47 protein-coding genes and 1 pseudogene are annotated in these 49,345 nt (G+C 43.4%); 5 read left to right on the top strand and 43 right to left on the bottom strand.

The window, feature by feature from the left end; translation table 11 throughout:
* Nucleotides 1-452: 452 nt before the first annotated feature.
* The gene (locus M2444_RS32585) at nt 453-1,574 is read right to left on the bottom strand and encodes an acyltransferase family protein (protein ID WP_280789047.1); all 1,122 of its coding nucleotides are present in this window, start codon (nt 1,572-1,574) and stop codon (nt 453-455) included.
* A gap of 27 nt (nt 1,575-1,601) precedes the next feature.
* Nucleotides 1,602-2,546 carry an NAD-dependent epimerase/dehydratase family protein gene (locus M2444_RS32580; RefSeq protein ID WP_094868824.1) on the bottom strand — a complete coding sequence of 315 codons (945 nt, stop codon included), beginning with the start codon at nt 2,544-2,546 and terminating at the stop codon, nt 1,602-1,604.
* Between the two features lie 155 nt (nt 2,547-2,701).
* Between M2444_RS32580 and M2444_RS32575 the strand changes: the two genes are divergently transcribed.
* On the top strand, nt 2,702-4,348 hold the full coding sequence (locus M2444_RS32575) for a glycosyl hydrolase family 28-related protein (protein WP_280789046.1): 1,647 nt from the start codon (nt 2,702-2,704) through the stop codon (nt 4,346-4,348).
* Nucleotides 4,349-4,352: 4 nt separating this feature from the next.
* On the opposite strand, the gene M2444_RS32570 is transcribed toward M2444_RS32575, so the two are convergent.
* From M2444_RS32570 to M2444_RS32475, 20 genes are all read right to left on the bottom strand, one after another.
* The gene (locus M2444_RS32570; RefSeq protein ID WP_280789045.1) at nt 4,353-5,519 is read right to left on the bottom strand and encodes an aminotransferase class I/II-fold pyridoxal phosphate-dependent enzyme; all 1,167 of its coding nucleotides are present in this window, start codon (nt 5,517-5,519) and stop codon (nt 4,353-4,355) included.
* A gap of 59 nt (nt 5,520-5,578) precedes the next feature.
* Nucleotides 5,579-6,688: a GNAT family N-acetyltransferase gene (locus tag M2444_RS32565; RefSeq protein WP_280789044.1), complete on the bottom strand. Its 1,110-nt coding sequence runs from the start codon at nt 6,686-6,688 to the stop codon at nt 5,579-5,581.
* 78 nt (nt 6,689-6,766) lie between these two features.
* Complete coding sequence (locus M2444_RS32560; protein WP_280789043.1) at nt 6,767-7,576, bottom strand: GNAT family N-acetyltransferase; 810 nt, start codon at nt 7,574-7,576, stop codon at nt 6,767-6,769.
* On the bottom strand, nt 7,573-8,199 hold the full coding sequence (locus M2444_RS32555) for a sugar transferase (RefSeq protein WP_143812086.1): 627 nt from the start codon (nt 8,197-8,199) through the stop codon (nt 7,573-7,575). The genes M2444_RS32560 and M2444_RS32555 overlap by 4 nt, the downstream gene beginning before the upstream one ends.
* A 24-nt stretch (nt 8,200-8,223) precedes the next feature.
* On the bottom strand, nt 8,224-9,342 hold the full coding sequence (locus tag M2444_RS32550) for an LCP family protein (protein WP_280789042.1): 1,119 nt from the start codon (nt 9,340-9,342) through the stop codon (nt 8,224-8,226).
* Nucleotides 9,343-9,345: 3 nt separating this feature from the next.
* Nucleotides 9,346-11,256, bottom strand: a complete 1,911-nt coding sequence (locus tag M2444_RS32545) for a polysaccharide biosynthesis protein (RefSeq protein WP_280789041.1) — start codon at nt 11,254-11,256, stop codon at nt 9,346-9,348.
* A 62-nt stretch (nt 11,257-11,318) separates the two neighbouring features.
* Nucleotides 11,319-12,500, bottom strand: coding sequence for a glycosyltransferase family 4 protein (locus M2444_RS32540; RefSeq protein WP_256990331.1), 1,182 nt, complete (start codon nt 12,498-12,500; stop codon nt 11,319-11,321).
* A 64-nt stretch (nt 12,501-12,564) separates the two neighbouring features.
* Nucleotides 12,565-13,836: an O-antigen ligase family protein gene (locus M2444_RS32535; RefSeq protein ID WP_094875258.1), complete on the bottom strand. Its 1,272-nt coding sequence runs from the start codon at nt 13,834-13,836 to the stop codon at nt 12,565-12,567.
* 32 nt (nt 13,837-13,868) lie between these two features.
* Nucleotides 13,869-15,104: an oligosaccharide flippase family protein gene (locus M2444_RS32530; RefSeq protein WP_094875260.1), complete on the bottom strand. Its 1,236-nt coding sequence runs from the start codon at nt 15,102-15,104 to the stop codon at nt 13,869-13,871.
* Nucleotides 15,105-15,110: 6 nt separating this feature from the next.
* Nucleotides 15,111-15,818 carry a CpsD/CapB family tyrosine-protein kinase gene (locus tag M2444_RS32525; protein ID WP_094868815.1) on the bottom strand — a complete coding sequence of 236 codons (708 nt, stop codon included), beginning with the start codon at nt 15,816-15,818 and terminating at the stop codon, nt 15,111-15,113.
* Nucleotides 15,766-16,524 carry a YveK family protein gene (locus M2444_RS32520; RefSeq protein WP_280789040.1) on the bottom strand — a complete coding sequence of 253 codons (759 nt, stop codon included), beginning with the start codon at nt 16,522-16,524 and terminating at the stop codon, nt 15,766-15,768. Before M2444_RS32520 ends, M2444_RS32525 begins: the two co-directional genes overlap by 53 nt.
* A gap of 342 nt (nt 16,525-16,866) precedes the next feature.
* Nucleotides 16,867-17,586 (bottom strand): SDR family NAD(P)-dependent oxidoreductase, encoded by a 720-nt coding sequence (locus tag M2444_RS32515; protein WP_094868919.1) that lies wholly within the window; start codon nt 17,584-17,586, stop codon nt 16,867-16,869.
* A 267-nt stretch (nt 17,587-17,853) separates the two neighbouring features.
* Nucleotides 17,854-18,669, bottom strand: coding sequence for an ABC transporter permease (locus M2444_RS32510; protein WP_094868813.1), 816 nt, complete (start codon nt 18,667-18,669; stop codon nt 17,854-17,856).
* Complete coding sequence (locus M2444_RS32505) at nt 18,666-19,697, bottom strand: ATP-binding cassette domain-containing protein (protein ID WP_094868812.1); 1,032 nt, start codon at nt 19,695-19,697, stop codon at nt 18,666-18,668. The genes M2444_RS32510 and M2444_RS32505 overlap by 4 nt, the downstream gene beginning before the upstream one ends.
* A 172-nt stretch (nt 19,698-19,869) precedes the next feature.
* Nucleotides 19,870-20,202, bottom strand: coding sequence for an ArsR/SmtB family transcription factor (locus tag M2444_RS32500; protein ID WP_042128608.1), 333 nt, complete (start codon nt 20,200-20,202; stop codon nt 19,870-19,872).
* Between the two features lies 1 nt (nt 20,203).
* A complete protein-coding gene (locus M2444_RS32495) occupies nt 20,204-20,626 on the bottom strand; it encodes an SRPBCC family protein (protein ID WP_094868811.1) in 423 nt (140 codons plus the stop codon).
* Nucleotides 20,627-20,787: 161 nt separating this feature from the next.
* Nucleotides 20,788-21,153 carry a cupin domain-containing protein gene (locus M2444_RS32490; RefSeq protein WP_094868918.1) on the bottom strand — a complete coding sequence of 122 codons (366 nt, stop codon included), beginning with the start codon at nt 21,151-21,153 and terminating at the stop codon, nt 20,788-20,790.
* A 29-nt stretch (nt 21,154-21,182) separates the two neighbouring features.
* On the bottom strand, nt 21,183-22,166 hold the full coding sequence (locus tag M2444_RS32485) for an ABC transporter substrate-binding protein (RefSeq protein WP_280789039.1): 984 nt from the start codon (nt 22,164-22,166) through the stop codon (nt 21,183-21,185).
* Between the two features lie 86 nt (nt 22,167-22,252).
* Nucleotides 22,253-23,080, bottom strand: a complete 828-nt coding sequence (locus tag M2444_RS32480; RefSeq protein ID WP_280789038.1) for a helix-turn-helix transcriptional regulator — start codon at nt 23,078-23,080, stop codon at nt 22,253-22,255.
* Nucleotides 23,081-23,408: 328 nt separating this feature from the next.
* Nucleotides 23,409-24,224 (bottom strand): MerR family transcriptional regulator, encoded by an 816-nt coding sequence (locus M2444_RS32475; RefSeq protein WP_094868808.1) that lies wholly within the window; start codon nt 24,222-24,224, stop codon nt 23,409-23,411.
* A gap of 114 nt (nt 24,225-24,338) precedes the next feature.
* Between M2444_RS32475 and M2444_RS32470 the strand changes: the two genes are divergently transcribed.
* Nucleotides 24,339-25,847 (top strand): MFS transporter, encoded by a 1,509-nt coding sequence (locus M2444_RS32470; RefSeq protein ID WP_280789037.1) that lies wholly within the window; start codon nt 24,339-24,341, stop codon nt 25,845-25,847.
* A gap of 95 nt (nt 25,848-25,942) precedes the next feature.
* Here the strand turns inward: M2444_RS32470 and M2444_RS32465 are convergent, their stop codons facing one another.
* From M2444_RS32465 to M2444_RS32400, 14 genes are all read right to left on the bottom strand, one after another.
* Nucleotides 25,943-26,563 (bottom strand): glycerol-3-phosphate acyltransferase, encoded by a 621-nt coding sequence (locus M2444_RS32465; protein ID WP_280789036.1) that lies wholly within the window; start codon nt 26,561-26,563, stop codon nt 25,943-25,945.
* Nucleotides 26,563-27,654 carry a glycosyltransferase family 2 protein gene (locus M2444_RS32460; protein WP_280789035.1) on the bottom strand — a complete coding sequence of 364 codons (1,092 nt, stop codon included), beginning with the start codon at nt 27,652-27,654 and terminating at the stop codon, nt 26,563-26,565. Before M2444_RS32460 ends, M2444_RS32465 begins: the two co-directional genes overlap by 1 nt.
* 65 nt (nt 27,655-27,719) lie before the next feature.
* Nucleotides 27,720-28,922 (bottom strand): MFS transporter, encoded by a 1,203-nt coding sequence (locus M2444_RS32455; RefSeq protein ID WP_280789034.1) that lies wholly within the window; start codon nt 28,920-28,922, stop codon nt 27,720-27,722.
* A 20-nt stretch (nt 28,923-28,942) separates the two neighbouring features.
* Nucleotides 28,943-29,971 (bottom strand): ROK family transcriptional regulator, encoded by a 1,029-nt coding sequence (locus M2444_RS32450; protein ID WP_280789033.1) that lies wholly within the window; start codon nt 29,969-29,971, stop codon nt 28,943-28,945.
* A 161-nt stretch (nt 29,972-30,132) separates the two neighbouring features.
* Nucleotides 30,133-30,648 carry a GNAT family N-acetyltransferase gene (locus M2444_RS32445; protein ID WP_280789049.1) on the bottom strand — a complete coding sequence of 172 codons (516 nt, stop codon included), beginning with the start codon at nt 30,646-30,648 and terminating at the stop codon, nt 30,133-30,135.
* Nucleotides 30,649-30,650: 2 nt separating this feature from the next.
* On the bottom strand, nt 30,651-31,853 hold the full coding sequence (locus M2444_RS32440; RefSeq protein ID WP_280789032.1) for a Gfo/Idh/MocA family protein: 1,203 nt from the start codon (nt 31,851-31,853) through the stop codon (nt 30,651-30,653).
* Complete coding sequence (locus M2444_RS32435) at nt 31,850-32,710, bottom strand: metallophosphoesterase family protein (protein WP_094874259.1); 861 nt, start codon at nt 32,708-32,710, stop codon at nt 31,850-31,852. Before M2444_RS32435 ends, M2444_RS32440 begins: the two co-directional genes overlap by 4 nt.
* A gap of 12 nt (nt 32,711-32,722) precedes the next feature.
* On the bottom strand, nt 32,723-33,631 hold the full coding sequence (locus M2444_RS32430; RefSeq protein ID WP_280789031.1) for a carbohydrate ABC transporter permease: 909 nt from the start codon (nt 33,629-33,631) through the stop codon (nt 32,723-32,725).
* Nucleotides 33,632-33,643: 12 nt separating this feature from the next.
* The gene (locus tag M2444_RS32425) at nt 33,644-34,534 is read right to left on the bottom strand and encodes a carbohydrate ABC transporter permease (protein ID WP_094874263.1); all 891 of its coding nucleotides are present in this window, start codon (nt 34,532-34,534) and stop codon (nt 33,644-33,646) included.
* 103 nt (nt 34,535-34,637) lie between these two features.
* Entirely contained in the window at nt 34,638-36,017 is a 1,380-nt protein-coding gene (locus tag M2444_RS32420; RefSeq protein WP_280789030.1) for an ABC transporter substrate-binding protein, read from the bottom strand.
* Between the two features lie 33 nt (nt 36,018-36,050).
* Entirely contained in the window at nt 36,051-36,941 is an 891-nt protein-coding gene (locus M2444_RS32415) for a DUF6923 family protein (protein WP_280789029.1), read from the bottom strand.
* 137 nt (nt 36,942-37,078) lie between these two features.
* Nucleotides 37,079-37,933, bottom strand: coding sequence for an AraC family transcriptional regulator (locus tag M2444_RS32410; protein ID WP_179281755.1), 855 nt, complete (start codon nt 37,931-37,933; stop codon nt 37,079-37,081).
* A 186-nt stretch (nt 37,934-38,119) separates the two neighbouring features.
* Nucleotides 38,120-39,901 carry a methyl-accepting chemotaxis protein gene (locus tag M2444_RS32405; protein WP_280789048.1) on the bottom strand — a complete coding sequence of 594 codons (1,782 nt, stop codon included), beginning with the start codon at nt 39,899-39,901 and terminating at the stop codon, nt 38,120-38,122.
* A 161-nt stretch (nt 39,902-40,062) separates the two neighbouring features.
* On the bottom strand, nt 40,063-42,174 hold the full coding sequence (locus tag M2444_RS32400; RefSeq protein ID WP_280789028.1) for a glycoside hydrolase family 52 protein: 2,112 nt from the start codon (nt 42,172-42,174) through the stop codon (nt 40,063-40,065).
* A gap of 173 nt (nt 42,175-42,347) precedes the next feature.
* Here M2444_RS32400 and M2444_RS32395 point away from each other — a divergent pair, with 173 nt between their 5' ends.
* Nucleotides 42,348-43,262, top strand: a complete 915-nt coding sequence (locus M2444_RS32395; RefSeq protein WP_094874252.1) for an AraC family transcriptional regulator — start codon at nt 42,348-42,350, stop codon at nt 43,260-43,262.
* A gap of 75 nt (nt 43,263-43,337) precedes the next feature.
* On the opposite strand, the gene M2444_RS32390 is transcribed toward M2444_RS32395, so the two are convergent.
* The 7 genes and pseudogenes from M2444_RS32390 to M2444_RS32360 form a co-directional block, all read right to left on the bottom strand.
* A complete protein-coding gene (locus M2444_RS32390; RefSeq protein ID WP_280789027.1) occupies nt 43,338-43,664 on the bottom strand; it encodes an ABC transporter permease family protein in 327 nt (108 codons plus the stop codon).
* A 29-nt stretch (nt 43,665-43,693) separates the two neighbouring features.
* The gene (locus tag M2444_RS32385; protein WP_280789026.1) at nt 43,694-43,894 is read right to left on the bottom strand and encodes a hypothetical protein; all 201 of its coding nucleotides are present in this window, start codon (nt 43,892-43,894) and stop codon (nt 43,694-43,696) included.
* A gap of 1 nt (nt 43,895) precedes the next feature.
* Complete coding sequence (locus tag M2444_RS32380; RefSeq protein ID WP_280789025.1) at nt 43,896-44,138, bottom strand: carbohydrate ABC transporter permease; 243 nt, start codon at nt 44,136-44,138, stop codon at nt 43,896-43,898.
* Between the two features lie 98 nt (nt 44,139-44,236).
* Nucleotides 44,237-45,448, bottom strand: coding sequence for a WG repeat-containing protein (locus M2444_RS32375; protein ID WP_280789024.1), 1,212 nt, complete (start codon nt 45,446-45,448; stop codon nt 44,237-44,239).
* 119 nt (nt 45,449-45,567) lie between these two features.
* On the bottom strand, nt 45,568-46,161 hold the full coding sequence (locus M2444_RS32370; protein ID WP_094878545.1) for a chloramphenicol phosphotransferase CPT family protein: 594 nt from the start codon (nt 46,159-46,161) through the stop codon (nt 45,568-45,570).
* A gap of 95 nt (nt 46,162-46,256) precedes the next feature.
* Nucleotides 46,257-46,370 (bottom strand): annotated as a pseudogene (locus M2444_RS32365) (glutathione peroxidase); the annotation flags it as partial.
* Between the two features lie 76 nt (nt 46,371-46,446).
* The gene (locus M2444_RS32360) at nt 46,447-47,634 is read right to left on the bottom strand and encodes an MFS transporter (protein ID WP_094878544.1); all 1,188 of its coding nucleotides are present in this window, start codon (nt 47,632-47,634) and stop codon (nt 46,447-46,449) included.
* Between the two features lie 181 nt (nt 47,635-47,815).
* Here M2444_RS32360 and M2444_RS32355 point away from each other — a divergent pair, with 181 nt between their 5' ends.
* Together M2444_RS32355 and M2444_RS32350 are read left to right on the top strand one after the other, a co-directional pair.
* A complete protein-coding gene (locus M2444_RS32355) occupies nt 47,816-48,682 on the top strand; it encodes a LysR family transcriptional regulator (protein WP_280789023.1) in 867 nt (288 codons plus the stop codon).
* A 143-nt stretch (nt 48,683-48,825) separates the two neighbouring features.
* Nucleotides 48,826-49,227: a VOC family protein gene (locus tag M2444_RS32350; RefSeq protein WP_094874246.1), complete on the top strand. Its 402-nt coding sequence runs from the start codon at nt 48,826-48,828 to the stop codon at nt 49,225-49,227.
* The last annotated feature ends 118 nt before the right edge of the window (nt 49,228-49,345 follow it).

The following is a 49,345-nucleotide window of genomic DNA, read 5'->3' as shown; positions in this document are numbered from 1 at the left end:
GTACAGCTTGTTACTTTTCATGAACCTCATCCCCTTCTCTATTAGTGTACCTTATTTCATCTTTAGGACTCCAATTCGATTAGGGGGCTTGAGAGCAACACACTATTAAACTGTAACTTTGCCGCGGTGGGCGTGACTTTCGCTGTTTAATTGTATTTTGTGCAACTATATGCGCTTTTTAGGTAGCTTATTGGGATATAGTTGCACTCTATACACTTAAAAGTGATCATTTACCTCCATATCGTGGAATTCTCGCAAAATAATTGTACAATATGCAATTAAACCGAAACTATGCAGCAAATGTTTGAGCGCAATTGTACTTTTTACAACTATTTACCTTTTTAATAAGGCTTGAAGGGAGGAACTAGTACGATGGAATGACCATTTACCCAGAGAATGTTAAAAGACCACTAATCAACTAAAAAAACGGAAGGGTAGTGGTAAATTTTCAGCTAATTCGAAGGGTTCCCAATACTCGTAGTTATCGGTGTATCCGACGATTTCGGTTTCTTCCTCTGATTGATTCCAATTCCGACTCGACCAAACACAAAGGCTCCGCCTGGAATACGATTCGCTATATTCATGATGATCGCCGATCCAACCACACATCCGACAAATTGGAGCAGCACACTGAATAGTCCAAGGTTTTGCAACCCGAACGAAGAAGGAAGTTTGACGAATAAAGCCAACAACAACGGGTGAAGCAAATATATGCCGAAGGAGTACCTACTGCTCCACTCCAGCATACGCGGCACTTTTTTCAATGAAGAAGCCACTGTGAAGAGTAGTAGAATCATGCTCATGGCGAAAAGTAACATATCAATTCTTTTTGAACTATGTGCCGTAATCCAGCCTTGCCCATTCACGAATAGCACAAGCGCACCTGTTACAACTGGAAGCACGTAGACAGCTAAACGGAACTGTTTTAATTTTTCCCGGAACCAAGTCTCATTTCGCCCCAAGTAATAAGCCGCAGTAAAGTAGAAAATCCACCCCGGAGAGAAAACCCAATACAATTTATCCCAAATATATTGAGCAGCTACCGTATCTACGGGTTTGGTGAAATTAAAAAAGCCTAAGTAAGCCATATTTATAACGAATGACGCAATCAGTATAGAGCGTGGAGTGAATTTTTTGGCATGCCTTTGAAATAAGAGGAATAGGGCATAAAACTGAAAGATAATTAGGATAAAGTAGCCATGAAAATCGCCAAGTAACCAATGACGCCACAGGAAGTACCAAAAAGCCTGAAGAAGCGGAATCCCCTCACTGCTCGCCATATCCAATCCTTTTAACCCTGCGTACAAAGCTCCGAAAAAAAAGTAAGGAAGCAAAATATACTTGATCCGTTTCTCCCAAAATTTCGCGGGAATTCCGTCCGGGTATGCAAAAGACAATACGAATTGCGAGATAAATACGAATACCGGTGTGCCAAAGGTAAGCAGTAGACCCACTGAGGCTACCCAAGACGTGTTACCATCGTCATAGACTCGATATAAAGCATGCAACAGCGCTATACTTAAGCAGGCTATACTACGTAGAACAAACATTTCCGAATTTAATTTTCGTTCCATGGGGATGACCCCTTTCGATATTTGCGATTAATGGTCCACAGCACTGCCTACAGTCAATCGGGCTGTAACCGTCTTCTTGAGTCCCTGATGAAGGTCATGGTGAGGAGACCAGGACATCAGCTCCATTGCTTTACTGTTGTTTAAGTAGCTGTGAAGAATATCTCCCGGTCGAGCAAGCTCATAGGTTGTCTGGGATTCCCGACCTGTAATACCGCCTATCATTTCTACAATCGTATTAATGGAAGTCGCCACCCCGCAGCTAATATTTATGATCTGATTATCCGCATTCTCGTCTGTACAAGCCGCATTTACAAACGCCTGTGCAACATCCTCAACATAGACAAAATCCCTGGTCTGTTCTCCATCCCCATAAATCACAAGCTCCTTGCCTTGCTTTAAGCGATCCAGAAAAATCGAAACGACGCCAGCTTCACCATGCGAGCTTTGTCGAGGTCCATACACATTCGCAAGACGAAGAATGGTGTACTTCAGCCCATGCATGCTTGCAAACATCCGAATATAAGACTCAGGAACACTTTTTGATACCCCATAACAAGATTCAGGATTTAGGGGATGTTTCTCGTCAATGCTCAAATATTCAGGATTACCGTATACTGCGGCCGACGAGGCGTAGACGATCTTTTCAACCTGATGCACCTCACACATCCGCAGAACGTTTAGTGTGCCAACAATATTCACATTCGCATCAAACAATGGATTGCGCTGTGATTCTCTTACGTCAATCTGTGCCGCCAGATGAATAACCACATCCGGCTTCTCACGGATAAAGACTTCACCCAGTGTCTCGTCCCGAATGTCGTACGGGTATAAAAGTGCCGAAGGATTTCTATAGAATGAGCCGGAAGCTCCCGATAAATTATCTACAATTACAGTTTCGATCCCCTCTCTTATAAGCCGGTCAACAACATGTGACCCAATAAAACCAAGCCCCCCAGTTACTAATACCTTCAAATAAAAAACTCCTTTCGCCCTGTAAAGTGCTCTTTGTACCGTGCATCTGTAGAAAAGTTCACATAAAATACTTATGAAGAAACGATGTTGTCATCCTTTATGGACGACAATCATTACTCTTATATTTCCAATCAAAAAATAAAGGAGTGAAGTATATGGCAACTGCACCTATTCCAGATAATTCTGTAACAACGCCCGTTATTGCGGACGGCGCGGTCACTTCTATTAAATTAGATCCTGAAACTAACGGTTACGTGAATGTTCGATCCTATGGAGCTACAGGGAATGGTACCAAAGATGACACCGTCGCGATTCAAAATGCAATTAATGCTGGAAATGCCAAACGCAAGGTTGTTATTTTTCCGCCTGGTGTATATAAAGTCTCTTCCGGCCACATGCGTAACCCTTCAGTCCTCGACTGGTGGTGTCTTCGTATTCCAACCGGAACTAACCTGAGCTTTGAAGCCGGCTCAAAATTAGTGCTTGCCCCTAACCCACCCTCGGATACTCGTGTTCTTGTTATGTTAAATGCCTCAAACATCACGATATCCGGCAGCCTCGAAATAGACGGAAGTGCTTCGACTGTTAAAACAGCCGTCAACGATCAACTTCATGGCTTGTTCATTTCTTCTTCGCAAAATATAACGATCGAATCGGTGTACTCTCATGATTGCTATGGTGATAATATTTTCATTGGAGGGACTGAAGATATCCCATCCGTTAATGTGCATATCGGATATGCTTTCTGTGAAACGGCTGGTCGAAAGAACTTTGTAGTCCATTTTGTAGACCAGCTTCATGTCAACAGAGCGGTATTAAATAACAGTCGCGGTGGTGCACCTGGGTTTAATGGCGCCAATTCACTTGATGTGGAACCCGATATATTCAAGGGAACGCGTAGCTTTTATCAGCGATTTGACTCCTTGACGACTATTGGTTTCGGTAATGATATGACAACTGGGCTTTCAGATGAGATAACGAGACTCTGGACTCTCGACATCGGTTCACTAGATATGCGTGTAAGCGGATCAGTAAGTCCAGCATTGCTGTCCTATGGATTGACGCTAAAAATCAACCATTTGTCTATTCGCTCGACGGATCATAAAGCAAATTACGGTTTACAAACGATCTATTCACAATTTATTGATATCGCAAGCGCAAAGTTCGATGGAATCGGCGGCCCTGCGATCTACGCTGCGTTTAATGCTGCTGGAGGAAAACCAAGATTGCATATCGGCTCGTTAGGGATGTACGGCTCGGGCTCCACCTTAGCAAGCGGAGTCCGAATCGACGGAGGAGATCTTTATGTGGGGACGATAGATGCACAAGACTTAACGGGCAGTACCTTGCAATTATTCACAACAGAGTCTGACGCGATGGTTACTGTCGACAATATGATTGTCCGTAACAGCGGGACCAATCAAGTAGTGCTAGCGTCTTCTTATGGTGCAGCTAAGCCCTTCCTGCACCTGAACAATGTAGCAGTGTTTGATACCCGTTCTGTAAAGGTAAAACGCATTCTTGAATTCGAAACATTGGTTGCCATGCAGGGTACTTCTCTTGGTACCTTGTATAATCCGTATGCTTTAACTGAATGGTTCTCTACCTATGGCAACTTCAAACGTGCAGTCCGACTCGTTGGTGGAACATTACTTCCTGCAGTATTTATCGTGGAAGGATCGCCTGAGGGAACAATTACCGCTCCGATTGGCAGTCTGGCTATGCGAACAGATGGTGTAGCGAAAGCCACTTTTTATGTGAAGGAAAGCGGAACCGGTGCTAACGGATGGATGGCTAAGTAATTCTTCAGCGGTTCTGAATACAAGACTCTATCGCATCCATTACGCGTACCAGATCATCATCCGATAAAGAGCTACCGGAAGGTAGACATATACCTTTTGTGAACAATTGATCAGATACACTATGTTCCTCCATGTATGGATAATAGAAGGCGTTCTCGAATAGAGGTTGCAGATGTAGTGGTTTCCAAACAGGTCTAGCTTCTATATTGTTGAATTCCAGGCACTTTAAGAGTTGATTAGCGGAGAAGCCTGCGATCTCTTCATCAATCGTTAGCGCACTTAACCAGCGTGTACTGCGGCAATTTGGCGCTTCCGGCATGAAATGAAGACCCGGAATGGATCCCAATCGATCTGAGTACACTTGAGAAATATATCTACGTCGTTCGACTCTTTCCTCAAGTAGCTCCAATTGCCCTCGACCTATGGCTGCCAACAGGTTACTTAGCCGGTAGTTATAACCCATTTCGGAATGCTGATAGTGTGGAGCAGTGTCACGTGCTTGGGTAGACCAGAAACGGGCTTGCTCTAATGCATCGGTATCATCCGACACAAGCATACCTCCACCTGAGGTTGTGATAATTTTATTTCCGTTGAAAGAATAGATTCCGAAGCGGCCCCATGTACCACTAGCCTTTCCGTGATAAAAGGCACCTAGGGATTCCGCAGCATCTTCTATTAGAGTAATACCGTAACGATTCGCGATTTCTACAATGGGCTCCATGTCTGCGCTCTGTCCGTACAAATTGACAACAACGGCTGCTTTAGGCAGTATCCCTTTATCATTCAAATCCTGGCAGGCCCGCTGAAAAGCTAATGGACACATATTCCATGTCTCTGGTTCTGAGTCTACAAATACAGGTGTAGCCCCCAAATATAAAATAGGATTGGCACTAGCTACGAACGTGAGCGTAGAACAAATCACGTAATCTCCTTGAGAAACGCCAGCAAGACGGAGTGCCAGATGAATTGCCGCTGTTCCAGAGCTTAACGCAAGTGCCCCCTTTGAACCTGTATAGTCGGCCATCTCCTGCTCGAATGCATCAACTTGCGGTCCGATGGGAGCGATCCAGCCAGAGTGAATTGCATCCTCCAAATAAGCCTGTTCACGTCCGCTTACATGCGGTGGGGATAACAAGATTCGGGGTAGAATGCTTGATTGACGAATACTCATGCCTTGCTCCTTTCTCCATTTGGATGCTTTAATCCAAATGGAATACATATCTTATTGACTTACTTCAGAGCGTGGTCCATGATATTTTGATTCAAAAGAGATGGATGCCGGTAGAGCGGAAAGTAATTCCCTGCAACTCCAGTGTCACAGAGTGCTATCATTCGCTCATACACCTCGGGAAAAAAAATTCGCTTCCCTAAGTAATAGTCCAGTGGCTCTAGTTGCGTAGCGAATCTTAGCTTGAACTGAAACAGTTCGTCATTCCCCTTATATCCTCCACCAAGATGGAATTTTTCGTATCCATTCTCCAACCCCCACACAGCTGCTGCGTGGATGAGAAATTTGGTGGGTGACCACTGCAGATAAGCTCGATCCCAACCGCATAAGTGATAATGCATCCATGGTCGATCAAGGAGTACAATACTTGCCCCTATACTCCTCTCCCCATCCATCGCCTCGAACAGTGCTACCCGTCCGTCTGGTAAAAGGCTTGTATCTTCTATAAATTTTTGAGGGAAATAATAAAAGGGATCTGCTTGTAAATCATTTAACGTACCGTAATATAACTCGATGAAAGGCTCGATCCGATCCTTAAGATCCGACTTTCGAATGGTGAATGGAGCAGACTTTAATTTACGGATATTTCTTTTATGATTGCTGCCATAGTTCTGGATTAGCGCTGACTCTGAGCCAACTGTCAAATCCATGTAAGCTGTATTCCGATTGAGCTCTGTAGTAAGCCCTTTTTGGTATTCAGTGGCATTGCCTATGAAAGGATGGAATCTTACAAACTCGGTCATGATCTTTTTCTCTCTGCAGTAATCTGTGAACGTTTCACTGAATTGTCGGTACAACTCCGTTCGTTCCGCACCTAGTGGCACATTAGATATTGGCCCCCCGTATCCATAAGGTGTGCTGATGTCATACCATTCTCCTTCAAGTCCCAGCTGGATGACTGCGGGAAGATGGCTAATAGAGCGAAGTAAGTAAGGATAAATGATGAGCTTCTCACCCTGCTTAAAAACAAACAGCTCCGCCTGTTGATGATGATCATCCTCAAACAGCCGAAAAAAATCTGCAGAAAAATAGATATCCTTACTATTCATCTGATTCAAATAAGCATCCCACTCTTCAGAATGTGAGCTATTAAGCACAATGAAATCACTCATACGTCACCTCCTAAAAGTTATGTTAGCGTACGCTTCCTTGATGTCCTTCGACAAAAATTACTCCAGAAGCATTCGCTGCTAATCCAATATCTTGATCATGCGTATACTTTCAGTGCTTAAGCTTAACGCTGGGTCTCTCTCACGTAAGAATGCATCGGATGAAAGCAATAACAGCTTTCTCTCCCGGTCAAGGTCGAGTAACACATCGGTTAGTGGATATCCACCGTCCCACTCCCCACTCTGCAGTTGGATACGAAAATACTGCTCGCCGAGCCGACCCACAACTGAAGTCTTCTGCTTCGTTCTAATCCTAAATGAAGAAAATCCGTATTTTAGATGATGTGCCTCTGCCATTGGGTAATCATCAATAATGTAAGTCACTTCTTCAACATCTATATCCGCTCCAGCAGCAATAACATCTGCATTAGCCGTTAATGAACGTTCCAGATCCCTCACATACCAATAAGTACGTCCTTCTTCTACAAAGCCAAGGCGAAGGTACCAAGCATGAGCCTGTTCATTCCATGAGAACACATCCAGTACCAACTTCTTAATATCGTCACTCTTGGCTAATTTCTCGCCATAAGCCATGAGCATTCCGCCTATGCCGTCCTTGCGAAACGCCGCATCCACGTTTAAATTATTCAGAACCAATATTTGTTCCATTCTTCGCCATTCCGCGAATCCAATGAGCACTTCTCCAAGATAGGCTCCAATCAACAACGTGGCTGAATGGCCTCCACATTTACAAGCCGCTTGTAGATATGCTGGATAACCCGTACAAGCAAATATCGTTTGATTGTACACATGCTCCGGTAAATTGCTCTTCAAGAGCCGGCATGCATGATGTATATCGTCTTCATGCAGCGGTCTAAACTGCACACTCATGCCTGGCCCTCCTTTTTATTCAACCTGTACTCATCCAGAGGTAGGCTATGCCGACCTGGATTGGCTACAACATCATCTTGGCGAATCACCTTCAAGACGGTCTTACATAATATCAGCGCATCAAGTCTGAAACTTAAAGTCTCGACATAGGTGACATCATACGAAAGCCGGTCTTTCCACGACGAAGTATTGCGTCCTGACACCTGTGCTAATCCCGTAATTCCTGGTCTTACTGAGAAACGCAGCCTCTCCTGTTCGGAATAATAAGGGCTGTACCGCATCAGTAAGGGTCTTGGGCCAATCAGACTCATTTCTCCCTTCACAACATTCACCAGCTGTGGCAGTTCATCCAGACTTAGCTTCCGGATGATTCCGCCAAATTTGATATATCTTCGCTCATCTGGTAACGGCTGACCCTGCAAGTCATACAGTTCAGCCATGGTCCGAAATTTGTAGATGAAGAAGGGTTTCTCTCCCCGCCCTGGTCGTTGCTGCTTGAACAAGATTGGGCTTCCAAGCTTCATTCGAATCAACAACGCCACCACAGCCATGACTGGACTAAATACACATAACATAACGATCGCTCCCACAAGATCGAAGCCTCGTTTCATATGGCGATACATGTTAGTACTCCTCCCGCCTTTCTCTTAATCCGTAAAAAGACGTTCCTTAAGTGAGTTCACCTGTTTTAAATCGGCACTCCAGTAGTACACCTTAGTTCCGACTAGCGGATCAGGAGCAAAACTGTTGTTACCTGGAATCTGTTCGTATTGAAAGTCCGCGGAAGTAATCCCCTTGAATAACCAAGCTAAGCTAAGCAAATCGCTGTCGCTGAAGCTTGTATCGATAATGTCTTTCTTTTCATGGAGTAATAATCCCGCCAGATCCGGAAGATGCTCAGGGCTCAACAGCTTATTAGCCACAGCTCTAACGATATTGAATTGCTCCTCTTGACGACTAAAGTCACCGTTCGGAGTTGAATATCGCTCCCTAGCAAGGTAGAGTGCATGCACACCATCCAGATGCTGTTCGCCTTTTTTGATGGTAATCTCCGGGGTTATTGTTACGTCTTGATCGATTACCATGTCGATCCCTCCGATTGAATCGATGAAATCACGAACTCCAGAGAAATTCGTCTTGATGTAATGATGAATGGGAATATTCATAAAGTCGCTTACCGCTTGAATGAGCGTCAGCGTTCCTTGCTCATTCCCACCTTTGGACTCACCAACAATATGAGCATGATTAATTTTGGTGTATCCAACATTCTGTACATAAACCCTTGTATCGCGCGGTATAGAGACGATGTTCACCTTCCGCTGTTCCGGCATTACATGCACAACCATGATCGTGTCTGCACGGGAGATTTCCCCACCCCACGTATCTGTTCCAATTAATACAACATTAAAGGATGAAGTTTTTTTATCAGTTGCACCTGACGATGCTGCTGGTTCAGTCGATGGTAGTACCACGCCATCCGAATTCACTCGATTTATAAGAGTCCCATCCGACTGCGTCTTCCCCACAGGCAATGCAGAAATTTTTGAGTTAGGCATCGTCAATGGATTAAGGACAGCCTTTTGAAATCGCTGCTCAGCATTTAACACCCCTCTAATCCAAATGCCGCCAACTACAATCACAATCAGACAAACAATCAGGGCGAATCTTCCAATTCGCCTTATGACTATTTGTTTTCTTGTGAATTCCTTGTCACTCTTACCACGCAAACGCAACTTCTTGTTCCATCTACTCATAAACGACTTCATCACTTAGATCCCCGCATGAACTTCGGATTTGATCCGTTCAAGCTCATGAGTAGCCACCTGTGGTTCTTCCTGAAAGCCCGAATAGCTTGGAATAAGCTGCTTTAATAATTTCTTAATCTGATAACTGCTTGGCACAAATTCGTACCGTTTGCACAAATTCTCCAGAACACCAAGGACCAAATTCAGTTCAGATCTGGAAACACTTTGAGGACGACTGATCATGATGCGATAGTTATTGGTGACCATCAATCCTTCCTCTTCTGTCAGGAGTTCCTCAAATAATTTCTCACCAGGACGAATGCCCGTGACCACGATAGGGATATCTTTATCAGGTTCTAAACCCGACAGACGTATTAAATCTCTTGCCAGATCGTATATCCGAACTGGCTTACCCATATCAAGCACGAACACCTCGCCACCTTTTGCCAGTATGCTCGCCTGAATAACCAATTGCACTGCTTCAGGGATCGTCATGAAATACCGCACCATATCCATATGGGTAACCGTAACTGGGCCACCACTCTCGATCTGTCTTTTGAATAACGGAATAACACTCCCCCGACTACCGAGAACATTACCGAAACGGACAGCAGCAAAAACCGTCTTGCTAGATGAATTCTGATCATTAATAATCATTTCTGCCGCTCGCTTCGTAGCTCCCATGACACTTGTTGGATTAACCGCTTTGTCCGAAGAGATCAGAATGAACCGCTTAGCACCATATTTGGCACTCGCTTCCGCTACATTCCTTGTTCCAATAACGTTGTTCTTTACCGCCTCCACCGGATTCATCTCCATAAGTGGGACATGTTTATGCGCGGCGGCGTGATATACAATCGTAGGTCGAAAATTCTGAAAAACACTATCGATCCGCGACACATCCTGAATATCAGCGATGATGGGTTGAATCTTCTGATCGGGATATAACTGGCGTAGCTCTTGTTCAATCAGGTAAATGCTGTTCTCACCATGACCAAGCAGCAACATTTCCTTCGGGCGATACGCAGCTAGCTGACGGCACAGTTCTGAGCCAATGGAGCCTCCTGCACCCGTGATGAGAATACACTCACTTCCTAAATTCTCACGAATCTCTTCAGTATTAATCTCAACAGGAGTTCTACCCAGCAAATCGTTTACGGACACTTCACGGATTCGATGGACTGCCATTTTCCCGTCCAAAATTTCTGTCATACTAGGCATTAGCTTAATCTGTGCTTTTGTTGATTTGCAGATCTCAATAATCTCCATTAAGTCATTATGTGGCGCTGTCGGAAGGGCAATAATAATGAACGCAATGTCCAGCTGTTTCACGGCCTCGGGAATGAAATTCCGGTTACCCACAATCGGCAGCCCCATTACTTCCAGCTTTCGTTTGGATGCATCATCATCAATGAAGGCGACCGGATGCATAAATTTGAACCTTGAATGCTTGATATCTTTCGTAACGAGGATTCCTGCTTTACCCGCCCCAACGATTAGAAGATTACCTTCGAAGACATCCTTCACACCCGTTGTCTCAAACCCGTCGTTTAGAAGACGTTTAACCATTCGTAACCCAACAATGCCCAGAAATACATAACCGGCTGCAAAATAAATGGAAATTGGTAGTCGATAGGAAGGAAATACTGCATGGGTGGATACGTTGACAACAATCACTCCAACGAGGGTTAATACACTCACTTTTAGAAGCTGCAGTAATTCTCTCATTCCAGTGTATCGCCAGATATTGTTATACACTTTGAATCCAAATGAGAAGGCCGCATATACCGCAATGTGAATCAATATTGCCCACGGAAGCATCCACACGTACATCTCAGGGATTTGAAAATCAAACCGAAGTAAAAACACAAGCCACACTGAAGCCGCAATAATCCCTGCATCCAACATGACCAAACGGACGATCCGCATTTTCATCACTTCTTTCTCCCTAATTAACTAAAAATTCATGTACTCCCCTTTTAAGTGAGAGTGAATATTCAATCCCCCGATAGGCTCGCATGCATTTCAGACGGAACCCGCTTTCTTTCCTCCTTGTTTAGCGCTTCTATATAGATCGAGTCCATTTCACGGAGCACCGCAGGCAACCCGTAACGAATGATCCTCTCTTTGTTTGCTTCTCCCATAGCCGTAGTTAATGCTGGATCATCACGTAAATGAGTAAAAGCCTTAGCGGTAGCGGTAATATCACCAACAGGAACTAACATGCCTGTTGACTCATGTTCGATCAAATCATGAATCCCCCGAATATGCGTACCTATAACGGGTTTTCCTACTGCCATCGCCTCCATAATCGCCCGAGGTAGCCCCTCGCGATAGGACACAAGTGCAGCAACATCACATGCTCTGAGTAGATCCGGAATATCACTACGGTACCCAAGCATATGCACCCGATCGCTGACATCCAGCCGATTTGCAAGTTCTAATAGAGTCTGCTCGAACGGTCCTATACCCGCAAAAGCCAGATGGATGTTGCCTGCTTGAGACCCCAGCTGCCCCAGCGCTTCGATCAACTGCTTCTGGTTCTTGTTGGCGTTTAATTCAGCAATGCATAGGATGACGAAGGGAGGTTCATCATGCTCACTCTTCGGCAGATCAAACAGTTGGCGTCGCCTATCTGCCTTCTCCGTCGCAGTTTCAGGATGACCCTGTTCACTGCCGTAAACCTGGAGATCAAGTCCTACACCACTCACATAAGTCACCTTTTTTCGTATAGAAAATTTCTGGGCGCGTTCATAATCTTCTCTATTTATGGTGATTAACACATCTGTCCAGCGGGCCATTAACCTCTCGAGCGGATAATAAAGCATCCAGTTCAGAAAAGGAGCTCCCTTGAAAAAATGAAAACCATGCGCTGTATACAATGTGCAAGGTACACCTGCTTTATGGGCCGCAATCCGTCCGAGAATCGAAGCGACTGGCGTATGTACATGGATGAACTGGAACCCCTCCTCCTTGAAGCTTTCCGTTAATATCCCTAGCGCCTTCCAGTTCTGCATCTGTAAAGGGCTACGCTGAATGGGTACATCATGGCACACGATCCCCTTCTCTTCTAACCGTAATCTCGCTTCCCCGGGCTGCGCATAAGCATGCACTTCACAACCCTTTTGCTGCAATAACGCCATGTAAGGTAGATGGAAACTCTCAAAATGCCCAAAAATGGAGGCTACAAAAGCAACTCTTACCGGTCTACAGTCTTCAGCAGGTATGCTCCCGGACCTCTTGTTACTGCGCTTGTTGCGCTTGTTCTGTTTGTTGTCGTAAGTTACGACCCGTTGACGTTTCAGTGCCCTTGGTTCGATATCGCTTCACTCCTTTCCATCCCGTATTCGTTAATCGGATGCAAGCTGCGTTCATAGCCATCATGAACCACCAATATCTCTGGAATAAGGCTTCAATACCCATCGAAAGTCCAATCATCGCTGCGTGAGACAGCAGTAATGCCATAATGATCGGTCTGTTCACCCTATCTGCCGCGCGATAAGAACGGATCCCGACGATGAAGAACCAGATCATGAATCCGCCGTACACAATCAAGCCCAATAAACCAAATTCTGTCATAAACCAGATCGGAGTATTATGGATAATAATCCGCAGTTCATAGTTATAGCTACCGAGTCCAATCCCTAATAATGGACTTTGAGCGATCCACTCCACAGCCTTCCCAATGATGTCAAGGCGCGACTGAATCTGCGAGGGTCTACTGGCCATATTCCCAAGCACATCCAGATAAGCTGTACCTTTATACAACAGCAATGCTCCAAACGCGACGCTAAAGCCCATGCCGATCTTGAGAAGCCGAGAAGGATTCATCAGCAGGAGTGTAAGCAAGACAAGGAACAGACCTATCCATGACGAACGCGAAAAAGTCATTATTATGCCCCCGGCTAAGGTGATCGTCGCTAGCGTACTCACCCATCCCCTAAGCAGCTTCACCCCGTCTCCGCTCGTCATGATATGAATGGCAAAAGCCGTAACTAGTAATCCGCCGTATGCATTCGGATCAATTAGCATCCCGGAGAGGCGACCGTCTTGCACCATAAACGGAACTCTGACTCCACTAAAAAAATCGAACAAAGCGACGCCATTGAAGATCAGTACACTGATCAAAAAAGCTCGTAGCATTTTATATAACCGATCCCAGCTGTCTACAGCCTGAACTAACATGATGTAAGTCAGCAGTAGGAGTATAAACCCAAAATCTTTTTGCAATAGAGCGTATTGCGTAATGAATCCATTACGCCAAATGGATACAAATGAAGCGAGGACGAAAATAAACAACATCCCCCAATGCCATGAACTGAACTGTCTCCGGTCCAATTTGAGGTGTAAACCTGCTGCAAACAAACCAAGCATTAAGAAAAGGTCAGAGGGTGCGATTCGAAATGCGCCACCGAAATCAATTTGAGCCGGAAGGCAGATGATGTAACCCATAACCGCAAACAGAAATAAATTACGCATGGTGTAGGGTTTCCCTACAACGAGTACAGATGTCATACAAGCCCCTACTTTCCTATGGGAAATGACCTCTATGCGGCCAATTCCCGTTGTACCTGTTTCCTTGCCTGACGGATTACCAAGAAAAGTACGATCACACTGCCTATCATCTGAACGAATAAGGCCATACTAGCCCCTACAGCAGCACCTATCACCCCAAAAATAGGCACGAATATTAGACAAGATAGCCCATTAGTGATCACGGAACACAGAAACAAGGGAATCTGCGCTTTGTACTTCCCGGTAGCCGTTATGGCATACCACAGATAAGACGTTACAAATACCAATAGGGTAGAAATGAGCAACCAATGAAATAATCCTATCTCTGCAGCCACATCTGGACTGAATAGAAGAGTTAGAAGCTGATGACCAAACATCCACCCGATCAAACAAGCGATCGCACTAATTCCTATGCCCATTGCAATCATTCGACTGAGTAAAGAGACGAACTCCTTATGTCTTCCGCTAGCATGCCAACGGGCAAGACGTGGTGTTATCGCTTCACCGAGTGCAGTAACAACAACATTGCAGGCAACGATCATGTATGAGAGCGTAGCGTATATGCCTAAGTCATGTTCACCTTTAAAATATGAAATCGCGTATAGTGGGATATTTGTATTTAGTGACATCAACGCCAGCACCACGCCAAGGGGTGAGCTTACGAGCAATAAGCCCCATAATCGTCTTTTGTTAAAAAGTGGCCTGAGCGACGTATGCACTCTCGCTTTGCGAGCATCATATCCAATGGTTATTGCTAACCATCCGATAATCATGACTAATAACGCTAGAATGAGACTCTGAGTAGGGATAAATACGAGGGCGAAGACAACTATGGAGAACAATCCTTTAGCAGCTCTCGAGAAAGAGATTTGATCTAGCCTTTCCTGCTTCTGAACAATACCCAATAAAATATCGCTGACCGACTCAACAATTCTATACAATCCTATGAAAAATATGACTAAAGCTGTATTCCAATCAGCACCACTGAGGATGCAACAACCTGCTGTAACCGTGAATGCAACTGCGGTTGTCACGAGACGAAGGCCAAAAAAATCTCCAAAAAGATATTTTCCAGATGTATCAACGATCAAGACCGAACGCAGATGCAGATGCGACAGCATAAAGATGGGAGCAGTCACCGCAAGCCCTAACGAATATTGCCCAACGATTTCGGATGAGCCAAATTTATTAAGCAAAATTACAATCACGAATTGAGCGCCTGCATATGTGATATTTCCAAATAAATAACGAAGAGATGCAAATGTCATAAAGCGTTAGACCAACCCTGAAGTTGAGGCCCAATCGGCAAAATCTTCACCGCGAATCTTGTAACGTTTGCTACTTTTTCGATAATTCAAAACCGCTCCCAAAATATGCGCTCCTTGCTGCTCAAGGATCTGTTTTGCAGAGTTGGTATGCTTCAAGAGCACTTTCCCGGATTTTACGACTAACAGTACCCCCTCGGTCATCTTTGCCAAGATAAGCGCATCTGAAAAAGGCATTAATACCGAAGAAGAATCGATAACAATCGTATCAAATCTCTCACTAAGCTCTGCGAATAACCTTTTCATTCCTGTTGATCCTAGTAAATCAGCTGGATTTGGAGAGATCGGACCCGATGTCAATACAGAAAGTCCTTCTGATCCCTCAATAGGGAAAATACAATCATCCACACGGGTTTGATCTACTAGGATACTACTTAATCCGATCCAATTGGGTAGATCGAATGCTTTATGCACCGTTGGTGTGCGCAAATCCCCATCGATCAGCAGCACAGTTCTTCCCGTTTCCGCCATCGCTATAGCCAAGTTCATCGCCACTGTTGATTTACCTTCATCCGGGAGTGAGCTTGTAACTAATAAAGATCGAATTTCTCCACCAACCCGGGTATAGCGAATATTAGATCGTATCGTTCGGAATTGATCACCATTAGATGATTTCGGTTGTTCCAGGCAATACAATCTTGGCGTTTTCTTCTTCATGTCTGCTGGCTCCTTCTACTGAAATGGATTTCGTCTTCTCCCGCCGTTTCCGCGGCTTCAATTTTCCCACGGTTCCCAGAAGAGGAAGCTGCAAATCCAACTGAATATTCTTAGCGCTTTTCACAGGTTTCTCCGCCAATTCCCGTAGAATGGAAATTGCGATCCCAGCAATCAATGCAAGTCCGAAAGCAACGACCATATTGAATACTGGCTTGGGGGAGATCGCCTCGAAAGGAACCTTGGCCCGGTCAAGAAGCACAACATTCTCTACCCCCATAATCGCTTGGATGTTCTCATTAAAGGCCTCACCAAAGCCATTCGCGATATTCGTTGCCCGCTGAGCATTAGAATCCGATACAATTACCGTCGTCACGAGTGACTCGCTGCTTGTTCTTGTCTTCACTTTTTCTAATAGTTTTTCAGGGGTCATGTTTAATTGCAGTCTTCTAACGACCTCTTCAGCGATTCTACTGCTTCGGATAATTTCTCCGTAAGTGGTTACTAGTTTTTGCCCAGCCATAATGTCATTGATTGCTTTCTGTTGCCTATCCCCTTGAATAAGAATTGAAGCCGTCGCCTCGTATTTCGGTTTCAAGACATAATAGCTAACGAAGCTAGCAATTCCGACCGCAACAATACATAATACAATGATGAACAGCAGCCTACGTTTCACTAGTTTCAAAATGCTGCCTAGTTCGAATTCCATCGTTCATTTCTCCTAACCGTTAATGTATTTTCCTCTTTTTCAACAAGTGTTTTATTGTATAGTTATATTCTCGTTAGCCCAATATATGTCCAAAAAAAGTTGGGAATTTATAAGCCTTCTTTTTAAAAAAAACACCCGACTCTCTATTAAATTCCAACAGAAATAGGCCGTTTACTAGTATGATTCTACTGGTAGACAGCCTTATCTATTTACTGCTTTGCTCTCTGGAATTCTTTTAAAAAACTAGCAAGTTAAATTTTTGATCACCTATTCTATAATCCAATTATATGTTTTATCTTCGTATTAAATCTTAATGAAATCTTAACGGATATATGAGATTTATTATGCATTTAAATCCGCCATTGCTGGAATATGAATTTCCTTGACGCAGGAAGCGCTAGAGAGGTTAATGATACATTTCACAATGGAGACAATGTCCTGAACAGGAATTCTTGTGCCGTTATATTCTGCAATCGCTTTTTCTGCGCCATCCTCATAAGGAATTTCTGCTGCCAGTTCACCTGGATTCACACAAGTTACTGCAATGCCATCCTTACGAACATGCTCACGCAATGCATGTGTAATGCCACGCAGACCGAACTTCGAAGCAACAAATGAAACCTGGGCGTTATTGGTATGATCCAGTCCTGCTGTGGAGCCAATCAGAATAATTTTTCCTGCTTCCGATTGGCGAAGATTAGGTATTACAGCCTGTATGCAGGTAATTGTTGAAGTTATATTCACATTAATAATATTAGCAATATCAGTTGCTTCATCCTTGTCAAAAGTATAGTGATCCTCAAAACCTTCCTTCTCCCAAATGCCCACGTTATAAACTAGGACATCAATCTTCTCCGCTTGGATGCCTTTTGATAAGACTTGTGCGGCATCTGGCTGCGATAGATCTGCTGCAATCCATATCCGCTGTATACCATCATTAAGATCCAGACTGCCCGGTCTGCTTCTGGAGACGATCCACACTCGATCACCATACTCAGGTAAACCTTTCACAAATGCATCTCCCAAACCTTTACTTGCCCCCAAAATTAGATAGCTTCTCATACTGTCGCCCTTTCTATTTACATCTATTTTTATATCATAGTACCATCGAAGGACATAAAGAAGTAGTAGCATGGAATAATCCATCCTCCTTGTTGTGAACCTGGTGTGGGCGTCATTGATGGCGTCATTCATCTGCATTTTGGGGGACATATTCAAAATGAAGAAACTGCAAAAACATTGTGATAGATCAGTATCCAATTTAATTCATACGTTCTTTAGAAGCCATAATTAAAAAAAACGGCATTTCTGCCGTTTTTTTATTTCATATTATGTCCGGCGCATATAAGCACGTACCGTAATAGGTGCAAATATTGCGACGATGACAGCTGCTCCAATCAAAGAGATCGCGAAATCCCAACCTACGGTTCCAAAGTTAGTAAGTTGTCGTACTGCAGAAACGAGGTGTGAGATTGGATTGACTTTAACAAACCATTGTAGCCAGTTAGGCAGCGTATCGACAGGCACGAAGGCATTAGATAGAAACGTAAGTGGGAACAACACAATCATTGATATCCCCTGCACACTAGAAGCAGTCCGTGCAATCACACCGAAGAAAGCGAAAATCCAGCTAATCGACCAAGCACAAACAATAACAAGAAGCGCAGCGAATGCGACATGTTCCAGTCCACCATCAGGACGGTAACCCATAATGTAGCCCATGGTAAATGTAAGCACAGTAGCAATCGTGTATCTAATCGTGTCCGCCAACAAAGCTCCCGCTAACGGAGCTATACGAGCAATTGGCAGTGACTTGAATCGGTCGAACACGCCTTTATCCATGTCCTCACGTAATTGGACGCCAGTAACGATGGAGGTAGTGATTACGGTCTGCACAAGAATACCAGGGATAATAACAGGCAAATAACTTACCACGTCACCAGATATAGCCCCTCCAAAGATATAGGTAAACATTAGCGTGAAAATAATTGGCTGAAGTGTAACGTCGAACAATTGCTCAGGGGTACGTCGAATTTTCAGTATCCCACGATAAGCCATCGTTAATGAGTTGCGTACAGATTGCCGAAAACTCGTATGGTTTTTCAATGGGCGGTTAACACCCGAATTTATTGTAGTGGTTCTCATACTCTTGCTGCCTCCTTAACATTTGACTCTTGGGACGCTGTTGACGTTTCATCCGTAGCACCATGACCAGTAATTGTTAGGAATACTTCATCAAGTGTCGGTTTCTGCACACTCATCTCAGCCAAGTGAATACCTTCCTCACGAAGTGCAATAAGTAGGTCTGTAACTAAATCAGCGTCCGCCATCGGTGCCGTTATTTTCCCGGTTTCGTACGATACCACGGACTGAATTTGGAGTACATGTTCCACACGCTGGCGAGCTAGTTCAATATCTTTTAGATGTTGAACCTTCAGGTGTAGTGATGTGGTACCCACAGACGCTTTCAAATCATCCGCCGTCCCCTCTGCAACGACTTGCCCACGATCGATAACTGCGATCCGATCAGCCAATTGATCTGCTTCTTCAAGGTACTGTGTAGTCAGAAGAACCGTTGATCCCGTATTCACCAATCGACGAATGGTATCCCACATCTGTGAACGAGTGCGAGGATCAAGCCCTGTAGTTGGTTCATCAAGGAAAATTAAAGGTGGTTGTGCAATTAGGCTAGCTGCCAAATCCAGACGGCGACGCATACCGCCAGAGAAATTTCGAAGAGGCCGTTTAGCCGCCTCAGTCAGACCAAACTCTTCCAGTAATTCTGTTGCTTTTTTTCGCGACTCTGCGCGTCCAAGCCCTAATAGCCGAGAGAAGATAATAAGATTCTCTGTAGCACTTAATGACTCATCAACTGAGGCGTATTGTCCTGTCACACCAATTAATTGCCTAACAATCTGCGACTCCTTCACCACATCATGCCCGAAGATTCGCCCAGTGCCTGCATCAGGACGAAGTAAGGTTGCCAGCATCCGAATAACGGTAGTCTTTCCCGCCCCATTCGGACCAAGTACGCCATAGATCGTACCAGCTTTCACGTTCAAATTCACGCCATCCACCGCGCGATTGTCACCAAAGGTTTTGACCAGTCCACGCGCTTCGACGGCCCACTCATGATCGTCTGGTGAAATGATCTTGTTCTGTACATGCACCATTGTAATTCCTCCAACGTTTCAGATTATATTGTGATGATAAACGCCATTTATAAACTGAATTTAAACGAAGGTTTAAACTGAGTTAAACTTATCCATTTATTTATTTTCATTATATCTGATTCTTCTATGCATCAAAAAAACCGAGAAGCGCGATCTCACGCCTCTCGGTTTATCATTCATTGTTATGATCTGCTTCAACATATTCTTTAAGCGCAAACAGTTTATTAGCCCAGTATTGTTCAAAAAAGGTAAGCCAATCTTGAAGCTCCAGTAGAGGCTCTGGCTGAAGCTTGTACCTAGTCTCCCGACCGACTTTCTGACTGCTAACAAGCTGTGCATCGGACAATACTTGTAAATGCTTGTTAACAGCGGTTCGGCTGATCGGGTAGCAGTCCGAGATGGATGCTATGGACATTTCCTTATTAGCAAGCAGCTTTAGCAGACTGCGGCGGGTAGGATCTGCTATCGCTTGAAATACATCATGTCCAGATTCAGCGACTGGCATCTTAAGCCTCGATATAAGCAGGAAGTTTTTCTTGGACGATTTTCTCCCAGCCGCCATTCATAAAGCCACGAACGATTGGATGCGGTTGACCAAATTCAGTTACCTTTTCTGGGTCCCATCCAGAGTGAATCACGGTGAACTCCGTCTTCCCATCAATTTCCTTCAATTCAAAAGCAAGATGCCAATCCTTCCCCCAATTAAAACCGACACGGTTCGGCTCATCAATCTCTGTAACTTTACAAGGGGAATCCCCGAATTGTCCAGCATGTAGAATAAACTCATGGCCTACCACTGGTTGAAATGTACTTGGCATCCACCAGGCAGCTATTCCTTCAGCAGTGGAAACAGCTTTCCATACTTTTTCAATGGGCGCATTGAGTGTAATGGTTTGACGAATATCTTGTAGTGGTCCTTGAGTCGGCATAAATTTCCTCCAAGATTCATTTTAATGTAACACCTTCTGGTTTCATTTTTATTATAACACCATTTGGTGTTATGTCAATTTGCAGAAACCTTAAGGGAATAGCGGAGGAAAGCGTTTCATTATAAATACGTTTAAAGTTAATAGAGTACTAGTAACAAACACTAGATCCAAGTATCATTGGCTGCAGTTAATTCGGACTCAGTACCGCCAGTGTTTACTAAGCTTCTAGGCTCCACTAACATGATATGGCATTCCTTTTCGGCGGAAGGCTTCATCTCGACTCCCTTTGGAAGAACAAACATCTCACCTTCGGAAATTTTAACCTGACCATCACGGAAATCAATGATCATCTCCCCTTCAAGGGTGAAAAATACCTTATCGGTATCTGGATGACTATGCCATTCAAAGTCCCCAGTGATCTTAATAAGTTTGAATTGATAGTCATTCATTTCACCAATGACTTTCGGAGACCAAAGGTCGTTAAATTTAGATAACTTATCTTTTAGATTAATAGCTTGATAGTGGATAGTAATCACTCCTTATTTTCCTGAATTTATTAGAGCTTAAGCAAGGCGGATAATATATTTTGTAAAGCGTATTTAATAGCTAATGGGCCACCGGTAATAGCGGAATTATCCATTAAATAGACATTGCCTTTCTTTACGGCATTCATAGCATTCCACACATTACTTTGTTTTAAGTTATTCATTAATTCCTCCTTTTTTGTAATATCACCTATAAGGAAAATATGGTCTGCTTGAACAGTTGATATGCCTTCAAACGAAGTAAATTCATTATTATTACCTGTATATGTATTATCCGATGTAAGCCCCAGTCCCTTTTCTTTATCAAACGCAAGTTTATAGACCGGATTGCCTTCACCTAGAACATTAAAAGTTTTTCCATCCCAAGACAATATAAGCGCTACTGTCTCTCTTTCCATCGACTTTAATGCTTCACGCCCAGTTGTAATATCTTTCATCATGTTATCAATTACTTTTTCCGCTTCGTCTTCTTTGCCAATAATCTTGGCTACTGTGCGGAGTCCATATTGCCAATCTTCATAGATGTCCTTGTATTTTAATGTAATGACTGGTGCAATTTTATTTAGTGAATCATATACTGCTTCATGATGCTCTGTTGCTAAAATATAATCAGGATTAATAGATAGAATTTTCTCAATGCTAGGAGACACTTTATCTCCTAATTCTTCAGCTGAATCCAGCTTTCCTTTTAAATAAGATAAAGAAGATAGATACTCTTTTTCAGTAGTTGCAGCAGGTGGCTCACCTAATGCAACTAAAATTTCAGGATAAAAATACCATAAAGAGGCTATTTTTTCCGGTTTTTTCTCGATAACGATTTCTTTACCTAAGGCATCCTTAAATGTTCTTGGCCAATCAGCTGCATCTACATTAACTGCTGTTGAAGATACGCCTTCTTTAGTTGATTCTTTATTTTCAGCAGGTGTTTCAGTACAACCCGCTAGTATACCTGCTAATAATAGTATTGCGACTAGCAGTCCTCTAATCTTTTTCATACGAAATTCCTCCAACATATTGGTTTCTTTGCTTAACCATTATTATAGTGAAGTAGGTTTTTGATTAGAATGGATGCAGGTTGAATTTACCATGGATTATTGATGAACTTCTCTCGATATTCGGTAGGAGAAATACCACATTGTTTTTTGAACACTCTACTAAAATAAAAGGGGTCAGCCATTCCAACCGTTTGCGCAATTTGTTGTACAGGTGCATCACTAGTAAATAGCATTTTTCGTGCTATATTTATACGATATTTTAATAAATATTCTGCGGGTCCCATACCGGCATGCGTTCTAAAAACGTAAGATAGTCGATTTCGATTAACGTTATTTTGTTCTGAAAGCGAAGCTATTGTAAGACTTTGATAATAGTTTTGATGAATATAATTAGATACCCGCTCGAATAAAGTATGTGATTCACAGCTATCCTCCCTATTAATAACACATAATAAGGTCTCATTCAGCACTTCGCGAAACAGCATTTCAGTCTGAAACATCGATATGCCTCCACGCTGATTATACACCTGCCAAAGACGCATAATTAATTCAACAAGACGAGGAGATTGACCTGTTAATAATTCAAAATGCTGATGAGAAAAGCTTGACTCTTTTACTTCTGAGTTACATATCCGATATTGAACAAGAATATATTCCCAATTGCCTCTAACTAACATTTTTTGATCAAGTTTCATTTTTGCCCCCCCATGCACCACTTTTCCTGGCGAAAAGATATAAGGCGTGCCATTAAATTTAAATTTAATCTTTCCTGTAAGTGGAAACACAAATCCAGGAAAAGAATCTGTATATTCAGCGTAAGGCACACCAGGATTTTCAGCATATCGATATACTCCTTCTACTTGGAAAGGAGTGTGTGCAAAATGCTCTGCTAACTGATTAACGTCTATCTTCACAATGCATACCTCATTTCAATAGTAGTTTCTTCTATGTAGAGGCACTAACAAAACTCAATCATAGTGCACCACCTCAGAGGCATTGGCGTCGGAAAGGTGAGCATAAGGATTCATGCCTGTTTACACAGTAATAATAATGATTATCATTGTCAACCAATATAGACAATAACAATGCCGCATCTGCCACTTCCTTCTGAATTTCCTTTAATCACCAAAAAAAACAAAAAAAATGCTTGGAAGCCAAGCGTTTCAGTTTGAATACCAATTTAAAAGTCACTCCAATATTTTGAACTAGGAGTGATCAAATTAAGATCCTTGCAGAGTTCACTTATATTTGTACCGCAATTTGAATGACATACTTATCTGGATCCCCAACCGCTAAATAACTTAGTAATTCATATTCATAAGCGTCTCCAGTTAGGGTGAAATTATTTTCTGCAATATAAGACTTTAGCTTCTCATAGGAGGCAGGTAAGCTCTCGTAAGATCCCTTGTGATTCATGATCAAATATTTACCCTTTGGCTTGATATAGAGTAACTCGCCGTTATGTTTATCATTGATTTTATTACAATAATAATCCGGGTCATAGTCGCCCTCTTCCAAACTGCTTTTACAAATAATCGAACCTATCGGAAAGTCATATTCAAGATGATGTTCATCGCAATAATCGAAGATTCGATATACTTTTCGAACATGATCCTTCTCACCCTTCTCCTTCGAGAGTCTAACCGCAATAAAATACTCTTCATCACATGCCTCAACCCAAGGTTCTCCACAATTAACATGGAGCGCACGATTCGTATTATCTATAGCTCCTTGCAAAAGCCTCTGCATGCGCTCTAACTTTCTTTGTTCATCAACCAACTTCAGCTGTTTTTGCTGAAGCATGGATAAAAAATGCAATGTGTTTTGATCTTTTATATATTCTTTGATCTCATTTAACGGCGTTCCCGTCCCTTTTAATACGGCAATAATATCGAAGGTATAAAACTGCTTATAGGAATAATAACGATATCCGTTTTCCTTCACGATCTCCGGTTTTAATATACCAATGTCATCATAATGGAATAACGTATGCTTCGTTACCCCACATACCTTTGCGAACTCGCTCGTCGTAAAGTATTGATCATAATCAATAGACATTCAAATCACCCCTCTTGACTATCGGGTTACCCTATACCTCAAAGTACAATAACGGAACACCATTACCTTGTCAAGGCAACGTTATTCGCTACTATCATCTTAGGAGGATTACCCATGTTTTCACCAAATCTATCTAAATTCCAACGCTGGATCGTGCTGGCGATTGTGTCCAGCGCACTCTTTATGATCGTCATCGACATGACCGTACTTTATTCGGTTCTACCACGACTTACGCATGATCTTGCTGCTTCTGCATCGGAAAAACTATGGATCGTAAATATTTATCCACTCGTAATGGCAGCATTATTACTTGGTCTAGGCACACTAGGCGATCGTCTTGGGCATAAAAAACTCTTCGTTATGGGACTTACTATCTTTGGGTTGGCTTCATTAATCGCTGCCTACGCGCCGACACCACTCGTACTTATTGCTGCGCGTACCCTACTTGCTATTGGTGCAGCCATGATGATGCCCGCAACACTCTCCATTATTCGAACTACCTTTTCGGACGAGCGTGAGCGTTCACTAGCCGTAGGTATTTGGGCATCTGTCTCCTCTGTAGGAGCAGGAATGGGTCCACTCGTTGGTGGTTTTTTACTGGAACATTTCTGGTGGGGATCGGTGTTCCTCATCAATATTCCCATAGTTATTCTTGCACTGATCTTAGCCATCTTACTAATCCCAAATCTTAAAGGAAATAAGAATAAAAAATGGGATTTCATTGGTTCTGTTCAAATTATGATTGGTCTGGTTGCCCTTGTTTATGCAGTTAAGGAGATCAGCAGACGTGAAGGTTCAATTGCCATCGCTGTGTTATCTGCCGTGATTGGTCTCGTAGCTATGATCATATTTATGCGCCATCAACGTAAGAGCCAGAATCCATTAATAGATTTTGCACTGTTTAGAGACTCCCACTTTTCTACAGGAGTGGCTACAGCTCTATTGTCTTGTTTTGCACTTATTGGAATGGAATTGATCGTGACTCAACGGCTCCAGCTTGTTCTTGGATATACACCGTTGGAAGCGGGATTGTACGTTGTATTCACTTCGATAGCGTCCTTCATCTCAGGGATACTCATCGGATTAGTGTTACATCGTGTGGACAAAGTAAAAGTACAGTGGGTCTGTTTGTTAGTATCAGGTATAGGAATAGGCACCCTTCTGCTCTTCCATGACGGGAATATGTTGTTACAATTCGCATCCTTAATGATTCTGGGTGCAGGTCTTGGGGGAGCCATGACTGCCGCCTCAAATTCAATCATGCTAAATGTCCCCGTCGAAAAAGCTGGCATGGCCGCATCTATAGAGGAAGTATCGTTCGAACTTGGCAGCGCCTTAAGTATTACACTTCTGGGCAGTCTTTCGTCATTCATCTATACAGCATCATTAGTTCTCCCTGATGGACTAACAGTCCCACCGATCGTTCGCGACAGCCTTGACGAAGCTCTTCTAGCCGCAGAAAATATGCCTACTGCCGCTGGATCCGCGCTCGTTGAAGCTGCACAATCAGCTTTTGATAAGTCGTTTATTGTTGTCCTTGCCACTGCCACTATCCTTCTTTTAGCTTCTGCGTTTATTATCCGTGCTGTGTCAAAACATAAATCCTCAATCCTAGAACACTGATTTTTGAAAAGAGGATGCTACTGCTTCACCAAACAAGGGTGTCTCAACAGCTATGCGCTAGCTGCCGGGACACCCTCGTTTATACCAAGCCTATATTATGTTCCTTTTCGTTTCCTTGATGAATACTTCCTCACCCACACTGCCAATTCTAACCTGTGCGTATACACAAGGATCACAAAGCTCCCAAACCATACCCATAAGATAGGAGCAGACCAATTACTAATGTACAAAAAAACGGAGAGAAGCAGCATTCCGCTAACCACTTGCACACCGTCCGAGACAGGTGAATTCCCTCTGCTTTTAATCCAACTGCTGCGCATTTTCAGCACTGCTAAAATGACTGCTAGCGCTAAAGAAGCTTTGAATCCTGTTAATGCACTCCATACTCCAAAGGTTACGGCAATTGCCTTCCCACCTTTTCCTTTAAGAAAGGGAGAGAAGGCATGACCCGCAATAGGCGCTAAGGCTAACGGAATAATGAAATACCCCTGACTATAATGACTCCCCATTACCCATAGAAGAGGTAGATACCCTTTTAAAAAATCCAATATAATCCCCAAAATTCCGAATTTATAGCCTGACGACTTCCATAGATTCAAAGCCCCCGGATTACCATCGCCAATGTCTTTCAGGTTCTTTTTACGCGCTAGACCAAGCCAATAGGAAAACATAAGAGATCCCGCCAAAAATAAACCCGTGACCCACAAAATGATCATTAGTCCTTACGGCCTCCCACCTGGATATGCCTTCCTTTCCAGCTTACATGCTTCAGGAAAACGACCTGATATATCGAATAAAGCATGATCAAGATAAAGAAAACAGTTGCCACCACGTGAAATACAGGTATGACAATGCCAAATACACCTACATATTTTATAAAATAAAAGAGCTGGAACATATAAAGGAGATATCCGATCAATAACGGGATAAACCATGAAGTATTCGCAAAAATAAACACGGTTTCTGAAATAACGAGTCCGATCACCCAAAGCGCAATTGGAATAATTGTCCGCAGACTTATCGTTGAAGTGCTTAAGACAGCCCCTTTACTGAACCCTTCAATTTCACTTTTGATTCCTTTCGGATACATGCGAAACGATACTAAGCCATAACCGATATAATTGGTGATTGGAACACCTGCCGCAATAAATTGTTCTCCTAAAGACAAATCATCCAGCACTTCAGATCTTATGCTTTGATGACCATTAACTTTTTCATAATCCTTCCTTAATGCTAGAATACACGAGCCGTACAGCCCTTTTTTGGCGTTATTCCTTTCAAAAACCGAGGTGAACGTGAAAATCCCCAGCATATTCATGATTAAGGCGAGCTTCTCAAACAGCTTTTCTGTATGATGAAAAGGAACTACCGAAATGACACCTTTCGATAGCTCCCTTGCTTTTAATAATGAAGCCAAGGCATTCGGCTTTAATCGGATATCCGCATCCAAAAAAGCAAAAATATCACCCGAGGCCTGTAAATATCCATTCCATACGGCCCAGCTCTTACCCGTCCACCCCTCAGGGAGACTGCTGTTCGCAATCACCTTAACCCCATAGCTTTCGGCAATTTCTTTCGTCCGATCCTCTGAGAAGTCATCTACCACAATAATTTCATAGGGTGTAAGGGTCTGAGACTGAAGTGAATCGAGCAGATAACGCAAATTATATTCTTCATTCCTTGCGGGAATGATGATGGACAATTTCTCCGGTCCTTGAATAGGCTCGTAATAAGTGGTCAAGGTATTTTTTCTGAACAAAATAAAACCGGAGAGACATCCAATGCCTATAACCATTAACAACCACATTACGGTTCCCCCCCTTCTACATCTATATATATGAAGGGTTAGTCCGTAATATATTCATTTCAAATTTAACCTACATTAACTTTAGTGGAGTATTGATTAAGCATTTCTGTACATAAGAGCATAACGATAGCGAAAATAACGATCATCACAGGGAAGATCCCTAATGTAAAATTAGAAGCCAGTAAACCGATAAATGGCGGCACTAGCGTGGTACCGGTATAAGCCGTTGCCATCTGAAAGCCCATAATCGACTGGGCATGCTTCTTCCCGAATCGTACAGGAGTTTCATGCAGCATACATGGAAAGATAGGCGCTAATCCCAGACCTATAATCATAAATCCTACTAGCGAAACTATAGTTGGAAGCGGTAGTACTAGCAGTACTGTACCGATTAAAGCAATAAGCTGACCATAGCGAATTAACTTTTTATTACTCATTCTAAAAGTAATGAAACCCGTAACCATTCTACCAAAAGTAATTCCCAGGTAAAAAAACGATACCCATGTCGCTGCAGTCGATGCAGGGATATCTTTGATATTCACAAGAAAACTACTCCCCCATAACCCCATACTTGTTTCTATGGCAGAATAAAATAAGAAGGTTAACATCGCAAGCTTTACCCCTCTTAATTTCCAAGGTTTTGTGTTCTCTGCGATATGCTCAAGCTCCGGATCATTGAACTCGTGATCACTATCCGCATTCGAGTTGCTATTGTTCCCAGCCACTCTTTTCCACAAAGGCAACGTAACGAATAGTATAACAACTAAGCTCAATTGAATATAAGCAACCGTAAGATAACCTTCACGCCATAGACCTTCACCAGAGATAAAAGAACCCATAATAATCGGACCCAGCGTCGCGCCAACTCCCCAGAAACAATGTAACCAACTCATATGATGGGCTTTATAGTGTGTAGCAACATAACTGTTTAATCCGGCATCTACAGATCCCGCACCTAAACCGAGTGGAATCGCAGCAACAATTAGCCATACTAACGAAGGTGACCAAGCAAAACCAAATAAAGCTACAGCCGTCATAATACAGCTTACAAGGGTCACTTTTCCCGTACCAAAACGTTTAAGGATAGTACCACTCATCAAACTGGAGACAATGGTGCCTACAGCAATAACCATCGAAAGGATTCCAGCAGTACCTAATGAGGCATTTAGGTCTATTCTCATTACCGGCCATGCAGATCCTAGCAATGAGTCCGGCAAGCCTAAACTAATAAATGCTAAATAAATAATAATAAGAAAAAAAGTTGCCATCGTTTATCTCCTTAATGGTTCTAATCTATTTGTTGTGAAACCAATAAACCTAATCCAAGACTTTGTAATCCATTCAGATAATCACGTTTTAAGTTGCTTACCGCTAACTCGGGAAGATGTTCTTTGGGAACGTATGTAGCACTTCGCTCAGCGATTTGATTTAGCATAGCTGGAGCTACTTCATCCTCACAAAAAATAATATAATGGGGATTCAAAATAGAGGTGCTGGTAGCCACTAACCGACTAATCGCATCTACTCTATGCTCTGACTGCATCGCTAAACCACCTTTTTCTCCAGTTAATGCCTCTATAAAATTTCTATTATCATACTGGGGTAAATATTGAACTTCACCTGAAAAAAACGTCTTACCTCGAACGATTTCACCATTAACGGCTATCCCTGCCCCTGGTCCATTTTTCCCTAAATACAGATACATCAGAGAAATCTTCTCCTTCAAATTTCTCTGCATCATATAACCGATTACAGCGGCATTCATATCATTTTCCACAATAGTCGGGATAGCGAGATGGTCTTCTATATATGTTTTCAAATCTAGACTTTGATATTTCGGATAGCCTGGAATTAGAAAAATCTTCCCATAACTCACCGCACCTGGAACACCAATAGCGACGGATTGAATCTTAGGATTAGCCTTTTTTTCACCTTCGATAAGCGAGACCAGTGTACTAACGTCTTCCTCAAGAATACTAGGTAAATTCCCTTCTTTTACAACATCGCCAATGCAATTATAGATCGTATAGTTTGTTTCATTTTTTTCCAAAAAAATAGCTATCCCTAATCGGTAATTCGGATTATAGGCGTATCTTATAGCCCTTCTTCCGCCACTAGACTCATCAAGGCCAATGATCGTCACTTCCCCAGTCTCTTCCATCTGCATTAGAAATTTACTGATCGTTGGAAAACTGTATTGTAATCTTTGACTTAACTCCGCCTTCGTAGCCCTTCCTAATTCTAATAATGCTGTTCGAATATTTCGAATAATTTCGGATTTGAGTTGCTGTGAAGGAAGTCTTTTATCACTTGCCATGGCTCTCCCACCTATAGTCATACTGACTTATTAAATGCATTTAATAAGTCAGTATGACTATAGCAGGAATACTTCTTAACGACAACATAATTTTTGGATGATTCCCTCCTGAAGCTCCAATAAGAATAAGGGGGCATAAGCCCCCCTATTCATCAATAAATTCAAAGCCTTTGCAGGATTCGTTCCCATCTTCCGGGATGGCTTTCATCCAAGTACACCGGCTGAAATCCTAATTTCAAATAAATGCGGATGGCGGGAAGTCTGAAATCATCGGTTTCTAAACATGCCGCCGCTCCCCCTGAATCTCTTATTTTGTGCAAGACAGCTAGACTCACAGCATAACCGAGACCTTTACCAGAATATTCTGGAAGCACTCCAACCATATGCATGTACCAGTTCTTATTGTCCTCATTCCCCGACTCCCAGGCCGTAGCAGTAGCTACTGGTTGATCCCCGCGGCAAATGAACAACAAGCGATCCGAATACAGGGGTACATAATCACTGATTTTATGAGCAAATTTAACTTCCCTAGTAAAAGAATGGCGTATCAGCTCTTCCCAGTTCCGTTCATCATCTGGCTCGAAATGGCGGATTCGATACCCTGAAGGACAGTGAAAAGCAGGTAAGTCTGTCAGCCTTTCTTTTTTCATTACAAGTTTGGAAAGGGCCTGATCCACCGTCAATTCCTCACCTTCGCTCTAAAATCAGGAAAGGCTATGGCTTTTCCACCAGTCTCTACAGATTCCATAGACAATGTAAACACAGAGCTCCAAGTCACAGCGTCATATACATCCACCGATGGGGTTCGATCCTCCTGAATCGCTGAAATGAATTCCTCAAGCACCATAAAATCGCCTCCGCCATGTTTCGTCCCAGCGGCATATTCGCCCCATTTCATCCATGTTGGGTGATCATAGAGCGGTTGATAACTGCTTAAAGGCTCCCACATTTCTTCTCCATCTGCTATATTTTTGGGCGAGAGATTCTTGAACCAGATCAAATCCTCTTCGTACTGATGGCGGCCCGTAATATACGCTCCCTCAGTTCCCTGCAGTAAATAATGAGTTTTATTATGCGGTCTAACGGAGGACCAGTCTACACGCAGTTCAATCAGTACACCCTTTTCCGTTTGAATGACTGCAACCGCACTATCCCCTTGCCGCCAGAATCCCTCCCGCGCTGCCGGGTGATCTTTTCCATAATGCTCTCCGAAATAATATTGTAAGGATCTAGATTTGGAAACAAAAGACGAGACGCTTTTTAATCGATCACCCTCAGGCTTATTAAGGTTAATCCACTGCGCAACTGGACCAATAGAATGTGTCGGATAATTGATCCCGTTATACTGCTGATGTAATTGCCCTCTCCAGGTCAGAGAACCATCCGGATGATGCGTCAAATGACGTAAATCATGGATATAGCCGCCTTCAAGATAAGTAATTTCACCGAACATGCCTTGATCCGCCATATGTTTAATCGTCAGATTTGAGCGCGAGAAGCAGTAATTTTCAGACATCATATATTTAAGTCCAGTTTGTTCAACAGTTTCGATAAGCTCCCAAGCTTCCTCTAAAGATTGAATCGAAATCACTTCGCTTAGGACATGCTTACCCGCTTTTAATGCATCAATAGATTGTCTGGCATGCAGATGCATGGGGCTTAAGATAAACACCGCATCTATCGCCGAATCTTTTAACATTTCATGATAATCCCGATACGTTCGGATTTCTGGGAACTTCTCTTTCCATTGGTTAAGCACCCACTCATTCAAGTCACAAGTGGCGGTTAGATGTATCCGATCCGATAGAGAGTACAGTGCATTCATAAAACTGGCTCCGCGATTTCCACCTACGATCGCTAATCTTACTGGCTGACGTTTCATTGCTGGTCCACCTGCTTTCTATCCATTTGAAGTCGATTGATGATTAGCTCCTGATCTCTTGTCTCCCCTTCAGCCTGGGGATATTTTTCATAATCAAAAATACTGAAGGTAAATAAGGAAGACCATTTACTCAATTGCTCGCTTGCCAGATTCACCATCTCTAACCTGATTTCATCTTCGAGCACAGTAAGGATTCGAGCAGCAGGAATATCCAGGATAGAGGCCGTTTGAATGAAATTCCAGTTTTCTTTTCTGACGATAGAATGAACATGATTATGGCCGTTGAAATAGAAACCCACACCTTGCCATTGCTTCAATATCGGCCAAATGTCCAAGCTGGGATCCAGTGACATCATTGGCTCAGTGGATCTAGCCGTCGTATTATACAGAGGATGATGACCAAAGACGAATAAAGGCTTTTCCGATTTACGCTTCATTTGTGCTTCGAGCCATGCTAGCTGTTCATCGTCAAGTGTTCCGCTCCAATCGTCACGATTTTCCCGTGCGGTATCCAGCAAAATAATGATCGCATTCGTCTCTTCGATAACACTGTATCGCTGCTGCCGAGTGACTGAAAGGATTTCTTCCTTAGGATAAGTGTACGTATCATGATTGCCAAGAACATGTAGAAAACGCCTGGAATGCTTGCTGTCCTTAATCTTACCCATAATATAATTAAATTCGCTAAATTCTCCTGCATGCACCATATCTCCCACGGAAATATGATAATCGGCCGGGATGGACAAGAATAGATTCATAAATTGCTCGTAAAAAGCATCTCGTGCCTCTTTAATCATAACCTTGTTGTTTAACAATTCGTCCGGATAATGTAAGTCCCCAATAATTGCCAGCCTCATAAATGCCTCCTCCTAACCTTTAATGCCAGAGCTCATAAAACTACCTATCACCTGCCGCTGGAATAATAAAAATCCAATCATTAAGGGTGCCGACACAATCAATGTAGCCGCACAAACGTCGGACCACTGTGCACCAGATTCCGTGGCTTTTGCGAACATAGCCAAACCTACGGTTAATAAGCGATTCTCCTCCGAATTGGTTACAATGAGAGGCCACAAGAAATCATTCCAATGAAAGCTAACCGACACGATCGCAAAGGACACATAAATCGGGCGTGACAGTGGGACATAGATTCTAGAAAGAATATGCAGGCGTGAAGCGCCCTCTACCCGGGCAGCTTCATCCAGCTCATAGGGTAATTGCTTGAAGGATTGCCTTAATAGAAACACTCCAAAGGAGGTGGCAAAGTAAGGTAGCATAATCCCCAGCTTTGTATCCAGCAAGCCCATTTCATTCAATACCTGATAATTGGAAAAGATAAGCACATCCGGCGGCACCATTATTTGCACCAAAAATAACATGAATAACAGATCTTTTCCGAAGAAACGTACCCGTGCGAACGCATATGCAGCCATTGTCATCGTAACCAGCTGAACCACAAGCACAACACCGCACACAAGCAATGTATTCATTAAAAATCGTCCAAAAGGCGCCCCATTCCATACATGAATCAAATTCTCAAACGTGAAGCCCCAAGACCATCCCGAATCAATAGCAACATCTTTGGGTAAAAAAGCCGTTCTTACCACCCATAGGAAGGGAATGATCCATATCGCCGAAAAAGCAAATCCAATCAAATGCCACAGTGTCTGCACAATTCGGCGCTTCGTCCTTTCGGAGCTCAGCGTACGCTCCTCTTCTAAAGCTTTATGTGTATTCTGCCTTAAAGCTAATGGCAGCTTTAGTGGATTATCCTCCATGGATTCCACCTCCTATTCATAATGAATTTTCCGATCCCAGCCAAAAAACTGCAAAGAGGAAATCAGGAGCAGCAGCACGATCATGACCACCGTCATCGATGCGGCCATCCCTTGATCATAGAAATTAAAGGTCGACTCGTAGATATAGTAAAGCAGCAGATTACTAGAATTATTCGGACCACCCTTTGTCATAATCCAGAGATGGTCTACCAGCTTAAACGAATTCGTGATCGCCACAACAGCCACGAACAACGTAGTCGGCATCGTGAGCGGAATTGTTATTCTGCGGATGGAATTGAATGTACCGACTCCGCTTACTGCAGCCGCTTCATATAAATCCTTGGGAATCTGCTGCATTCCTGCTAAATAAAAAATCATGAAATATCCGGCCTCTTTCCAAATCATCATGACAACTAATGCGCCCATCACCGTATCAGGTGTTCCCAGCAAATTCACAGGCTGATCCGCGATCCATGAAGCCAGTCTGGCAAAGAGCCCAAAATGAGGGGTATACAGAAACAACCAGATGTTCGCCACAGCGATCATCGGGATCATATTCGGATAGAAAAATGAAAGACGTGCCAGTCCCCGCCCTTTTATCGCCTTGTCGGCAAATAGTGCCATCAAGAAAGCCAAAGCCAATGAAGTGGGTACTGTGCCAATGGCGAACCATATATTGTTACTGAACACTTTCATAAAGACATTGTCGTGCAATAGATTAGCGTAATTGTCAAAACCGACGAACAAAGGCTCAGGAGTCGCCAAATTTTTCTCATAAAAGCTAAGCCAGAACGATTTAAACATAGGGTAATAAGTAAACAAGCAAAGAAAGAGCAGCGAAGGCAACACAAGTCCCCAGCCGAATCCGTTTCTTCTAAGCCTCTCACTCCATCCGGCATTCATACCATTCAATCCTTCCATGATTAAGGTTTCTACGATTAATGAAAAAAGTAATGACGCCAGAACAAGCTATCCAGCCGTCCTGGCGTATTCCATACCTCAAAGCTTACTTATTGAAGGGAGCCAGTGCCTGATCTGCTTCTGCTTGAGCTTTTTTAAGTGCACCTGCTGCATCAATTTCTCCGGCCAATGCCGCTTGAATCTGGTTCGTAATTGCCGTCGATACTTTACCATGATTATGAGTGGACAATTCCCGGAACGCATATTCCAATTGATCTCTCGCTACCAATGCTTGCGGGAAATCTGCCGTATACTTCTTCATAGCATCTGTATCGTAGGCAGATTTTCTTACGCCCACATAACCGGATGAGCTGCTAAAGAGGGCAGCTTGTTCTGAAGCTGTCATGTATTTGGCGAATTCCCAAGCAGCCGCTTGTTTTTCAGGAGAGGTGTCCTTGAAAATATACAGGTTACCGCCACCAGTCGGTGATCCAAATTGCTTTTGTGCGGGAGGGAACGCTACACCAAATTCGAATTTCGCATTATTTTTTACGTTGGTTAAGTTGCCGCTTGTATGCATCATCATGGCTGTTTTACCTTGAATGAAATCCGTTGGAACGGTTGCCCAATCAATAACACCTTCCGGCATCGCCTTATATTTATGGGACAAATCTAACCAAAATTGTAATGCCTCCACATTCTCTGGCGTATCGAACATCGCTTTTTTGCCGTCGGAAGACATTATGTTTTGCTTCGGATCAGTAGCATTTTGTCGTGCAAGCATTTGAAACATCCAATACGAATCATCATTTCCCGGAATTTCCAGCCCCGTATGACCGTCTTTGTTCAGCTTCTTAGCATAAGTTACAAGCTCATCCCATGTAGTGGGTGGTTTCTCTGGATCAAGTCCTGCGGCTTTGAACATTTCTTTGTTGTAATACATAACAATCGTACTCCGCTGAAAAGGCAGACTGTACGTTTTACCTTCAGACTGTGTATCCTCTACAAAGGCGGGATAAAAATCAACCATCTGAATATCCGTGTCCTTCGAAATAAAATCATCGAGCGGAATGATTGCATTCATATCGAGCATGCTGTAAAGCTCTGTTGACATCATGACCGCGACATCAGGTGGCTGTTTGGCCTGCACACCCGCTTGAATTTTCACGGTATTGTCACCGTAATTACCTGTGTACACGGGATTCACCTTAATCTCCGGATGCTGCTCCATGAAGGTGCTAGCCATCCCATCAATTACTTTAGTGAGAGGGCCACCCACGTTGACCGGATAATAAAAGGTAATCTCCACCGGCTTAGCAGCGGCTGGAGTCTCTGTAGATTCTGGAGTTGCAGCGATGGCTGTTGCCTGAGTAGTATTTTTATTTTCTTTGGCTTCAGCCGCACTGTTATTAGATTGTCCGCAGCCTGCAACTGCCAGCATAGAAACGGATAGTAGTGTTAGAATAGTTTTGGTTTGCTTTAGCATTTCTGTTAACCCCTTTTTTCGCTTGGATTTAAATTAAAATGCGTAATGGCGAAAGTTCACACTAATGCGATTCGAGCCTACATCAAGAATATGGAGCTGTGCACCATCAGCGGTAGGCAATACAGCAATTCCTTGGGCTTCAGTACCACTAGGCAGATTGCGATCAAAGGCAACAGATACGTTTCCAGTCTCCGGATCAATCTGATAAACCGTTTGGGTTGCGTTATCCGTAGAGGCATACAGAACACCGTTGTACACTTCGGCACCTTGAATTCGATCAATACTTTGGGAAAGTGGAACGGTTGTGATCACATGCATATCATCAAGACTTAGTACATTCAAGACGCTAGCATTAGACCACTGAGCTGTGTAGACCTGACTGCGAGCGGCATCAACAGCTACCCAAGGCACACCGCCAATATGCAGATTCAATGGTAAAGCATAGGATGTCCCCGTATATTTCAAAGTGTTCACATCATAGAGAGCGATGTAAGGATGCTGATAGTTTTTGCCGTCTTCAATAGGAGCGTATATTTTACCGTTATAGTAGGAAATATCACCGATATGGTCTCCACCTTGGGAGGCAATCTCCAGCGGAATAGCCAATTCATTTCGTGCTTTTACGGTTTTGCCATCCAGCCCAGTCCGTAAGAGCCCATACGAGGAATTAAAGATCCATGAATTCCCGTCTGTAGCCACCCCTTGTCCACGTTCCAAGGCATCAAGTAACCAGAAAGTTTGCTTAGATACTTCATGCCAAGTTCCAGCAGTTGTAGCTGAAGCTGAAGTTGACTCTGCACTGATTTCTACCTCTGTGCTTACTAGGTTATCCGGTCCGACTGGTGTGGCAGATGCTACTAAAGATAAAGAACTGGTCGTAAGTACCCCCGCGCAAATCAGACTGAATAATCTCTTTAATCTCATGTTTTCTCTCCTCCTAATAAGGTTGTAGTTCGGCATTTGTACGCCTTACTTCAACCTTATTATAGGAGCTGGCAACAGCTCTCTAATTGAACAAAATACTTCTTTCCTTGAACAAAACTCTCATTTGCATAATAAAATTAATAAATCATATGATTAGGTTTGGAGGAGCTTTGATTCGCATACAGCTTTGGGGTTAGGCCGGTTTCTCGTTTGAATAATCTAGTAAAATGTCCTTGATCGGCAAAACCAACCTGAGATGCAATTTCCTTCAAACCAATTTTTCCGGAACGAATAAGAAATTTAGAGCGTTCGATTCTCAGGCGAATTAAATAATTATGGGGTGTATATCCTGTCTGTTGTTTGAAAATCCGAATAAAATGCGACTGGCTCATATTAGCCATGCCAGCGAGATCAGTCAGTTGAATTTCATCTTCTAAACGCTCACGCATAAATTGAATGACCTGAAATATTTCTTGATTGGCTGGCGTTTTTCGGTTCGAATGCTGGGGAATCACTGAAGAATAGTGTTGTAACAAGTGAATAATTAACATATTGGATAAAGAGTCGCTATATATTTTCCCTTTGGCACCGCCATTCTGCAATTCCTCCAGCATCCAAAGCCCTAATTGCAGCAGCTTGGAATCCTTGACATGAAATTTGCGGTCCAACTGGATATGGCCTTCCTTCAGATAACCAGATTCACGAGCAATCTCTTCGAGGACCGCTGGCGTAATTTCTATTTTCAAAAAATAGAGCGAGGTTCTGCCCCAAGGGCAAAGAAGGCTCTCATTACATGGGGTAATATGAATAGTGTAGTAATTTTCGTAGTATGCGGTGCAGTGAATGCCTATTAAATATTTTGACTCCGAGGATGGGGTGAAAGCTTGCTGCGGGCTATACCATTGCGAAACCTGAAGCTTATCCCAACCAAAAGTATCACTTGCAAGGACAGGCTGAGTAGCTGCAAAGGACGATTCTTCCATTTCTTTCATATTCATCCCCCTTTTCCCTTCAATATAGCAAGCCAGTATACGCTCCGCGTCAATGAGCTGTAAAAGCTATATTAATTTCCTCTTAGTATTCAAAAGGTTATTTACGTCAGAACAGCAAAAAAGAGGGGTTAATCCCCCTCTTAAATATTTTACATATTTTATTTCTGTAACTCTAAGTATGAACATCTATTCCAATTTAAACTGATTTACTAAAGCACGCATCTCATTCGAGCCCTCTTGTAGTTTGCGAGCAGATGCGGCAATTTCCTCCATAGAAGCAAGCTGCTCCTCTACGGCAGCAGATACAGTCTGTGCAGCCGAAGCTGAGTGCAATGAAACCTGCTCGACCTCCATCACTGCAGCAGATATTTGTTCGGAGCCCGTGTACATCTGTTGTGCGGCGGTCGAGGATTGCTCCACCTGATCTACGATGGTGCGGGTGGCCTGAAAAATGCGTTCAAATGCTTTACCCGTATCATCAATCGCTTGAACCCCTGCTGCGACTTCATTTTGACCTTTACTCATCGAATGATGGGCATGGCCAATACTCGCAATAATTTCTTCAACCATGACTGAAACCTGCTCAGCCGCTTCACTTGTTTGTCCTGCCAGCTTACGAACTTCACTGGCTACCACTGCAAATCCCCTGCCTTGCTCTCCTGATCTAGCAGCTTCAATTGCCGCATTAAGCGCTAGCAAGTTCGTTTGCTCAGATATTCCTTTAATGGTGCTGACAATGGTGCCTATTTGTTGAGACTGCTCATTTAAACTAGTAACGGTGATCCCTAAATCATCAACCGTATTTCTTACTGCGTTCATTTGCTCGGAAGAATTAATGATAAGGCTATTTCCTTTATCAGCCTCTTCCAGTGTTTGCATGGACAGCTGATAGGCATGTGTAGAGGCTTCGGCTACTCGCTGAATCTCTTTTACCATCTCCTCCATCGACTGTGAAGTCTCTTGTGTTGAGGTAGCTTGTTTCTCACTATTGTTCGCCACTTCAGTCATTGAGGATGAAGTCTGAACAAGTGCCGCTGTGGTCTCACCTAACGTTGAAGACAACTGTTTGGAGGAAGAAGCTAATAACTCCGAGCTTATGGTTAAATTCCCAACTAACTGACGAATGTTACCCGATAATTGATTGAAGCTGATACCGAGCTGTCCGATCTCATCCCGATTGCTTACAGTCAATGCTTTACCGCTTAGATCCCCTTGAGCGATCCGTTCAGCTTCACGGGCTATGCGTACAATCGGTCTTGAAATATGTTGTGCAAATATGTATATTACGGCGATTCCGATGACAACGCATACAATCAATGTAGTAATAATTCCCTTTAGTATAGTTTGTTGACCGGTATTATAGTCCTGCATATAAGAGCCTGCTGCTACGACCCAGCCCCAAGAGGGTGATAATTTAGCATAAGATATTTTCAACGCTTCTTCTCCTACTGCGTTTCCAGTACCATCCGATTTAGGTAGCGGCCATTTATAGTAAGTAGCTCCACCACCGTTCTGTGCTGCTTTAATCAAATCCTGTATGTAAAAAGTACCGTTTGAGGTTTGTTTATCCCAAATATTGTCTCCCTCAAGTTTGGGATGAGCAAGCAGTTCCCCTTTGTTATCTAATATAAAGAAGTAGCCGTTTGGACCCAAATCAATTGATTGATTAATGGGCCGAGTACCATCCTCATTTTTGTTCCCAAGTAGTAAGGTCCGTACTTGCTCCTGTGCTTCCACTTCAGTCAACTGACCCGATTGGACGGAGATTTCCAAATTCTCAATTAAGGCGACAGCCAGGTTTACACTTGAACTCAATTTACTCTCAATAAGCTGATTCGTTTCTTTGACTGAAATCTGATAAATAACTGCTCCTAATATTCCGATGGGAAGAATTAGTAGCGTAAGTGACATCATGAGCAGTTTTTTCCGAATTGTTAGTCGCATCCTTGTACGTGTAACTTTTACCATATACACCGCTCCGCATCCTATTAGAATTAATTACAAATTAATACTATAGTACTAGTTTTGGGAATATAAATCAAAAAAAGAAATTCATAATTTAATAAAAAAAGCAAACGCTCCCCTATTAAGGGGTCCGTTTGCCATTTATTCAATGAAACTCTAATTCCCTACTTCTCATCCAACCACAATATCGCTGTTACTCCACGGGGATAATATTTACTGCCCGTAATCTCCCCGGAAATAATTTGATCACTCCAGCTGAAGATCGATAATTCTGGATGGGTAAGCCATGCCGCGTGAGCGCGATCTGCTGCCGCTCCGCGTTCATCCCATTCCAGTCCCAGAATATTGCGGGCGATGAACTGCGAGAGATAGATTTTGCTAAGCCAGCTGTTATTGCTGGTAGATGAGATTTTCCAACCACCGTCATCAAATAAACAAATGCCCGGCTTCAACACCGCATGAAGATGCTTGTCGAGTGCACCGATATATGCGGCGAACCGTCCATTGCGATCAAGAGCTTCCTTACAACCCGTATAGTACGGAAATACAAGACCCTCAATAGCTGGAATGATCTTGGAGTCATTACCTTCTCCAATCACAGCCGGGATATATCCATCTGCTGTAACGCTTGCCACCATCGTTGCGGCACATTTCTCTGCTTGAACCCCTGCTGTTTTGGACAGCTCCACACGATCATACGCTGCAAATATTTTCTCCATAGCTAAGTAAGCGGCCCAGCATTTTCCTGCCAAGTAAATATTGTTGCGCGCCTGACCTAAAGAGACATCCAGACTGTCATAGGTAGTAATCTCTGCTCCACCCATCGTACGTGAGCTATCTAGCGCCATAACACCGTTTCTGTGCTCAGGATCTGGATGATCCCGATTTAACATACTATCCAAGCACTTCTCCAAGATACTCAGATTACGTTCCATCCAGCTCCGATCACCCGTGTGCTCAAGATAAGTTGCCGCACTCAGCACCCAGTTTACCAATTGTTCATGTGTCATATGAGAGAAGCAGCCATCAATGCCATATAACTCATAAGAGGAATAGCTTGGACGTGAAACTACATTGGCTACACCCATATCATGTGTGAAGCTAATTCCACCAGGATACTCTGTATCATCTCCAGGGAAACGCACCGTATCTTCATAGCTGAATCTTTCTACGAACATATCCAGCTCATTACGAACCGTCCAAGGATTCAGACGCAGCTCGTAGAATAACTGATCCACGGTCAGATCAAACGTATTCATCATCCGGTATTCGCCTTCGTTGACGATCCAGAATGGCTTATTCTTATTATCCAGTAATTGTGTGGAACCATAATAACTACGAATCGCATGCGCTAACATAAAGGTTTGATCTTCAGATAGGTTTGTATGATTAAACATCTGGTTAGCTTTCTCCGCTGCTTGTTTAAGAACATCGAATTTAGCTAATGCATATTCGGCTACTGCCTCAACATTGTTAAAATAGAGATTATAGTAATAGGAAGCATCCATACCAGAGGTAACATAACCCGAACGGTGAAAACAAATCGCAAACCGGTACGTTTCTTTTACTCCAGCTGGAACATCCATGATCAAAGCGCCCACGCGGCCCAGTCCAAAGGTCCAATTCTCCTGAAGCTCCTCACTTAGAATATCCTCCATCGTGAAATGAAGTGCGGACTTTGCAGTTCCTTTTTCGGCAGCAATCGCAATAAATCTTCCTTGTCCAACCCCTGTAATTTCAGTCGATACATCATCCAGTCTTCTCATTCCGCTATACACATCTGTTCCCTGAAAACCAAAGAACGCACGGCGTGAAGCGGCTGATGCAGTGTTGTCCACTTCGAGCTCAACCAGCACTGCTGGCAGCAGTACTTCCTTCAAATCTTCCACGGACGCAGTTTCAGGATCGGGCACTGATCGAACAGGCGAAAGAATTCGGAAGGACAGATCCCCCGCACTCCAGCTGTCTGTAGCTACTTGAAAATCTCTAGAAATCTCACCTTCTTGAAAAGGGAACAGAATATTTTCCTTATCTGGATTGGGGTCCGGATTCTCGATATCGTAGCGTTTGCTCTCGTCATCTCCGCCCATCTCGTGAAATGGCAGTGTGTCATACCCTTTCCCATCAGTGCGTTCTAATCCTATGAATATATTCTGTCTAGGAGGTTTGGCCATCTCCAAATCGAAACCACCACTAGCTCCTTTAAATCCTAAAGTAAAACTCGCAAATGCACCGATCGGTGAATGATGAGCATTAAAGAATTTATTATGTGCCATAAATAAATGCACTCCCTCCAACATGATCCCGGATAGCTCCGGGCTATATATCCATGTTATCGATATTCCTGGAAGTCCAACAGGGCTAAAGCCTTCTATTATTTGGGCAAATCAAACATCGTTAACAACCTATGATATAATTAAGCCAAATTTTATTGTAAAAGAGGATTGAAATGATCTCGAATGATCCCGCCTTCCATAATTCTATTGATGGTCAAATGTCTCCGGACATTCAAGCAGCCTTCCATATCTTTGCCGCGCATTGGAGAAAAGTGAATTCGGATTGGCAATATCCCGTACACACTCACCCGATGTTTGAGATTAACGTTGTCCTTCAGGGGGAGCAGCAGATGACTGTTGGCAATACGTCTTTCATCCAACAAAGCGGTGATATTTTGTTCATTCGTCCCGGTGTGGAGCATAGTAGTCTAGGTTCAAATGCTAACCGTGATATGACATATTATTGCCTGCATTTTGATATCGATGATCTGATTTTACGGCGGGCCTTACTCACAGCAGATGCTGTTAGTCTAAGTGGAAACACGCCTGAACTGCTCGCCATCCGTTCAGCTCTAGACGTAATCATTAATTCTTCTATTTTGTCAGAGTCTAAGGATACACATAGAAATCGCCTGATCACCTTGCATGCTTCCCTACAGCTTCTGACCGCACTCAGCGGTTGGGTGCTATCGGAAATGCCTCTCCCAGCAGATACAGAAGCTACAGAAAATACTGTGGCCCTGGCTAACGCCATTGAAGGACTATTGCAGGAATCCGTCTCCACCGCTGCCAGCACAGGCGAAAGAGGTGGCGGTATTGAGAATATTGCAGCAAAGCTTGGATACAGTACAACACATTGCAATCGTGCTTTTCACCAAATCTATGGGATGTCACCAAGGCAGTATTTATCCCGCTTAATCATTCGACACGCTAAACTGCTGCTGATGGATAATAGTCTATCTGTCGAATCGGTTGCTCAACGACTGGGGTACCGTGATGTGTCCCATTTCAGCAAGCAGTTCAAACGATGGACAGGTCTACCTCCGATGGGTTACCGCCGATTAACTGCGAATCCGAGTACACTCTAAAGATCGTTACGCCAAAGAAAATAGGATGTATTCCGCTGTCCACTAAGTGGTTACAGGATACATCCCTCTTATGAATTACCCCTTCGTCGCTCCCGACGCAATCCCCTTCACAAAATACTTCTGTAAAGCGATAAATACAATCAACACAGGCACCACCGACATCGCTGTTCCCGCAAAAATCATATCCCAACGTGAAGAGAATTGTCCGATATAACGGTAAATTTCCACACCCAGCGTCTTAGCCTGTCCTGAAGGTAATGCCTCTTCTTCAATTTCTCTAGGTATTCCTTTGACAAAACTGGTATACAGCAGACATCCGAAACCTACCGCACCGGCTACATAAATAAGAATGGGTCCCGCAAGGCTACCGTACAATCCTAGCATTCTAAGCTCTTTGAACAAAGGAATCATATACGCCTGAAAAGGAATCATCATTCCGGCCAAAAATATACGAACATAAATCGAGTCCAACTAGTATTTCTACGTTCTATGGCATCCTTCATGATCCCTGCATTACTCTTAAAGGCCGACATCAAATTGAAGAAAATAGGGAAGAAAAATAGAATAGCCACTACTATGGTAACCATAAAAAGTGCGATTTGCCCAACTCTTCTGCGTGTCTGCATCGTCATTTTAGAGCTGCACCTCCCGCTTCTGGAGAACTTTCACTTGGAAGACTGTAATGATCAGTATGATTAAGAACAAGACCATGTCCAGCGCCGTACCAAAGCCTTGCCTTAATTCACCAAACCCAACTTTATAAATAATATAAGTTAACGTCTCCGGCTCAAAGCCCGGACCGCCATCGGTCATAACCGCAAGCTGATCAAAAATCTTCAAGGCGCTGATCATCGACAGTACCATACATACAGTCATCGACCCCGCAAGTTAATATTGTTAGTTTCGATAACTTTCATTAGCTGTAATGCGCTCTTTTTTCGATACAATCCGTGAAGTTCGGTTGTTCTGCCTTACTATAGTTTTGTCACTCCGTTCGGAAGTTCGGAAGCCGGCGGCCAGACGATCGCTCCGCTGCGGTTCATGTACCCTCTGATTTCCTCGCGTGAATTCTGATCGAGCAAGCTGATCACCGCCAATTCGCCGTTAAAAGCGTCAGCCCAATAGAATTGCGACTTGATCACAAAGCGGCCGGATGTATTGATATAGCCGTACCTCTGCCCCTGGCTGGCCGGAGCCAGGCCGCCCTTGAACAACCCTCCGGCTGTAAAGCCATGGATGACTTTGGTGCCCTTCTTATTGATGTAGAAGGTGACTCCATTACGCTCGACAAAAGCCAGTCCTTCCGAGAATGGCTGCGCCATGCTGAACTGCGGTTTTATCAGGTAATTGCCGTTTTTATCGATGTACCCGTATTTGCCGTTCACGTAAACTACTGCCGCCCCGTTTGAAAACGGTGTGGCGTAATCATACCGGGGCGTAACGCGGAGCTTGCCGGTGGTGTCGATATAGCCGTATTTGCCGCCGAACGCAAGCACTACGGTCGCCATACCTTCTGAGAAATCGGACGTCGAGCTATACCGGTACGGAATGACCAGCTCGCCCTTGGTGTTGATGTACCCCGATGCTTTGCCCACATTGACCCGAGCCAAACCTTCGGAGAAATTAAACGCCTGGGTGTATATGGGCTGTACGCTCACCTTGCCATGGCTGTCTATATATCCGTACCGTGTCGCCGTAGCTCCGTCAGCGTTCTGAACCTGCGTCGTATACAGCGCACGGTCATTATAAAGAATGCCGGCATCTCTCAGCTTGTATTCGAACAGCTTTCTGCCCGCCGAGCTGAAATAATATTGCTTTTTAGCCGCATGGTTCTCGACATACACCGTTCCTCCGGATACTCCTGAATATCCGTATCCGTCGTACACCGCCTCGATGACCTTCTTGCCTTTGCCGTTGATGAAACCGAATTTTCCATTAACTTCAATCGGATACAGTTGATCGCCTGTCTGCGCCTGCATAACGGTCGCACTGGCAGCCAGCGATTGCTCCGCCACGTTTGTGGTGAATACCATCGTCGTAAATAGAAAGGTAAGAGCCATCTTTTTAAGCACCTGTTCTCCACGCTCCTCAGAGACTATTTTCCATTCTTTAGTATAGACGACGCTTGTACCGGGCTTGTTGCGCGTGATTGGGAATAAATCACAAAGACATTCGCTTAATCCCACATTTCGCCCGCCAACATACTGCTGATCAGAAAAATGCTGTTTTGTTCCGCAGTCTTACGGACACAGGAGCTGCTATTTGGTGAAATATGATAATACCTACTTATCGGTGGGTACGCCTACTAGGAAACACTAACATTTTTTTTACTTAATTTTTTAAATACCGAGTATTCCTGATTGGACTTAATAAAACTTAATATCTTTTCGGCACATTCTTTTGGATTCATCTCTTCAGTATTTACTTCGAGGTCATATTCATCAAAGCAATATACTTTGCTAAACTGTGAAGCTGCCAGTCCAAATTTTCTATCTCCTCTTGCTTGCTCTCTTCTTATGAGTTCTTCTTTCGAGCATATTACACCTATAAATAACGTAGGCTGATCGAAAAATTGATCAAGAAACGCATTAAATCTCTTGTCATTGTCGATTACTGTATCTACTACTACATTAAAACCCATTTCTGATAACAGTTTAATTGTCGAATGGTACACTGAGAATATGGAATCATCAAGTATTTGTGAGACAACTTGATGATCTATTTCTCTTGGAGGTTCATCTGGAAATTTATTATTAATAAAATCATTGTAATTATTAAAAAAATCATCAATTGATAAATGATAAAAAGGAATTTCTTTCTGATTTATCAGTTCAGTCGATATGGAGGTCTTTCCAGAACTTGAAGTTCCATTTAGATAAACTAAGATCCCCTGCTTCAAATTAATCATCCCTTCAAAAAATAATCTTTGCGTATTTTTCAGATAACGTTATAATCACAAAGTTCATAAAATTATCCAACTCATAAAAATTAGCGAGAATAGCTGTATCTACTGGCAGTGTTCAGAATAAGCAGAACTTTACCACGATAAATTGACAATTCAACAGGCTCACCATGAATTGACTTCGCTTGAAAATCATAAATAGACATCAGACCATTCCTCCGCATTATTATTAAAAATAACATAATATAGGAATCTCCTCTACTTATTTCCCTCAACAAACTCTCAGCTCTGGGGCTTATCATAACTCGCTGGAGGACTTTTTTTATTACCTATAGCCAATTGAACGATAATCTGAAGCACAATGATTACAGATAAACCATAGAAAGCTTGTACGAAGCTGCCCGTTGCATCGTGGAGCCAGCCAATGGCTAGCGGTCCAAGTGCTCCGAGAATGTAGCCACCTGACTGGGTCATTGCGGACCAGCTACTGGCTTCCTGAGCATTGCTTGTTTCATCAATGGGCAACATCAGTGCAATCGGGAACAGTCCACCCGCTCCAATACCGAGTGGAATCGCCGCGAGCCAGGGGCTAAAGGATAAGTTCAGCATCAGGACACCCATCAACTCTAATAACGCACACCCGACAAGCCAGATTACACGTCTTTGGTAACGGTGTACAAGCATGGGAATGAACAACGTAGAGGGCAGCGATATCAATGTAAATAAGGTTTGGATGTTTCCGGCCGTCTCTTGACTATACCCCTGGCTTTGGATTGCTGGCGCAAGCCAAGCGGTCAACGAGTAGAAGATCGCTGCCATCAGCCCGAAGAATAATGTAAGCACCCAGGCACGCTTGTTATTCACCGGAAGTGGTGCAATAAGTACACTCGAGATTTTACCGGATTGTTGATCTATGCGCGCAGACCAGGCTAATTTCAACCAGATTGGCAATGCAATGGCTGCGAGAAATGCCCATATAGCCAACGAACCCCTCCACGATCCACCCAGCGCATGCTGAAGCGGAACCGATAGTCCAACACTAATGCTAGCCCCCATCACCATCGCTGTAGAGTAGATACCCACCATGGCTGCCACCCGGTCAGGGAAGTACTGCTTAATGAAGCTGGACAACAGCGGCCCTGCCAATGCAATTCCTACACCGGACAGAAAAGAAGTGAACATCATTAAAGGAGTTGTTCCAACAAACCATCGGAGTCCCGTACCTAACCCAATGAGGATTAAAGCCAGAACAATTGCGCCCTCATTTCCCCACTTTCTGCTTAATCTTACGGAGAACGGAGCAAATATGCCCATGCATAATACCGGAAGTGTGGTCAACAGACTGGCGGTAATCCCGCTTATACCCAGATCATTCTGTAAGGTGCTCATTAGAGGTGAAATGGATGTAATGGGGGGTCGTAAATTCAGTGAAGCCAGGATAAGCGCCAAGACGAAATAAAAAAGTTTCATTATGAATCACCTCATGGTAGTATCGTTGCATTTCACCTATGATCCTATTTGTTAATAACTGATCTTTGGGTGGTGCATGATTAAGTATAGAATCATTAGAATGATTGAACAATACTATAGTTTCTATTAAAATGATTACTAAAACCAATGATTAGAGGGTATTCATATGGAGATTCGTCAGATGGAAAATTTCATTACGGTATGTGAGGAGCTTCATTTTACACGAGCAGCTGAAAAACTTGGCATATCTCAACCTACGTTGAGTCAACAAATACGTGCGTTGGAGGATGAACTCGCTGTTCCCTTATTTGACCGAGTCGGCAAAAAGATTGTGATGACCCAGGCAGGAAATCTGTTCCTGGAGCACTGTGTACAGATGATTCGGCATTTACAAAATACCCAGGATGCGTTAGCTGAATTCCGCAATGATCAACGAGGTAAGTTGGTGATTGGTGTTCTCCCTTCCGATCTGGACTACCGGCTCACCCCATTGCTCGTGAATTTTCATACACGATTTCCCAAGGTACAGCTGAAGGTTGTCTCCTCGATCTATGTCTTGAATCAAGTGCTGGATAATGAAGTAGACATCGGCATCGAGATCACGTCTGCTCCTGATGATCGGCTAGTACGCATTCCATTGTGCAGTGAAGAATATGTACTCGTCGTTTCCGAGAATCATGATTGGGCTGAACGAAGCACGATCGGAATCCAGGATCTGCGTAATATCCAAACCGTGATGTTCCCCGAAGGATTTACAGGCAGAGAATTGGTTGATGGCTATTGCCGTAAATATGGATTCAGTTTAAATACGATCATGGAGACCAGTTCAGCTACTTCCATTATTAGCTTGGTTAAAGCCAACGTCGGAGGAACATTGTTGCCTTATCGTTTGATCCAAGCGATGAATGAACCAACTCTGCGCTGCATCCGAATTACAGACGATCCGCCATACCGTCACTTTGAGATCATTCATCGGTCCGAGCGTTTCCTGACAAAATCGGCCAAGGCATTTATTGAGAAAACTATCGAGTATTTCAATAAAGGGTGAGTTGCGATAGAGAGAAGTTACTAAGGAAACCGCATAATGCTTGACAGAAATGTCACTGCGAATTCTTTTGTAGGATTCGCTTCTGCTGCCAGAAGTAGAGTATAGTTGGAGTGGGTAAAAATATATTCCAGGAGGCAACAGCCATGTCACAAGAGATCTGGATTAACCTTCCAGTTAAAGATGTTGAGAGGTCAACTGCCTTTTTCAATGAGATTGGATTCCATGCAGTGAGCGTTGGTAATGAGAGAGCCAAGCTTGACATAGGCCAAACAACGATTCTGCTATTCCCGGATGCGGCGTTCGAGAAATTCACAGGTTCTAAAACCGCAGATACTTCCCATAGCGCAGAAGTAATATTTTCCATTGGCGCTAAAAGCAGAGAAGAAGTAGATGCCTTTATTCAAAAAGCAGAGTCTGCCGGAGGAAACATCTTTGGCAAGCCGAGTGAAATTGACGGCTGGATGTACGGCGCAGGATTTGCCGACCTGGACGGTCACCGCTGGAACCTGCTGTACATGGATGAGAGTAGGATGCCGAAACGCTAATATAAAAACGCCGGTCACCAGCTTGATATGCTCCCATCATAGTAGACAGTAGAAAAAACGAAAACTTCTACTGCTACAATGATGGGAGTTTTTCTAATGTCTAAAAGAAGTCCAGCAT

This window comes from Paenibacillus sp. PastF-3 (assembly GCF_029893135.1).
In the GTDB taxonomy this organism is placed as follows: domain Bacteria; phylum Bacillota; class Bacilli; order Paenibacillales; family Paenibacillaceae; genus Paenibacillus_AQ; species Paenibacillus_AQ nitricinens.
Note: the sequence above shows the minus strand (reverse complement) of the source record. Positions and strands in the feature narration are given on the sequence as shown.

Bases quoted from the DNA above. Each gene is read 5' to 3' on its own strand.
- M2444_RS32585 (WP_280789047.1), bottom strand. From the start codon at position 1,574: ATGGAACGAAAATTAAATTCGGAAATGTTTGTTCTACGTAGTATAGCC.
- M2444_RS32575 (WP_280789046.1), top strand. From the start codon at position 2,702: ATGGCAACTGCACCTATTCCAGATAATTCTGTAACAACGCCCGTTATT.
- M2444_RS32570 (WP_280789045.1), bottom strand. From the start codon at position 5,519: ATGAGTATTCGTCAATCAAGCATTCTACCCCGAATCTTGTTATCCCCA.
- M2444_RS32565 (WP_280789044.1), bottom strand. From the start codon at position 6,688: ATGAGTGATTTCATTGTGCTTAATAGCTCACATTCTGAAGAGTGGGAT.
- M2444_RS32560 (WP_280789043.1), bottom strand. From the start codon at position 7,576: ATGAGTGTGCAGTTTAGACCGCTGCATGAAGACGATATACATCATGCA.
- M2444_RS32555 (WP_143812086.1), bottom strand. From the start codon at position 8,199: ATGTATCGCCATATGAAACGAGGCTTCGATCTTGTGGGAGCGATCGTT.
- M2444_RS32550 (WP_280789042.1), bottom strand. From the start codon at position 9,342: ATGAAGTCGTTTATGAGTAGATGGAACAAGAAGTTGCGTTTGCGTGGT.
- M2444_RS32545 (WP_280789041.1), bottom strand. From the start codon at position 11,256: ATGAAAATGCGGATCGTCCGTTTGGTCATGTTGGATGCAGGGATTATT.
- M2444_RS32535 (WP_094875258.1), bottom strand. From the start codon at position 13,836: ATGACATCTGTACTCGTTGTAGGGAAACCCTACACCATGCGTAATTTA.
- M2444_RS32530 (WP_094875260.1), bottom strand. From the start codon at position 15,104: ATGACATTTGCATCTCTTCGTTATTTATTTGGAAATATCACATATGCA.
- M2444_RS32525 (WP_094868815.1), bottom strand. From the start codon at position 15,818: ATGAAGAAGAAAACGCCAAGATTGTATTGCCTGGAACAACCGAAATCA.
- M2444_RS32520 (WP_280789040.1), bottom strand. From the start codon at position 16,524: ATGGAATTCGAACTAGGCAGCATTTTGAAACTAGTGAAACGTAGGCTG.
- M2444_RS32515 (WP_094868919.1), bottom strand. From the start codon at position 17,586: ATGAGAAGCTATCTAATTTTGGGGGCAAGTAAAGGTTTGGGAGATGCA.
- M2444_RS32510 (WP_094868813.1), bottom strand. From the start codon at position 18,669: ATGAGAACCACTACAATAAATTCGGGTGTTAACCGCCCATTGAAAAAC.
- M2444_RS32505 (WP_094868812.1), bottom strand. From the start codon at position 19,697: ATGGTGCATGTACAGAACAAGATCATTTCACCAGACGATCATGAGTGG.
- M2444_RS32500 (WP_042128608.1), bottom strand. From the start codon at position 20,202: ATGCCAGTCGCTGAATCTGGACATGATGTATTTCAAGCGATAGCAGAT.
- M2444_RS32495 (WP_094868811.1), bottom strand. From the start codon at position 20,626: ATGCCGACTCAAGGACCACTACAAGATATTCGTCAAACCATTACACTC.
- M2444_RS32485 (WP_280789039.1), bottom strand. From the start codon at position 22,166: ATGAAAAAGATTAGAGGACTGCTAGTCGCAATACTATTATTAGCAGGT.
- M2444_RS32475 (WP_094868808.1), bottom strand. From the start codon at position 24,224: ATGTCTATTGATTATGATCAATACTTTACGACGAGCGAGTTCGCAAAG.
- M2444_RS32470 (WP_280789037.1), top strand. From the start codon at position 24,339: ATGTTTTCACCAAATCTATCTAAATTCCAACGCTGGATCGTGCTGGCG.
- M2444_RS32465 (WP_280789036.1), bottom strand. From the start codon at position 26,563: ATGATCATTTTGTGGGTCACGGGTTTATTTTTGGCGGGATCTCTTATG.
- M2444_RS32460 (WP_280789035.1), bottom strand. From the start codon at position 27,654: ATGTGGTTGTTAATGGTTATAGGCATTGGATGTCTCTCCGGTTTTATT.
- M2444_RS32455 (WP_280789034.1), bottom strand. From the start codon at position 28,922: ATGGCAACTTTTTTTCTTATTATTATTTATTTAGCATTTATTAGTTTA.
- M2444_RS32450 (WP_280789033.1), bottom strand. From the start codon at position 29,971: ATGGCAAGTGATAAAAGACTTCCTTCACAGCAACTCAAATCCGAAATT.
- M2444_RS32440 (WP_280789032.1), bottom strand. From the start codon at position 31,853: ATGAAACGTCAGCCAGTAAGATTAGCGATCGTAGGTGGAAATCGCGGA.
- M2444_RS32435 (WP_094874259.1), bottom strand. From the start codon at position 32,710: ATGAGGCTGGCAATTATTGGGGACTTACATTATCCGGACGAATTGTTA.
- M2444_RS32430 (WP_280789031.1), bottom strand. From the start codon at position 33,631: ATGGAGGATAATCCACTAAAGCTGCCATTAGCTTTAAGGCAGAATACA.
- M2444_RS32425 (WP_094874263.1), bottom strand. From the start codon at position 34,534: ATGAATGCCGGATGGAGTGAGAGGCTTAGAAGAAACGGATTCGGCTGG.
- M2444_RS32420 (WP_280789030.1), bottom strand. From the start codon at position 36,017: ATGCTAAAGCAAACCAAAACTATTCTAACACTACTATCCGTTTCTATG.
- M2444_RS32415 (WP_280789029.1), bottom strand. From the start codon at position 36,941: ATGAGATTAAAGAGATTATTCAGTCTGATTTGCGCGGGGGTACTTACG.
- M2444_RS32410 (WP_179281755.1), bottom strand. From the start codon at position 37,933: ATGAAAGAAATGGAAGAATCGTCCTTTGCAGCTACTCAGCCTGTCCTT.
- M2444_RS32405 (WP_280789048.1), bottom strand. From the start codon at position 39,901: ATGGTAAAAGTTACACGTACAAGGATGCGACTAACAATTCGGAAAAAA.
- M2444_RS32400 (WP_280789028.1), bottom strand. From the start codon at position 42,174: ATGGCACATAATAAATTCTTTAATGCTCATCATTCACCGATCGGTGCA.
- M2444_RS32395 (WP_094874252.1), top strand. From the start codon at position 42,348: ATGATCTCGAATGATCCCGCCTTCCATAATTCTATTGATGGTCAAATG.
- M2444_RS32385 (WP_280789026.1), bottom strand. From the start codon at position 43,894: ATGACGATGCAGACACGCAGAAGAGTTGGGCAAATCGCACTTTTTATG.
- M2444_RS32380 (WP_280789025.1), bottom strand. From the start codon at position 44,138: ATGACTGTATGTATGGTACTGTCGATGATCAGCGCCTTGAAGATTTTT.
- M2444_RS32360 (WP_094878544.1), bottom strand. From the start codon at position 47,634: ATGAAACTTTTTTATTTCGTCTTGGCGCTTATCCTGGCTTCACTGAAT.
- M2444_RS32355 (WP_280789023.1), top strand. From the start codon at position 47,816: ATGGAAAATTTCATTACGGTATGTGAGGAGCTTCATTTTACACGAGCA.
- M2444_RS32350 (WP_094874246.1), top strand. From the start codon at position 48,826: ATGTCACAAGAGATCTGGATTAACCTTCCAGTTAAAGATGTTGAGAGG.